The organism is Desulfonatronum lacustre DSM 10312 (assembly GCF_000519265.1).
Classification (GTDB): Bacteria; Desulfobacterota; Desulfovibrionia; order Desulfovibrionales; family Desulfonatronaceae; genus Desulfonatronum; species Desulfonatronum lacustre.
The window spans coordinates 3,153,421-3,209,426 of record NZ_KI912608.1; the positions used below are offsets into that span (position 1 = coordinate 3,153,421).

The 56,006-nt window shown below is 60.5% G+C and carries 55 protein-coding genes, 1 pseudogene and 1 riboswitch (1 of these 57 running past the window's edge); of the genes and pseudogenes, 30 read left to right on the top strand and 26 right to left on the bottom strand.

The features are described 5' to 3' along the window. Window positions 1-124: 124 nt before the first annotated feature. Window positions 125-1,012: a DMT family transporter gene (locus DESLA_RS0114865; protein ID WP_028573070.1), complete on the top strand. Its 888-nt coding sequence runs from the start codon at window positions 125-127 to the stop codon at window positions 1,010-1,012. 71 nt (window positions 1,013-1,083) lie between these two features. On the opposite strand, the gene DESLA_RS0114870 is transcribed toward DESLA_RS0114865, so the two are convergent. Genes DESLA_RS0114870 through DESLA_RS20790 form a run of 4 tightly spaced genes read right to left on the bottom strand, consistent with a single transcriptional unit; the run spans window position 1,084 to window position 5,504 of the window. Further along, window positions 1,084-2,010 (bottom strand): ABC transporter substrate-binding protein, encoded by a 927-nt coding sequence (locus DESLA_RS0114870; RefSeq protein WP_028573071.1) that lies wholly within the window; start codon window positions 2,008-2,010, stop codon window positions 1,084-1,086. 20 nt (window positions 2,011-2,030) lie between these two features. Further along, window positions 2,031-3,155, bottom strand: a complete 1,125-nt coding sequence (locus tag DESLA_RS0114875) for an anaerobic sulfatase maturase (RefSeq protein ID WP_028573072.1) — start codon at window positions 3,153-3,155, stop codon at window positions 2,031-2,033. A 34-nt stretch (window positions 3,156-3,189) separates the two neighbouring features. Continuing rightward, on the bottom strand, window positions 3,190-4,746 hold the full coding sequence (betC, locus tag DESLA_RS0114880) for a choline-sulfatase (protein WP_028573073.1): 1,557 nt from the start codon (window positions 4,744-4,746) through the stop codon (window positions 3,190-3,192). Next, window positions 4,746-5,504, bottom strand: coding sequence for an IclR family transcriptional regulator (locus tag DESLA_RS20790; RefSeq protein WP_051434732.1), 759 nt, complete (start codon window positions 5,502-5,504; stop codon window positions 4,746-4,748). Before DESLA_RS20790 ends, betC begins: the two co-directional genes overlap by 1 nt. Before the next feature lie 459 nt (window positions 5,505-5,963). Between DESLA_RS20790 and DESLA_RS20795 the strand changes: the two genes are divergently transcribed. The 5 genes and pseudogenes from DESLA_RS20795 to DESLA_RS20800 all read left to right on the top strand — a co-directional run bounded on the left by DESLA_RS20795 (window position 5,964) and on the right by DESLA_RS20800 (window position 9,408). After that, the gene (locus DESLA_RS20795; RefSeq protein WP_035261906.1) at window positions 5,964-6,755 is read left to right on the top strand and encodes an alpha/beta fold hydrolase; all 792 of its coding nucleotides are present in this window, start codon (window positions 5,964-5,966) and stop codon (window positions 6,753-6,755) included. Between the two features lie 67 nt (window positions 6,756-6,822). Beyond that, window positions 6,823-7,065, top strand: a pseudogene (locus DESLA_RS0114900) (SAM-dependent methyltransferase); the annotation flags it as partial. Window positions 7,066-7,279: 214 nt separating this feature from the next. Next, on the top strand, window positions 7,280-7,714 hold the full coding sequence (locus DESLA_RS23010) for an HNH endonuclease (protein WP_156932986.1): 435 nt from the start codon (window positions 7,280-7,282) through the stop codon (window positions 7,712-7,714). Between the two features lie 97 nt (window positions 7,715-7,811). Further along, a complete protein-coding gene (locus DESLA_RS0114910) occupies window positions 7,812-8,147 on the top strand; it encodes a cupin domain-containing protein (protein ID WP_028573076.1) in 336 nt (111 codons plus the stop codon). Between the two features lie 70 nt (window positions 8,148-8,217). Beyond that, window positions 8,218-9,408 (top strand): sensor histidine kinase, encoded by a 1,191-nt coding sequence (locus DESLA_RS20800; protein WP_084032108.1) that lies wholly within the window; start codon window positions 8,218-8,220, stop codon window positions 9,406-9,408. 281 nt (window positions 9,409-9,689) lie between these two features. Here the strand turns inward: DESLA_RS20800 and DESLA_RS0114920 are convergent, their stop codons facing one another. Further along, a complete protein-coding gene (locus DESLA_RS0114920) occupies window positions 9,690-11,702 on the bottom strand; it encodes a FapA family protein (protein WP_028573077.1) in 2,013 nt (670 codons plus the stop codon). 370 nt (window positions 11,703-12,072) lie between these two features. Here DESLA_RS0114920 and DESLA_RS0114925 point away from each other — a divergent pair, with 370 nt between their 5' ends. The 4 genes from DESLA_RS0114925 (at window position 12,073) to moaC (ending at window position 15,650) form a co-directional block, all read left to right on the top strand. Continuing rightward, window positions 12,073-13,695 (top strand): fatty acid--CoA ligase, encoded by a 1,623-nt coding sequence (locus DESLA_RS0114925; RefSeq protein ID WP_028573078.1) that lies wholly within the window; start codon window positions 12,073-12,075, stop codon window positions 13,693-13,695. A gap of 121 nt (window positions 13,696-13,816) precedes the next feature. Further along, window positions 13,817-14,038: a DNA-directed RNA polymerase subunit omega gene (gene rpoZ / locus DESLA_RS0114930; RefSeq protein ID WP_028573079.1), complete on the top strand. Its 222-nt coding sequence runs from the start codon at window positions 13,817-13,819 to the stop codon at window positions 14,036-14,038. Between the two features lie 2 nt (window positions 14,039-14,040). Next, complete coding sequence (gene dnaJ, locus DESLA_RS0114935) at window positions 14,041-15,147, top strand: molecular chaperone DnaJ (protein WP_028573080.1); 1,107 nt, start codon at window positions 14,041-14,043, stop codon at window positions 15,145-15,147. A 5-nt stretch (window positions 15,148-15,152) separates the two neighbouring features. After that, window positions 15,153-15,650: a cyclic pyranopterin monophosphate synthase MoaC gene (gene moaC / locus DESLA_RS0114940; protein WP_028573081.1), complete on the top strand. Its 498-nt coding sequence runs from the start codon at window positions 15,153-15,155 to the stop codon at window positions 15,648-15,650. Window positions 15,651-16,109: 459 nt separating this feature from the next. Here the strand turns inward: moaC and hisF are convergent, their stop codons facing one another. The 7 genes from hisF to DESLA_RS0114975 all read right to left on the bottom strand — a co-directional run bounded on the left by hisF (window position 16,110) and on the right by DESLA_RS0114975 (window position 22,481). Continuing rightward, the gene (hisF, locus tag DESLA_RS0114945; RefSeq protein ID WP_028573082.1) at window positions 16,110-16,889 is read right to left on the bottom strand and encodes an imidazole glycerol phosphate synthase subunit HisF; all 780 of its coding nucleotides are present in this window, start codon (window positions 16,887-16,889) and stop codon (window positions 16,110-16,112) included. Beyond that, a complete protein-coding gene (gene hisH / locus DESLA_RS0114950; RefSeq protein WP_028573083.1) occupies window positions 16,879-17,520 on the bottom strand; it encodes an imidazole glycerol phosphate synthase subunit HisH in 642 nt (213 codons plus the stop codon). Before hisH ends, hisF begins: the two co-directional genes overlap by 11 nt. Window positions 17,521-17,671: 151 nt before the next feature. Beyond that, a complete protein-coding gene (locus tag DESLA_RS0114955; RefSeq protein WP_211239064.1) occupies window positions 17,672-18,655 on the bottom strand; it encodes a patatin-like phospholipase family protein in 984 nt (327 codons plus the stop codon). Further along, entirely contained in the window at window positions 18,637-19,497 is an 861-nt protein-coding gene (locus DESLA_RS0114960; protein WP_028573085.1) for an HDOD domain-containing protein, read from the bottom strand. The genes DESLA_RS0114955 and DESLA_RS0114960 overlap by 19 nt, the downstream gene beginning before the upstream one ends. Next, on the bottom strand, window positions 19,494-19,967 hold the full coding sequence (locus tag DESLA_RS0114965) for a chemotaxis protein CheD (RefSeq protein ID WP_028573086.1): 474 nt from the start codon (window positions 19,965-19,967) through the stop codon (window positions 19,494-19,496). The genes DESLA_RS0114960 and DESLA_RS0114965 overlap by 4 nt, the downstream gene beginning before the upstream one ends. 62 nt (window positions 19,968-20,029) lie before the next feature. After that, window positions 20,030-21,217 carry a glycoside hydrolase family 3 protein gene (locus tag DESLA_RS20805; RefSeq protein WP_051434734.1) on the bottom strand — a complete coding sequence of 396 codons (1,188 nt, stop codon included), beginning with the start codon at window positions 21,215-21,217 and terminating at the stop codon, window positions 20,030-20,032. Between the two features lie 193 nt (window positions 21,218-21,410). Further along, window positions 21,411-22,481 carry a M24 family metallopeptidase gene (locus DESLA_RS0114975; RefSeq protein WP_028573087.1) on the bottom strand — a complete coding sequence of 357 codons (1,071 nt, stop codon included), beginning with the start codon at window positions 22,479-22,481 and terminating at the stop codon, window positions 21,411-21,413. Between the two features lie 178 nt (window positions 22,482-22,659). Between DESLA_RS0114975 and gmd the strand changes: the two genes are divergently transcribed. Further along, entirely contained in the window at window positions 22,660-23,817 is a 1,158-nt protein-coding gene (gmd, locus tag DESLA_RS0114980; protein WP_028573088.1) for a GDP-mannose 4,6-dehydratase, read from the top strand. 124 nt (window positions 23,818-23,941) lie between these two features. On the opposite strand, the gene DESLA_RS0114985 is transcribed toward gmd, so the two are convergent. From DESLA_RS0114985 to DESLA_RS0115000, 4 genes are all read right to left on the bottom strand, one after another. Further along, complete coding sequence (locus DESLA_RS0114985) at window positions 23,942-25,780, bottom strand: methyl-accepting chemotaxis protein (protein ID WP_028573089.1); 1,839 nt, start codon at window positions 25,778-25,780, stop codon at window positions 23,942-23,944. A gap of 225 nt (window positions 25,781-26,005) precedes the next feature. Beyond that, window positions 26,006-27,301, bottom strand: a complete 1,296-nt coding sequence (locus tag DESLA_RS0114990) for a nickel pincer cofactor-dependent isomerase, group 22 (RefSeq protein WP_028573090.1) — start codon at window positions 27,299-27,301, stop codon at window positions 26,006-26,008. Window positions 27,302-27,311: 10 nt separating this feature from the next. After that, a complete protein-coding gene (locus DESLA_RS0114995; RefSeq protein ID WP_028573091.1) occupies window positions 27,312-28,232 on the bottom strand; it encodes a PP-loop family protein in 921 nt (306 codons plus the stop codon). A gap of 4 nt (window positions 28,233-28,236) precedes the next feature. After that, window positions 28,237-28,434 (bottom strand): hypothetical protein, encoded by a 198-nt coding sequence (locus DESLA_RS0115000; protein WP_028573092.1) that lies wholly within the window; start codon window positions 28,432-28,434, stop codon window positions 28,237-28,239. Window positions 28,435-28,818: 384 nt separating this feature from the next. Between DESLA_RS0115000 and DESLA_RS0115005 the strand changes: the two genes are divergently transcribed. Continuing rightward, complete coding sequence (locus DESLA_RS0115005) at window positions 28,819-29,229, top strand: response regulator (protein WP_028573093.1); 411 nt, start codon at window positions 28,819-28,821, stop codon at window positions 29,227-29,229. Between the two features lie 74 nt (window positions 29,230-29,303). On the opposite strand, the gene mltG is transcribed toward DESLA_RS0115005, so the two are convergent. Both mltG and DESLA_RS0115015 read right to left on the bottom strand, forming a co-directional pair. Next, window positions 29,304-30,410, bottom strand: a complete 1,107-nt coding sequence (mltG, locus tag DESLA_RS0115010) for an endolytic transglycosylase MltG (protein WP_245590075.1) — start codon at window positions 30,408-30,410, stop codon at window positions 29,304-29,306. Then, window positions 30,400-31,203: a 2-amino-3,7-dideoxy-D-threo-hept-6-ulosonate synthase gene (locus DESLA_RS0115015; protein WP_028573095.1), complete on the bottom strand. Its 804-nt coding sequence runs from the start codon at window positions 31,201-31,203 to the stop codon at window positions 30,400-30,402. Before DESLA_RS0115015 ends, mltG begins: the two co-directional genes overlap by 11 nt. Window positions 31,204-31,558: 355 nt before the next feature. Between DESLA_RS0115015 and DESLA_RS0115020 the strand changes: the two genes are divergently transcribed. The 3 genes from DESLA_RS0115020 (at window position 31,559) to DESLA_RS0115030 (ending at window position 34,720) form a co-directional block, all read left to right on the top strand. Beyond that, on the top strand, window positions 31,559-32,731 hold the full coding sequence (locus tag DESLA_RS0115020) for an ATP-binding protein (protein ID WP_028573096.1): 1,173 nt from the start codon (window positions 31,559-31,561) through the stop codon (window positions 32,729-32,731). Between the two features lie 197 nt (window positions 32,732-32,928). Further along, window positions 32,929-34,152, top strand: a complete 1,224-nt coding sequence (locus tag DESLA_RS20810; protein ID WP_051434735.1) for an ATP-binding protein — start codon at window positions 32,929-32,931, stop codon at window positions 34,150-34,152. 58 nt (window positions 34,153-34,210) lie between these two features. Beyond that, window positions 34,211-34,720 carry a GNAT family N-acetyltransferase gene (locus tag DESLA_RS0115030; protein ID WP_028573097.1) on the top strand — a complete coding sequence of 170 codons (510 nt, stop codon included), beginning with the start codon at window positions 34,211-34,213 and terminating at the stop codon, window positions 34,718-34,720. A 20-nt stretch (window positions 34,721-34,740) separates the two neighbouring features. Here the strand turns inward: DESLA_RS0115030 and thiC are convergent, their stop codons facing one another. From thiC to thiS, 6 genes are all read right to left on the bottom strand, one after another. Beyond that, on the bottom strand, window positions 34,741-36,045 hold the full coding sequence (thiC, locus tag DESLA_RS0115035) for a phosphomethylpyrimidine synthase ThiC (RefSeq protein WP_028573098.1): 1,305 nt from the start codon (window positions 36,043-36,045) through the stop codon (window positions 34,741-34,743). Next, a complete protein-coding gene (gene thiE, locus DESLA_RS0115040; RefSeq protein WP_028573099.1) occupies window positions 36,042-36,698 on the bottom strand; it encodes a thiamine phosphate synthase in 657 nt (218 codons plus the stop codon). Before thiE ends, thiC begins: the two co-directional genes overlap by 4 nt. 124 nt (window positions 36,699-36,822) lie before the next feature. Continuing rightward, window positions 36,823-37,530 (bottom strand): sulfur carrier protein ThiS adenylyltransferase ThiF, encoded by a 708-nt coding sequence (gene thiF / locus DESLA_RS20815; RefSeq protein ID WP_084032110.1) that lies wholly within the window; start codon window positions 37,528-37,530, stop codon window positions 36,823-36,825. Then, window positions 37,527-38,645 carry a 2-iminoacetate synthase ThiH gene (gene thiH, locus DESLA_RS0115050; RefSeq protein ID WP_028573100.1) on the bottom strand — a complete coding sequence of 373 codons (1,119 nt, stop codon included), beginning with the start codon at window positions 38,643-38,645 and terminating at the stop codon, window positions 37,527-37,529. Before thiH ends, thiF begins: the two co-directional genes overlap by 4 nt. Window positions 38,646-38,650: 5 nt before the next feature. After that, complete coding sequence (locus DESLA_RS0115055) at window positions 38,651-39,433, bottom strand: thiazole synthase (RefSeq protein ID WP_035261912.1); 783 nt, start codon at window positions 39,431-39,433, stop codon at window positions 38,651-38,653. Then, window positions 39,433-39,627, bottom strand: a complete 195-nt coding sequence (gene thiS / locus DESLA_RS0115060; protein WP_245590110.1) for a sulfur carrier protein ThiS — start codon at window positions 39,625-39,627, stop codon at window positions 39,433-39,435. The genes DESLA_RS0115055 and thiS overlap by 1 nt, the downstream gene beginning before the upstream one ends. A gap of 274 nt (window positions 39,628-39,901) precedes the next feature. Continuing rightward, window positions 39,902-40,003, bottom strand: a riboswitch (TPP riboswitch). 221 nt (window positions 40,004-40,224) lie between these two features. Here thiS and rpsB point away from each other — a divergent pair. The 15 genes from rpsB to DESLA_RS0115135 all read left to right on the top strand — a co-directional run bounded on the left by rpsB (window position 40,225) and on the right by DESLA_RS0115135 (window position 53,175). Next, complete coding sequence (gene rpsB / locus DESLA_RS0115065; protein ID WP_028573103.1) at window positions 40,225-41,022, top strand: 30S ribosomal protein S2; 798 nt, start codon at window positions 40,225-40,227, stop codon at window positions 41,020-41,022. Further along, window positions 41,023-41,622, top strand: a complete 600-nt coding sequence (gene tsf, locus DESLA_RS0115070; protein WP_028573104.1) for a translation elongation factor Ts — start codon at window positions 41,023-41,025, stop codon at window positions 41,620-41,622. It begins immediately after the preceding gene. 87 nt (window positions 41,623-41,709) lie between these two features. Continuing rightward, entirely contained in the window at window positions 41,710-42,432 is a 723-nt protein-coding gene (pyrH, locus tag DESLA_RS0115075; RefSeq protein WP_028573105.1) for a UMP kinase, read from the top strand. A 2-nt stretch (window positions 42,433-42,434) separates the two neighbouring features. Then, a complete protein-coding gene (gene frr / locus DESLA_RS0115080; RefSeq protein WP_028573106.1) occupies window positions 42,435-42,989 on the top strand; it encodes a ribosome recycling factor in 555 nt (184 codons plus the stop codon). 6 nt (window positions 42,990-42,995) lie between these two features. Further along, a complete protein-coding gene (gene uppS / locus DESLA_RS0115085) occupies window positions 42,996-43,700 on the top strand; it encodes a polyprenyl diphosphate synthase (RefSeq protein ID WP_028573107.1) in 705 nt (234 codons plus the stop codon). A gap of 69 nt (window positions 43,701-43,769) precedes the next feature. Then, window positions 43,770-44,567 (top strand): phosphatidate cytidylyltransferase, encoded by a 798-nt coding sequence (locus DESLA_RS0115090; RefSeq protein WP_028573108.1) that lies wholly within the window; start codon window positions 43,770-43,772, stop codon window positions 44,565-44,567. 39 nt (window positions 44,568-44,606) lie between these two features. Beyond that, window positions 44,607-45,833, top strand: coding sequence for a 1-deoxy-D-xylulose-5-phosphate reductoisomerase (gene dxr, locus DESLA_RS20820; RefSeq protein WP_035261915.1), 1,227 nt, complete (start codon window positions 44,607-44,609; stop codon window positions 45,831-45,833). A gap of 176 nt (window positions 45,834-46,009) precedes the next feature. Further along, window positions 46,010-47,074, top strand: coding sequence for an RIP metalloprotease RseP (gene rseP, locus DESLA_RS0115100; protein WP_028573109.1), 1,065 nt, complete (start codon window positions 46,010-46,012; stop codon window positions 47,072-47,074). Beyond that, a complete protein-coding gene (gene tsaB / locus DESLA_RS20825) occupies window positions 47,049-47,927 on the top strand; it encodes a tRNA (adenosine(37)-N6)-threonylcarbamoyltransferase complex dimerization subunit type 1 TsaB (protein WP_051434736.1) in 879 nt (292 codons plus the stop codon). The genes rseP and tsaB overlap by 26 nt, the downstream gene beginning before the upstream one ends. Further along, window positions 47,924-50,242: a DUF3536 domain-containing protein gene (locus DESLA_RS20830; RefSeq protein ID WP_051434737.1), complete on the top strand. Its 2,319-nt coding sequence runs from the start codon at window positions 47,924-47,926 to the stop codon at window positions 50,240-50,242. Before tsaB ends, DESLA_RS20830 begins: the two co-directional genes overlap by 4 nt. After that, window positions 50,239-50,718, top strand: coding sequence for a hypothetical protein (locus DESLA_RS21945; RefSeq protein ID WP_051434738.1), 480 nt, complete (start codon window positions 50,239-50,241; stop codon window positions 50,716-50,718). The genes DESLA_RS20830 and DESLA_RS21945 overlap by 4 nt, the downstream gene beginning before the upstream one ends. Before the next feature lie 57 nt (window positions 50,719-50,775). Next, a complete protein-coding gene (locus tag DESLA_RS0115120) occupies window positions 50,776-50,988 on the top strand; it encodes an addiction module protein (protein WP_028573110.1) in 213 nt (70 codons plus the stop codon). After that, on the top strand, window positions 50,985-51,281 hold the full coding sequence (locus DESLA_RS0115125) for a type II toxin-antitoxin system RelE/ParE family toxin (RefSeq protein ID WP_028573111.1): 297 nt from the start codon (window positions 50,985-50,987) through the stop codon (window positions 51,279-51,281). Before DESLA_RS0115120 ends, DESLA_RS0115125 begins: the two co-directional genes overlap by 4 nt. Then, a complete protein-coding gene (locus tag DESLA_RS0115130) occupies window positions 51,263-52,363 on the top strand; it encodes an FAD:protein FMN transferase (protein ID WP_051434739.1) in 1,101 nt (366 codons plus the stop codon). The genes DESLA_RS0115125 and DESLA_RS0115130 overlap by 19 nt, the downstream gene beginning before the upstream one ends. A gap of 209 nt (window positions 52,364-52,572) precedes the next feature. Further along, window positions 52,573-53,175 (top strand): nitroreductase family protein, encoded by a 603-nt coding sequence (locus DESLA_RS0115135; protein WP_028573113.1) that lies wholly within the window; start codon window positions 52,573-52,575, stop codon window positions 53,173-53,175. Between the two features lie 11 nt (window positions 53,176-53,186). Here DESLA_RS0115135 and DESLA_RS0115140 read toward each other — a convergent pair whose 3' ends face one another. Continuing rightward, entirely contained in the window at window positions 53,187-55,385 is a 2,199-nt protein-coding gene (locus DESLA_RS0115140) for a Tex family protein (protein ID WP_084032111.1), read from the bottom strand. Continuing rightward, a protein-coding gene (locus DESLA_RS0115145) for a lysophospholipid acyltransferase family protein (protein ID WP_028573115.1) crosses the window boundary here: on the bottom strand, window positions 55,358-56,006 show its 3' portion. Its footprint extends 143 nt past the window's final position; 649 of the gene's 792 nt are visible here — the last part of the coding sequence; its start codon lies off the right edge, out of view; it ends in the stop codon at window positions 55,358-55,360. Before DESLA_RS0115145 ends, DESLA_RS0115140 begins: the two co-directional genes overlap by 28 nt.

Here is a 56,006-nt window from a genome sequence, read left to right on the forward strand (position 1 = left end):
GCTCCTTGCACTTGGGGTTTTTGAACGGACTGCCGGATAAGGACTTTTTCAACACTCAGATAACTCCTCGACTGCGACACTCGTCGCGGCGAAATCTTTATTTCATTATCAAAATCAAGGTTATATGGCGGGCGCGAGTACGGTTTTCGTGGCGCTGGCGGCTCTTTTCTGGGGGTTGTCCGGCGGGATCGGCGGGATTCTCATGGCCGACGGCTGGGATGCGTTCGTCGTTTCATTCTACCGGGGCCTGATCGGGCTGCTGTGCGTCCTCGTCTGGCTCATGCTGCGCCCACAGGGCAGCGGGTTGACGGATCGGCGGTTATGGTTCTGGTCCGTGATCGCCGGTCTCGGCGTAGCAGGCAACTTCTCGTTTTATTTCGTGAGCATCGGCCAGGGCAGCGTCGCGGTTGCGGCGACGTTGATGTACTGCGCGCCGGTGTTCGTGTACCTTGTGTCGTTCGTCTTGAAGCTGGAAAAGCCCACCCCGCTGAAATGGGCCGCCATCGCGATGGTGATGCTCGGCATCGTGTTGCTCACGGGGATTTACGACATCGGCGCAAGCGGCGTCACGGCCATTGGCGTGGGCGCCGGGCTGCTTTCCGGGCTGTCCTACGCAATCTTTATTTTTGGATTCAAGTACGCCGCGCCCCATGGCAGCCCGCAGGCGATTCTCTCCATTGCCTTCGCGGTCCTTGCCGTCATCCTGATCCGGCCGGGAGATGCCGACCAGACCGTTGCCGTTCTGAGCACTCCGGATTGGCCGCTGTTCGTGGGCCTGGGCGTGCTCGGCGCGGGATTGTCGTTTGTTCTCTATATCATCGGTCTGAGGCATACGGCGCCGGCCGTGGCCTCAATCGTGGCCACGGTTGAGCCGGTCACCGCGTCGCTGTTCGGCGTCCTGATTTTGAACCAGACTCTGGCTGGTCCGCAAATCTTGGGTATGGGGCTGATATTGGCCACCGTGACCGCGCTGAGCATAACATCCCGAGCCGCAAGGCCGCCTTCCGATTGATGTCGGGACTGACCGCGGCCATCCGGTTGCCCTCGCCGCGAAAGCCGCGTCGAGAGCAACCGATTTGGCGGCTAGTTGAACGTATTTTGAATCAACTCCATGGCTGGAGTGCCGTCCGGGGTTGAGACGCCCGCGAACCAGCCCGAAACAATGTCCATGTTGTTTTTAATCCAGGTTCCGGCCACTTCGGCGACGGGCCGGCCTTCCTGTCCGTATGCGTTGATCCAGAGGCTTTGCGTCTCGGATGTGACCGTCATTTTCCGGAGAAACTGATACGCGTCAGGGTATTGCGCTTCAAACCCGTCGCGGACGACCGTATGGATCAGCGACGCGCTCGCGAAGCTTTCCGTGCCGTCAACAGGCTCCAGGTATTCCATGTCAATTCTGATATTCATCCAGTGCGGCTTCCAGCAGGCGAACGCGACCCATTGGCCGTTGTCGATCAGTCGCATGACCTCCGCCAGCATGATGGGAGTCGTGGTTCCCGTCTGATCCCAGTCGCCGAGCCCCGCCACGTTATTGGCGATGATTTCCTCCATGGCCGTGTGCATGGGCGATCCGACTTCAATATTGTAGATGTGGCGATTGAACTTGTCGCCATGGGCGGCAAGGTCGGCGAAGCTCCGGACTCCTTGTTCCGCCACGTAAGCGGGCACGCATAAACTGATCAAGGCGTCGTTCAGATTGGTCTGGACGATTTCCACGGTTCCTTTTTCAAGCAAGGGGCTCAGCAGTGGATTTTGCTGCGGGGTCCAGGCTCCCAGAAACACGTCCACGTCGCCGTTTTCCATGCCCCTGTACACCACGGGAGGACCGATCTGGATCTGTTCCGTCGCATACCCCAATGCTTTCAGAAGTTGAGCCGAGATTTCGGTTTTGACCTCCACGCCGGGCCAGGGCGGTACGCCGAACCGAATGGGGTCTTGGGCCAGGGAGACGGATCCCCAACTCAAAAAGAGAATGATGGCCAGGCACGCGATGGTGGTTGATTTCTTCATGCTTCCTCCTAGGTTGCGATTCAGGAAAGAGAGCCGGTCGGGACCGGTCGCCCGGAAATGTCGCGGGCGATGCTCATAAAGCGAGGGAGTGTTTTTTCGTAAAAATACTTCCATCCCTCGCACAGGACGCTTGCGTGGTTGTTTTTTGTCAGGCGGAATGCGGGGCAATCGCCTTTGCAGAGTTGAAGAAAGGAGCAGCGGTGGCATTCCGGAGCCCAGGCCGATTTCTGGTCGGAAAACTTCAGATACCCCGCGGAGCCAAGAACCTCCTCAAAGGAGTCGTCATGGACATTGCCCAGTTTGTGCCCAGGTTGGACAAAAAAATCACAGGGATAGACGTCGCCATTATATTCGACGACCAGGTACTGATCACAACGGTCCGCCATGCGGCATTCCGCCGCCTTGCCCATGACCAGTTGAGCCAGAATTGATTCGAAGTTGCGGATGCTGACCGTGCCCATGTCGCTCGTGAGCCATTTTTCAAAAATTCGGAGCAGGAATTCTCCCCATTCGGCCCCGGTCAGGCCGGGGTCGGGCCCGTCGCTCCAGGAATCTTGCCGCAAACAAGGAATAAACTGGATATGCCTGAACCCCTGGCTCGTCAGATGGTCGTACACCGCCTCCGGATGGTGCGCATTGGCCGAGGAAACCAGGCAGACCGCGTTTACCGGCACGCCGTGCTTCCTGAACATCCTGACCCCCTTAACAACCTTTTCATGGGTGGGCCCGCCCCGCGGCGTTTTGCGGAAGGCGTCATGCACGGTAGCGGGGCCGTCCATGCTGCATCCGGCGAGAAATCTGTACTTGCCCATGTGAGCGGCCATTTCCGGGGTGATCAGGGTGGCGTTGGTCTGGATGCAGTTGACGATTCGCGAACCCTTGCGGGCTGTTTTTTTCTGCAGATCCGTGACCCGCTTGAAAAACTCCTCGCCCATCAGGGCCGGCTCCCCTCCCTGCCAGGTCAGTGAGTAGACCTGCTGGCTGGTTGCAAAATACCGTTCCAGCATGCGTTGAAGCGTTGCGTCAGACATGCGGGGTCTTTGGTCTTTCGGGTAGAGCTTTTTTTTGTCCAGATAAAAGCAATACGTGCACTTGAGGTTGCAATCGGCGGAAGCCGGTTTCACCAGCAAGGAAAAAGCGCGCATCAGATTTCGGGAACCGGGTTTGCGTGCGGGCTGTTCATGTTCGTGAAGCAATCCTGGCGCACCGTTCCACAACGTTGAGATCAAGGTGATTGCGCATGTATTTCTGAGATGCGTCCTGGGTGGGCTGAAAATCCCACGACGTATGCTTCCCGGTCATGTGCGCCTTGAAGACGAGTCTTCTTCGTTTCTGACTTTTCAGGATTCGGTCGTGCAGCGCATTCAGGTCCTGGTGTTGGGAGACGATGGTTTCGAACTCCAGACACGTGTCGTGGTATCCGCTTTTGGAGGCAAGATTCTCAAGTTCGTCGGGGTCCGTCTCAAGATCAAAGAGCAGCGCGGGATCAGCGGGACAGTGGATATATTTGTATCTGCCCTTCCTGACCATGATCATGGGCGCGATGGCGCCTTCGCCCAGGTACTCCGAAATGACCGGTCTTTCGAAATCGCTCGTTTCACCCCGGAGCAAGGGCATCAGGCTTTTGCCGTCCAGTCCGTCCGCCGGATTTTGCACATGAGGGTCAGCGGACAATTCCAGCAGGGTCGGTAGAAGATCGACCAGGGAAACGGGAGCGGCGATCCTCCGTGGTTGGAAAAAATCAGGGCCGGACACGATGAGGGGCACCCTGGCCGACCATTCATGAAAGGACATCTTGTACCAGAGCCCCCGCTCGCCCAGCATGTCGCCGTGGTCAGCCGTAAAGATGATCACGGTGTTATCCCGGAGCCCCGCATGGTCCAAGGCCTTCAGGATGCGTCCGATCTTGTCGTCGACGTAGCTGATCTGGCCGTAGTAGGCGTGTCTGGCATTGCGGACATCTTGCCCGTCTATCTCCCCCGTGCCCATTTTGCAGGCCTGGCGCAGCCTCCGGCTGTGCGGGTCGCACCGGTCATACGCGATATGCCCGACCCGGGGCGGATCGATCTTTTCGTGTTCATAGCGGTCCCAGTGCTCCTTGGGGCAGGCATACGGATCGTGGGGGTGGGTAAAGGACACCGTCAGGCAGAATGGGCGGTCGTCCCCGTTCCCGTCCTTGGCTTTTTCCTTGGCCCTGGCCAGGTCGTAAATGTGTCGTTCAGCCAGAAAACCGACCTCGTCGTCGAAATCGATCTGGTTGGTCCGCTCACAGGGCCCGGCCTGATAGACGCTGTCCATGTTGTGATACCACCAGTCAAAGCGATGGTCCGGCCTTTCCCAGTCCGGAGCCCAGCCGTGGTCGGCCGGGTAGACGTCCGTGGTCAGGCGTTCCTCGAACCCGTGCAACTGGTCCGCGCCCACGAAATGCATCTTTCCGCACAAGGTGGTCCTGTATCCGTTTGCCCTGAGATAGTGGGCAAATGTCGGAATGTCCGCCGGAAATTCCGCCCCGTTGTCATAGGCCCCTATCTTCGAGGTATGTTGTCCGGACAGCATGGAGAACCGCGAAGGGGCGCAGAGCGGGTTGTTGCAGTAGGCATTGTCGAATATCACGCCGTCCTCGGCCAATGAATCGATGTACGGCGCCTTGGTGACCGGATGTCCATAGCAGGGCAAGGCCGGTGCGGCCAGCTGGTCCGCCTGGATAATCAGGATGTTCGGTCTTCTTTCAGCCATTACAGTTCCTTTTCCGAATATTGGTTGTTGAATGTCTGTTCCAGACTTTCCCTTGCTTCTTCCATTCTGGAGATGATCCTGTCGCGGATGTCGCTCCTGTTGAGACGCGCCTCGAGCACCCCAAGTCCCAGAACCAGAACGGTTCGTTCCCGGTCCCGTATGGGAACGGCAAAACGCCGCATTCCCGGATAAAACAGACCACCGTCATCCTGCATCCGCGTTTGCAGAGCTTCCCGGATCATTTTCTTCACGTCGTCCAGGGAAATCTCTTCACCATGCGCCGCAAGCTCTTGTTGCAACAATCCTTCGTCCTGGAGTTGCACGGGATCATAGAAAAACACCGAGCCCACCACGGGCAGGCTCAAGGCCAGACTCTGCCCCGCAGGCCACATGGAAGGCGACTGGGGGGCCACGAAGCTTTCCAGACAGAATAAATTGCCTTGCGAGCAGGTGAACAGATTCACGGATGCCTGGAATTCTTCATGAAGCCGGCGCATACGCGCCCTGACGATCCGCATGGGATCGTTGGTTCTGGCCGCGGCCTTGCCCCAGAAATAGGTCCTGGTACCCAGGACGTATGTTTTTCCGGAGGTCTTTTGCAGGACCTCCATGCCCAGAAGCTCCTTCAGGATCGTATTCACCGTGGTCGGGCTGGGGTTGCCCAGGAATTTCCGCAGAGCCGAGAAGCCAAGCCCATCAGGATGTTTGGATATTTCGTCAATCACCCTGAGCGCCCTGAGAAGGGTTGTCTCACTCATGTTTTATACCTATATGCGTAGCTCGTTATTGATATATGTATTGGCTAGCATCACTGACCAGGGCTGTCAAACCCAGAACCGCGATCATCAATTCTCCCCGCCGTAATCCCCTCGTCACCCTGCCCGAGGCTTGCTGCAAGTCGAGCGGCACGGCTCCTTTGGCCTGTAACACGCTTTTGCGGGACATGCTTGCAAACGCCTCCCGCTTGAACTACGGCCACTCAAGTAAATGCCCTACGCCCGAAAGCATCAAGGCGTTCCTTCCCCGGCCCACCATCCGGAAAACGTATTGATCAACCCAGATGGAAAGAAGTGGTCTTTTTGCGAAGTCAGGATAAGAGCACTGTTGGTAGGAGTAAAAGGAATGACCACCCAAAACGTTACGCACAAGCATTGATGGGAGTATGCGTACGTATATTATTCGGATGCGCAAGCATCGCGCACAAGGAGAATGCCGAAATGAACAGTTACACAAAGTTTAGCCATACAACAGGACGCCTCGTCGCGAGTGGCGACGCCAAGATATACGTCGAGGAAATCGGGATATCTGATGGTCCCGTCTTGCTCATGCTGCATGGGGGGTTCGGAACCATTGAGGATTTCAACACTATTGCGCCAACTCTTTCTCGTCACTTCAGATTGATCGGGATCGACAGCCGAGGACACGGACGGTCAAACTTGGGAAGCACCAAGCTTTCCTACAAGACCATGACGGATGATCTCAATGCGGTAATCAATGCGCTTGATCTTCGGGCATTCAGCATATTTGGATTCAGCGACGGCGGCGTCGTTGCGTATCGTTATGCGGCAGCGAGCGACCCGAAGCTCCAGAGATTAGTAACGGTGGGTGCAAGCTGGGAGATGAACGAGAAAGAGCCCTGCTGGGAGATGATATCCGGGATGACTGGCGAGGCATGGAAAGAGATGTTTCCAGCAAGCTATGACACCTATATGCGCTTGAATCCCAAACCGGATTTCGATGTGTTCTCCAAGAGCGTTGTCGCCATGTGGACAGACCTGTCTGCGGATGGACATCCAGAAGGCACTATGCGAGATATTGCCGCAGACATGTTGGTGATTCGAGGGGATAATGACTTCCTTACCAATTTGGAAAGCATGGCACGATTAAAGGCCATGAATAACAAGGTGAACTTCATGAACGTACCTTTTGCCGAACATGTGGCGTTTGACGAGTCGCCAGAGATTGTTCTTCGTGCGATGGGCAAGTTCTTGGGTGTTGAATTGAAATAAACTGCCAACAAGACGCTGCACCGGACGGCAATTCCGCTCTATTCACACCCGTAAGGAAATTTTCACAATGGACATCCCACGAATATTCAACATCACTGAAAGTGCTCACCGAATCCACAACCCGATCTCACCCGAAAAGCTCGCCACACTCGGTGCCGCGCTGCGTCTGGAAGCGGGGACCCGAGTGCTCGATCTCGGCAGCGGTTCGGGGGAGATGCTGTGCACCTGGGCACGCGAACACGGCGTCATCGGCATGGGCATGAGCCAGTTGTTTGCCGAGCAAGCGAAACTCCGCGCTGAAGAACTCGGTGAAAGCAGCTTTAGGATATTGCAATCTGTTTTTAACTGAAAAGCCACTCAAAATACTTGTAATCCAACGATATTTGGGGCTGTTAAACGATTTTTCATGCGTCGTTGCATCAACTGTATCCGAGGGCTTTGCTAAGATTGGTGAATTATAGGCATCCATCGCTGCTGTAGGGACGGCAAAAAGCACCCTTGAGCAGCCCGTTGGGAGAGAATCAATGAAACAGCTAAAACTTTTTGGTGATAATAAAGAAGAAAATGTTACAGAAACTAAAAAGCGCGTCTTTAATCCTTATCTTGGTCCAAAAAGCCCTCCAATGGGCTATAACAAATATATCAAATCTGATGAGTGGAAAAATAAAAGGATTTATGCATTAAAAGCAGCGGGATACAAATGTCAGAAATGTGGAATAACGGGGAGGCTAGAGGTTCACCACCTTGATTACGACTCATCACTTTATCACGAACGCCTCAATGATGTTGAAGTATTATGTCGTCGTTGCCATCAAATAGCTGATTCTGAAAGAGAATATGAAACTGCATATGAAAGTTATGCTTATAAAATATATGGTGATTACTGGGTAGAACATGATGATGAACGACTCCGAGAAGAATTCGATGAATGGTATGAAAGAAAGCGAGAAGATTATTAGTAATATCATCTTATACAAGCTGCGGCGCAAGGCTTGGTTGGTCCAGCCGAAGCGCATGCAACGCGCGGCTGAACTCTGTATAGAAGGAGATTGAGAATTGGAAAACATTTTCCCCCCTCCAATCAAAGCTTTGCCAGAAGCTGATATACCGATCGATGGCATCAAGGCGTATTTATCCCAAGCCGCTGATCACCAATTGATATTCATGCAGTTTGAAAAGGATGCTGATCTGCCGGAACATGCACATGCGGCGCAGGTTGGTTTTGTTTTGAGCGGTGTCATCGAATTGACCATCGACGGTGTAAAGCAGCAATTCGGTAAAGGCGATATCTACTCTATTCCCGAAGGCGTTTTGCATTCAGGAAAGATTCATGCGGGATATTCGGATATAACCTTTTTCGCGGAAGCTGGTCGGTATACGGCGAAAGAATGAACTCTTTCATACCCAGCCTGTTCAGCGGCCGGAAAATGTCGGACCACTTGCAGTGATATCCAAGGCAATCATGATGATCGAGAAGAAAATCATAAATGATGAGGAAACGTATTTCACCGCGCCTGGGCGGGCGGGGGGCGATGAACTGCGGCTGGATATTGAGATCGTCAGCAACAACCCGGTGATGACCGGGTTGTTGACGAATATCGGCGGCCTGATTGCGATACTCAACAGCCACCGCCAGATCGTCTCCATCAACTCCGCTTTTCTCAAGCTGCTGGGCATCGATGATCCGGAGACGGCCCTTGGCCTGCGCCCCGGTGAGGCGCTGGACTGCCTGCATGCCGACGACGGTCCCGGCGGCTGCGGAACCGGCAGGTACTGCTCCTCCTGCGGCGCGGCGATAGCCATTGTCGCCTGTCTGGAGCAGGAAATCCCCATTGAGAGGAAGTGCGCCTTGGCGGCTCAAAAAGGGGGGGAGCCGGTCCAATTGCTGCTCCAGGTTCGGGCCAACCCGATCCGCATCAATTCCAAGGTGTACATTCTGCTCTTTCTCCAGGACGTCACGGTCCAGGAACAGCAGGCCGCGCTTACCAGGACGTTTTTTCACGACGTCAGCAACATGCTGACCATGCTCGTCCAGTCCGGGGAACTGCTGCGGATGAAAAGCCCTTCCCCGCTCAGCGAAATCATCCATCAATCTTCGGTCCGGTTGGCCGGGGAGATCGCCCTGCAAAAGGCGCTGTTCGAATCCGGGGCCTGCTCCTATGTCCCGAGGTGGGCGGAGTGCGATCTTGGGCGACTCTTTGCCGAGTTGCGCGGCTTCTTCCAGAGCCATGAGGCGGCTCGGGACAGGGTGCTGCGATTTCCCGAGACCCTGCCGCGGATTCTGCTCAGAACCGACGGCGCGGCGCTGTACCGGATATTGCTGAACATGATCGTCAATGCTCTGGAGGCGACCGAAGAAGGGGGCGAGGTGGGCGTGTCGCTGGAGCAGCAACCCGAGGCCGTCGTGTTTTCCGTCTGGAACGCGGCGGTGATTCCTCCGGAAGTCGCCTTGCGCATCTTTCAGCGCAGTTTCAGCACGAAAAATCAATCCGGCAGGGGCATTGGAACGTATTCGATGAAACTGTTCGGGGAGACGGTTCTGGGGGGCAGGGTTTTCTTTACTTCCAGGGAAGGGGCGGGAACCAGCTTTTCATTCGCCCATCCCTTGAAGACGCAGGAAAAGCCTGAAAAAGAATGCCGGTCCATCGCCTGAGAAAACCCCTTTCCGTAATTGCTCAAAAAGGCCGGGCAAACTCTGAAATTGTTTCTGCCCTGGATTCCCGCCTGCGCGGGAATGACTGAAATGGCATGTTCTCCCAAGCTCGTCATGCCCGCGAAGCCTGTCCTCGTGCAGACGGGGAGCGGGCATCCAGGTCATGCTTGCCACAATTATTTGAGAAGTTACCTCTTTCCCAGGCAGCGGACCGGATTATTTGAGCAGTCAGTGGGTATGATCGTCGTGACGAGGGCGCAAGTACGCATTCCACTCTGCTGCTATGCAAGAACAAGTCGATTCTGCTGAGAATCATAGTAGATGGTGGGGCCGGCCAGAGGGGTGGTGACCTTGTAGCTCGCCGTGAAGCAGAGGATGACGACATCCGGGTGGATAATATTCTGCGCCTTGACCCGCAGGTTCATATCTGTCCGGAAATTCTCCCGCTCCTCGCGGATTTGTTGTTCGATCTCAGAAAGCTCCTGTTCACAACGCACCCTGGCCTTGAGCACCTCGGCCACGATTTGGCGTTTGTGTGACGGAGCTCTTTCCAGGATGCTTTTGATGTCTCCGGAGCCCAGGGAAGTGTAGATTTTTTGCAGAGTCTCCTCCAGTTCCTTTTTGCGCTCCATGTTGACTTCCGTCACGCGGTTCGCCCCCAGATAAATCTGGGTCTCCACTCCCGCGGGCGAGCCGATTTCCTTGGCCAGGACTCCTTCTCCGCACCGGAGAATGCCGCCGATGATCTTGCCTCTTCCTCTGGTGGCGATGATGTTTCGTTTGGCGGTAACTTTGCAATTGTTGATCTCGTGGGCGATGTTCACGTCACCTTGGGCCAGGAGCACCGCGTTTTGGGCATACAGCGCGGATATGCCGCCCCCGGCCTCCACCTTCCCTCCCTGGTCCATGATAATGCCGCACCCCACCTGAACCTCGCCGCCGGCAATAATCACGGCGTTCTCGACCACATCCTTGACCACCACGTTGCCCGGCGCTTCCACGCAAAAGCCGGACAACACGGAACCGCGGATGTTGACCGAACCCCGTTCCAACTTGATGTTGCCCACTTCCAGGTTGACGTCGCTCTTGGTTTCGAAGACTTCCGTGACCTTGAGCGTGTTGCCCTGAAAAAAGACCATCCCCGAGGCCGTGGCGGAGTATTCGCTGCCTTCTTCGGAGCAGCGAACGTTTTCTCCGGCCAACAGGGTGAACGGGCGCCCCTGTTTGGCGGAGACGGGTTTTCCGAACACGTCGATACCCGGCTCTCCGGGTTGCGAGGAGATCAGTCGGCCCAGAATGTCGCCCTCGTTCACGGCACGAACGACGCCCCGTGCACGGAAGTCGATCCTGCCGTCGGCGGTTTCCAGACCCAGGGCGTCGGGGGTGGAAAGCATGGTCGGTTCGAAGCTACCGTCAACGCCGTCTTTGGGGAGCTTGCCCCAACAGAGGATGACGTTTTCCACCGGCGCTCCACGCTCCTTGGCCTTGGCCGCGGCCCTGCTCACGGATTCTTCCTGAAGCGGGGCCTTGACCTGCATCCGTTGCAAAGCGTGCTGGAAAAGATGGGGCCCTGTCGGCTCGTCCTTGAAGGTGCGGTGGTAAATCGTGGCCTTGATGGCCATGTTGTTGTCAACAAAGGAAAGCAGTGATTGGACGCTGACCCTGTGGTCTTCGATGTTTGGCAACCCATACTGCTCGGCAATGACCATGGAAGCGTCCCGATCCAGGCTGCAACCGGCGTCCTGGGCAATTTCAATGTCCGGCCCTCTGGCGCTTGCGGGAGGAGAGACCTGTTCTCCGGTTACCAGGAGACCAGCTTCGCTGGGCTGCGCGGGGACGTATCCGGCAATGGCGTCCCCGGGGAAAGCCGGGAAATCCCAGTCCCCCAGGGGAGTGATGGATGCGTCCTTGGCCGGCCGGGCAAGAATCCCCTTGGCAATGACCGTCCCGGCAACTTCAGTTCCAATAAAGAGTTGTTCAACCACCCGCGCGGCAACATCCGGGTCCGGGGAAACGCGTACCCCGGCCTCGGTCAGTTTTTTCAGCAGACTTTCCAGGTTCAGGGGGCTCCCCTTGCCCTTTGCCGGGATGGAGCCGACGATGGTGGCCTTCATTTTATCCGGTGAGATTTCAACCTGAATATCAGCATCATGATCCAACAGCTCAGCCCTGAATCGACCGTCCTCGAGTACGGTAATTCCGACACTTTCCGGAGGGCAGTGGAAGTCGGCCACGGCCATGGCCGTCGCTTCCCCGCTGCTTGCCGCGGTCAGAGTCAGGACTGTTTGACGCATAAGAACTCTTTCGGAGTGAGTTTACCAGTCCGTTGAAAACTCCCAATTGCTTCGTCGCTGGAAAAAGTTCAATCTCTCCGCATGAATAAATACTCTTCAATATTGAGCTTTTTTTTGCTTCCAGCACTTGGGGTTTTTGGGCGGACTGTGGATAAGGGCTTTGTCAATACGCAGTTACATCCTGATATTATTGTGAATATCTTGTCATTCAGCATGAATGGCAACTGTGCGGGCAATTGATTGCAATGCTTAATCATTCTGATTAGTTCCATATTTCATCAATGTCATGAAAACGCAAGCATACCGAGCGCGTCATGGGTCAGTGTCAGCGCCCTGATAACAATCAACCCCAAAACCCCAAGGAAGAAGCATGCATCCATTACAGCAACTGCTGATCAAGAATCTCTTTCAGGCCCCCCTTCAGGATCACCCGGATCAGGAGATCGTCTACGGCGAAACCCTGCGTTTCAGCTACGCCCAGTTTCGCGAGCGGGTGGCCCGGTTGGCGGGGATGCTTTTGGCCCGGGGGGTGAAGGCCGGGGACACCGTGGCCGTCATGGACTACGACAGCCATCGCTACCTGGAGTGCTACTACGCCGTGCCGATGATCGGCGCGGTGCTGCACACCATCAACATCCGCCTTTCCCCGGAGCAGATGGTCTTCACCATCGGGCACGCCGAGGACGACGTCATTCTGGTCAACGCCGACTTCCTGCCCCTGCTGGAGCAGATCAAAGGGCGGCTGGACACCGTGCGCGAGTATATTCTGCTCACGGACACCGACGCATCCCCCCGGACATCCTTGCCCTTGTCCGGCGAGTACGAGGCCCTGTTGGCCGCCGCCGAACCGCTGGCCGACTTCCCGGATTTGGACGAAGACACCCGGGCCACCACCTTCTACACCACCGGCACCACGGGGCTGCCCAAGGGCGTCTTCTTCAGCCATCGACAACTGGTTCTGCACACTTTGGCCGGACTGACCGCCCTGAGTTCCAACGCCACCCAGGGCCGTTTCCACCGCGAAGACGTGTACATGCCCATCACGCCCATGTTCCACGTCCACGCCTGGGGCATCCCCTACATGGCGACCCTGCTCGGGGTGAAGCAGGTCTATCCGGGCAGGTATATTCCCGAGGTCCTGGCCCGGCTGATCAGCACGGAAAAGGTCACCTTCAGCCACTGCGTGCCGACCATCCTGCACATGCTGCTTTCCGATCCCAAGTGCGCGAGCTACGATCTGTCGGGCTGGCAGGTGGTCGTCGGCGGGGCGGCCTTGCCCAAGGCCGTGTGCAAGGCCGCCCTGGACCGGGGCGTGGACGTTTTCACGGGGTACGGCATGTCCGAATCCTGCCCCATCCTGACGCTGACCCACCTGTCCGACGCCGAGCTGCTCCAAGACCAGGAAAGCCAGATCGCCTTGCGCACCCGCACCGGACGCCCCCTGCCCCTGGTCCGGCTACGCCGCGTCGACGACGCCGACCGGGAAGCGCCCGACGACGACAAAACGCCCGGAGCCCTGCAAGTGCGGGCACCGTGGCTGACCCGTTCCTACCTCAAGGATGACCGCAATTCGGAAAAGCTGTGGACCGACGGTTGGATGAACACCGGGGATGTGGCCTGCCGCGACGCCTCGGGCAGCCTGCGCATCACGGATCGGACCAAGGACGTGATCAAGGTCGGCGGAGAATGGCTCAGCTCCCTGGAACTGGAGGACATCATCCTGCGTCACTCGGACGTGGCCGAAGCCGCGGTGATCGGCAAGCCGGACCTGCGCTGGGGAGAAACGCCCCTGGCCCTGGTGGTGCCCAAGCAGGGAGCCACGCCGCCGGAAAAAAGGATCGCCCATCACGTCAAGAGCTTCGTGGACAAAGGCGTGCTGCCCAAGGAGGCCGTGCTGGTCAAGGTTCGCCTGGTGGAGGCCATTGCCAAGACCAGCGTGGGCAAGACCAATAAAGTCGCCCTGCGGGAGATGTATCTGAAGGATGGGGAGTAAGGGCGCGGGCGCTGGTTGGTCGTGTTGCCGGACGTTGACGCCGGATTTATTTATTGGTAAAAAGTAAAGTTTTGCGAATTCAAAGACCGGCGTACACAGCTTACTACCGGGGGGAGGACGTATGGCCAGAATTACCGTGGAAGACTGCTTGCAGCAGGTGGACAATCGATTTCTCGTGGTGCAGATGGCCATCAAGCGGGTCCAGCAATACCGCAAGGGGTATCATCCGCTTGTGGAGAGCGACAACAAGGATATCGTCACCGCGTTGCGTGAAATTGCCGCGGGCAAGGTGCTGCCCGCCGAGGACATTAAGGAAGCCGGCATCGTCGGCCTGACGAAGTAATCATGGCCGGTCGCAAGGATTTTTACGACGTTCTCGGCGTGGCCCGTGACGCTTCGGAAGACGAAGTCAAGAAGGCCTATCGTCGTCTGGCCATGAAATACCATCCGGACCGCAACCCGGATGATCCGCAAGCCGAAGTCCGATTCAAGGAGGCCGCGGAAGCCTACGAAGTGTTGCGCGATCCACAGAAGCGCGCCCACTATGACCGCTTTGGCCACGAAGGCCTGAACAACTCCGGTTTCCAGGGCTTCCGGAGCAACGAGGATATTTTTTCCACGTTCAGCGATATTTTCGGCGAATTTTTCGGATTCGGCTCCCGAGGTCCACGCCCTCAGGCCGGCGCGGACTTGCGGTATAATTTAAGCTTGGCGTTTCGCGACGCGGCCAAGGGGACGGAGGTCGAACTCCAGATCCCGCGCAATGAAGTCTGCGGTGACTGCGAAGGCACCGGCGCGGCACCGGGCACCCGGGCCGAGACGTGCAAGCATTGCGGCGGTCAGGGGCAGATGATCCAGAATCAGGGTTTTTTCCGTCTGGCCGTGACTTGCCCGGTTTGTCAGGGCCAGGGCGAAATCATCACCTCTCCTTGCCGGGCCTGCCATGGACGGGGGATTGCCCGCAAAACCAGGGAACTGAAGGTCCGGATCCCCGCCGGGGTGGACAACGGCAGCCGCCTGCGGCTGCGCGGCGAGGGCGAACCGGGTCTGCACGGCGGACCGCCGGGCGATCTGTACGTGGTCGTCCATGTGGAGGAAGACAAGGTCTTCCGGCGTCAGGGGCAGAATCTGGTGGTCAAGAAGGAAATCAGCTTCGTGGACGCGGCCCTGGGAGCGCGCATCGAGGTGCCCACCCTGGATGAGCCGGTGCCCATGGATGTTTCCAAGGGCACCCAGAGCGGGCATGTTTTTCAGATTTCAGGCATGGGCCTGCCCCACCTGGGCAGCACCCAGCGCGGGGATCTGCTGGTGGAGGTTCAGGTCAAGACCCCCACCAAGCTGACCGGCAAGCAGGAGGAACTGCTTCGGGAGTTCGCCCGCCTGGAGGAGGATCGCCCCATGAAAAAGGTCAAACGGTTTTTTAATAAGGCCAAAGACGCGGTCAAAGGATAACGGCGATGGACGACAAATTTTCGCATCTGACCGAAGACGGCGAACTGACCATGGTCGACGTGGGAACCAAGGAGCAGACCCAGCGCCTGGCCATGGCCAGGGGCGAGGTGGTGCTTTCCGCCAAGACCCTGGATCTGCTTATGGCCAAGGCCCTGCCCAAGGGCGACGTCCTGGCCACGGCCAAAATCGCCGGGATCATGGCGGCCAAGAAGACCGCGGAATTGATTCCCTTGTGCCACAGCCTGAATCTGTCCTACGTGGATTTGCGATTCGCCGTGGACGTCCAGCGGCAACGGATCGTGATCGACTCGGAAATCCGTTGCACGGACCGCACCGGGGCCGAGATGGAGGCCTTGATGGCCGTGCAGATGGCCGCCATGACCATTTACGACATGTGCAAGGCCGTACAGAAGGACATCGTCATCGGCCCCTGCCGCCTGATCCACAAGGCCGGAGGCCGGGGCGGGACCTATGACGCCATACCGGACGACGATCTCGACTAGCAGTCCGTTGAAAAACACCCAATTGTGGCGTCGCCGCAAAAAGCTCAAACCCTCGCGTATGACAAATACGCTTCGGTCTTGAGCTTTTTTTTGCTCCGTGCACTTGTTTTTTTTGAACGGACTGCCGGATAAAGCTCTTTCAGCATGGCGAGCGGGTCGGTAAAAAATCTTCGCTGACCGCATGCCACAAAATAAAAGCTCAAACCCTGGCGCTTGATGAACAGCGCTTCGGGTTTGAGCTTTTTTGTTTTTGGCGGCTTTTTTGTAACGACTCAGCACAGAGTAATGCTGTTGCCGGGGTCGGCGTCGGTATCGGGATCGGAATCGAAAACGCTGGGAAGCGTTCAAATTCTTCCTGTTCCGATTCCGACTCCGATACCGACCCCGATTGTCGGAGCAAGAGCGGATACAAAATGTGCTGAGTAGATACGCTTTTTTTTAAACAGCCGGGGCGTGCTCTCACCAAACCTGGCGGACTTTGATCCCCTGGTTTGCCAGGATGTCCTTGATGCCCCGGATCGTATATTCGCCGTAGTGCACGATGGATGCGATCAGGGCGGCGGAGGCCAGGCCCTGGGTCAAGGCGTCGGCCATGTGCTCGGGTTTGCCCGCTCCGCCGGAGGCGATCACCGGGATGGACACGGAGTCGGCAATCAGCCGGGTCAGGGTCAGTTCATATCCTTCCTTGGTCCCATCGGCGTCGATGGAGTTGAGGCAGATTTCTCCCGCGCCCAGTTCCTGGACCCGCTTGGCCCAGGCCAGGGCGTCCATCCCCGTGGGCGTCCGCCCGCCGTGGATCACTACCTCGTAACCGGAAGGGATCTCCGGGGTGACGGCCACCTTGAGCACGTCCATGCCCACCACCACGCACTGCGAGCCAAAGGCCGTCGCGCCCTGGGAGATGATCTCCGGAGCGCGCACCGCCGCGGAATTGACGGAGATCTTTTCCGCGCCAGCCAGGAGCACGGCCCGCATGTCCGCGACGTTGCGGATGCCGCCGCCCACTGAAAAGGGAATGAACGTCTTGGAGGCCACTTCCTCCACCACCCGGAGCATGATGCCGCGGCCCTCGCTGGACGCCGTGATGTCGTAGAAAACCAGTTCGTCCGCCCCTTCGTCGGAGTAGAACTTGGCCATATCCACCGGGTCGCCGATATCCACGTTGCCCTTGAACTTCACGCCCTTGGTCAGCCGCCCGTCCCGAACGTCCAGGCAGGGAATGATTCGCTTACTGAGCATGGGCCGCCTCCTTGCAGTAGGCATGAAAGTTGGCGAGCAGGGTCAGGCCGGGGCGACCACTCTTTTCCGGATGGAACTGGGTGGCCCAGAGTCCGGGCCGACCGAAAAGCGAGGCAAACTCTTGCCCGTAGAAGGTCGTGGCCAGGACCAGCTCCGGCGACGGTGCGGGGAAGTAGCTGTGCACGAAATAGAATTCCGCTTCGTCGGGGACATTGTTCAGCAGGACGCACTCTTGCTTACGGCGCAGACCGTTCCAGCCCATGTGCGGGATGATCAGATTCCGTCCGTCCTCGTCCTTCCAGGTCGGGTCGAACCGGCGGCACTCCCCGGGCAGGATGGACAGGGTTTTGGTATCGTTTTCCTGGCTGTAGTCCAGCAGAATCTGACAGCCCACGCAGATGCCCAGAAGCGGCTTGCCCGTGTGGACCACTTCCCTGAGCACGGCGTCCAGCCCCTTGTCGCCGAGTTCGGTCATGGCCTGTCCGGCCGCGCCCACCCCGGGGAAAATCACCCCGTCCGCTTGCAGCAACGCGCCTGGTTCCGCGGTGATCGCGCAGGGGATGCCTAGGAAGTCCAGGGCTCTGCGGACGCTGGTCTGGTTCCCCGCCTCGTAATCCAAAATAGCCAACATGGCTTGCTCCTCTTCTTTCGTGACGACGTAAACAAAAGAGCCGCCGCGCGCCTCGCGGTCAGCGGCCTTGTTTCCAACCACATATTGCCGTGTTTGTCATCCGGTCGGGATATCCGGCTTCTGCGGCCCCTGACTGAAAAAACAGGCACCCTCACGAACCCGGTTCGCCTGAAAGGTGCTCGCGCAGGGCGGCTCTCAGTGCTTCGGCGGCAGGTTCGGATTGCGTGAAAATCTGCTCAGCCTTGTGGAAGTGCAGCAGACGAACCCCGGATGTTTCCGGGCGAACGAAGATGTGAGGCGCACGGTTTTTCAGCTTTTCCGCGGTGATGGCCCGCTGCATGATTTCAAAGGTGTTGAACAGGGAGTCCAGCGCGTCGGGCTTGTCCTCGGCCGGTTCCGCCGGTTCCGCCGGTTCCGTTGGTCCCGCCGCCCCGCCGGAAACGTCCACGGCCACGACCAGGTCGCACCGGTCGTGGAGCAGGTCAAAGGGCAACGGGTTCACCGTGCCGCCGTCCACCAGCAGGCGTCCATCCAGCTCCACTGGGGCGAACAGGCCGGGAACGGCCATGCTGGCCTTGATCGCCGGGATCAGCGGCCCCTGGCCCAGGACAACCTGTTCCCGCTTCCAGTAGTCCGCCGCCACGACCATCAGGGGGATGGCCAGCTCCTCGAAGGTGGAAACGCGGACCTTTTCGCGCAGAAAATCGAGAAACCCCTGACTGTCCAACAGCCCTCCGTTGTCCAGATCGGGGCGGATCAGGTCCAACAGGCTCAACCCCGCGCTGCCCCGGATCAGGGTACTCATGATGTGTCTGTCCTCGGAGGCGAAGTCCAAGGCCAGCCGACGCAGGTCCTCTCCGGAAAGGCCGGAGGCGTAAAGGGCCCCGATCACGGCTCCGATGCTGGTCCCGGCGATCATCTTGGGGACGACGCCCAAGTCGTCGAAGACTTCGAGCATGGGAATATGGGCCAGGCCGTTGGCCCCGCCGGAGCCGAGGGCCAGGCCGACGGTCAAGCCGCTCCAAGGCGTTTCTCCGGACCGGCCCCCGGCCATGGCGGAGAAAGGCAGGGAAGCGGCAACGGTCACGGCTCCGCCCAGAAAGCGGCGACGGGAAATCAAATCTCCTTCTCGCACTTCGGCAAAACTTCCTTGAGTTTGGCAACGTGCTCCAGGAGTTTGACCATCACCTCCTGGACCTGCTCCTCCGTCAACCCCAGGCGTTCAACCACGGCTTCGGAAACGGGATACTGCATGCCGTCCAGCCCCTGGCCGATGCCGGTCATGGCGGCGGCCGCGGAACCAATGTGGACGAGATCCAGCGCAACGTCCCGCTCAGCGCAGGATTCGGGGTTTCGAAAATGGCGGACAACGCGCACGATCTCCTCGGGCAGGTTCCAGGAGGCCAGCAGTTCGGCCCCGATTTCCGCGTGGTCCGCTCCCAGAACGCGGCGTTCGGCTTCCTCGAAGGAGACGTTTTCGCGCTCCACCAGTGCGTTGACCTGCTCGTATTCGTTGTCCAAAAACTGACTCAGCACGATCTTGCCGATGTTGGCCAAAAGTCCGGCGGTGAAGGTGTGCGACGGAGCGTCGATGCCCAATTCGGCGGCGGTGAGTTCCGAGGCCACGGCAATGGCCAGGGATTGTTCCAGAAGGGTGCAGGGAGCTTGATCGTAACCTTCCAATTCCCCGCTGATCCTGGGAGTGACGGCCACGGTGAGCAGGAGCTGGGAAACCCGTTTCGCGCCGAGGCGGACCACGGCGTCGCGAAGATTGTTCACCCGGCTCATGGAGCCGAAATACGGGGTGTTGGCCAGCCGTAGGATGTTGGCGGTAATCCCTGGATCATGCTGCAAGACCTTGGCCAGGTTGCCCATGTCCACCTGGGGGTCGCGCAGCAGGCGCATGCCTTCCTGTACGGCACTGGAAAGCACCGGTACCCGGGTGATTTGAGAGAGAATGATCTTGCGCTTGATCATAGTTCGCGTTCCTCGCGTTTGGACCGGATCAGGACCCGACCGGTATCCGCAAGCAGATACATGGTCCTGGGGACGCTCCCGCCCATTTCACCGGCCGCGAGCTTCAATCCGTTGTGCTCCAGCAGGGCCAGCAAGGTCTCCTGGTTGCGCAGCCCGGTGTTGAACTGGTTGAGCACGTTCATCATCCGGCTGCATCCGGCGGCCTTCAGGACCAGATTCTGGCGCTGGGCACCCATGGTATACATCTCCCGGATCATGGCCGGAACCCCGGTGCTGACGCACATTGCCGGATTTTTCTTGGCATTTTTACTTCCCGAGGGTTTCGGCAGCAGGCAGTGAATCAGCCCGGCGACCTTGAAGACCGGGTCGTAAGCCGCCAGCCCCATGCAGGAGCCCAGGGAGTGCGTGACGAGAATCACTCCAGGTTGTTTGGTCACGCGCATCTCGGAGATGCCGACGTTGATTCTCATGGTTTTTTTGCGTGCTGATGGTCAATCCACGGGCGTGGGGGCAAAAGGTTGCGCGACCGGGCTCAATAGGCGTCGCAGAGCCTGCACTCCATCTTTCCCCTGGCCGCGAGGCGCGATTTGAGATGCATGATCCGGGTGTAGGACTGGTGGATGCGCCACTCCGGCACCCGGCCTTCCCGGACCAGGTTCAGGATGATCTCGCCGGCCTTTTGGGCGATGTTTTCGTCGTAGACCAGGTTGTTGCCGAAAATGATCATGTCCGCCCCGGCCCGAATGGTCTGTTCCAGGGCGGTTTCCAGGTCGTAGTGGTCGGTGATGGCCTGCATCTGCATGTCGTCGGAAATGATCACGCCCTGATAGCCCATCTGGTCGCGGAGCAGACCCTGCATGGTGGGCGGGCAGAGGGTCGCGGGCCAGTCCGGGTCGAGGTGGGCGTTGAACACATGGGCGGTCATGATCATGTCCGCTCCGGTGGTGCGCAGGATTTCCCGGTACGGCTCCAGTTCCTTCTCGGACCAGGTCCGGGTCACGTCGGTGAAGCCCAGGTGCGAGTCCGTGGTGGAGCTGCCGTGGCCCGGAAAGTGCTTCAGGGCCGTGAGCACGCCTTCGGTCTGATGGGCGGCGATCACCGCGGCGGCGTGAACCGCCACCGTATGCGGGTCCGCGGAAAAGCTGCGTTCCAGCTTGCCGATCACCGGATTGTCCGGATTCACGTTTATATCCACCACCGGAGCCAGGTTGACGTTGATGCCCAGCCCGGACAGCGTCTTCGCGGTCCGTCCGGCGTATTCGGCCGTCAGACGCGGGTCGTTTTGCTCGCCCAACCAACCCTGGGAGACCGTGGGCGGAAAGCCGTACCGCTCCTTGAGCCGGTTGACCCGCCCGCCTTCCTGGTCAATGGCCACGAACAGGGGCGTTCCGGGGCTTGCGGCGTGCAAATCCGCCACCAGTTTTTCGAGCTGCTCCGGCGAGGCCACGTTGCGCACCGGGCTGCGCAGGGCCACATCGTAGTCAAAGATGATCACTCCGCCTACGCGCCCGGCCCGGATGTCCCGGACAATGGGGCTGTTTTCATCCACCTCCAGGCCGCGAAAGCCGATCAGCAGCATCTGCCCGACCTTGACGTCAAGGTTTTCGTCCGAATCCGCCCCTCCGGCCAGGCAGGCGGACAGGAGCACGGGGATCAGAATGAGCGGAAGCAATCGTCGGCCGAAAAGGAGAAATGGGAAACGCGGATGGTGTCGGGTCATGGGGTATTCGTGGGAATATGGTTTATGGTTTACCGATAAACACGAGCCGCAGGCACTCTGGATCGGTGTCGAAATCGCTATCGAAATCGTGATCGAAATCGAAAAGTTACCGGAAATCGATTTCGATTACGATTTCGATTGGCGCCGGCGCCCCATGGGATGCGCTTTGAACTCCATGGCGCCTCATGGAGTGCTACAAAACCCGGCATCCGTCCTCGGTGACCAGGATCATGTACTCCCAGCGGATGCCGCCCCAGTCCGGGTAGTACAGGCCGGGTTCCACGGTGACCACCATGCCCGGGGCCAGGATGGTCTTGGTGTCGTGGGGGCTCAGGCTTGGGCCTTCGTGGGTTTCCAGGCCGATGCCGTGGCCCAGGCCATGGTTGAAGCGCTCATCCACGAAGTGGTCCCGAAAGAAATCCTTGACCAGTTGATAGACGTTGCACACCGGTACGCCTGGACGGATGGCGGCGATGGCCCGGTCCTGGGCCTCGCGGACCAGGTTCATGGTTCGTTTGAAGGCGTCCGAGGGCCGCTCCCCCACCCAGAAGGTCCGGGTCTGGTCCGAGCAGTAATTCCCCAGCCGAGCCCCGGCGTCCACCAGCACCAGGCAGCCGTCCCGGACCGGGGTGTCGTTGGGCACGGCGTGGGGTTGAGCCGCGTTGGCGTCCACGCCCACGATGGTCGGAAAGGCCAGTTCACCGGCCCCGCGCTCCCGGAACAGTTTTTCCATGTCCCAGGCGATTTCCCGTTCCGTGCGTCCTGGACGCAGCAGGTCGGGAACCAGGGCGAAGACTTCATGGTTGAGTCGACACGACGCTTCCAGCAGGGCGATTTCCCCGGCGTCCTTGATCTGCCGCAAGGGCTCCACCATGTTCGTGGTCGGGATGAAGGTCACTTCTTCGGCCAACTCCCCGTGAAGATCAACGCTCAGGGCCCTGGCCTCGAACCCCAGGGGCCGGTGGCCCAGACCGGCCAGGAATTCACGGATCTGCTTGATTTTGGGGCTGGTGTAGATGAACAACCGTTCCTTGGGCCAGACCTTGTTGGCGACGATTTCATAGCGCGGGTCCGTGAGCAGCCAATCCTCGCCGCTGGCGGCGATCACCAGCATGCCCGCGCTTTCGTTGCATTGCGGGTCGTGGAGTTCGAAGCCGCTGAGGTAGAACCGGTTGGCCGGGCTGGAAACCAGCAGGGCCGGGAGTCCGGCAGTCTTGAGCTTTTCACGCAGCTTGTCGCGGCGTTGGGCGTGGATTTCAGGCATGGAGGGGGCGGGGTTGAAGGTCGGTCGATGAAAATGCGGCGCGGGCGGCGGATACACGTCTCCGGATTCCCTAAACCATTCAAAGTTGCCCTGCAATCCTCAATCCGCTATGGACCGGAAAGCCGTCCCGATTCATCCAAGTCCTCGGGCGACATCACGATAAGGAGAACACAGCACGATGAAAAAAGCACTGATCACCGGCATAACCGGTCAAGACGGGGCCTATCTGGCGGAATTCCTGCTGGAAAAGGGCTACGAGGTCCATGGCATCAAACGCCGCTCCTCGCTGTTCAACACCCAGCGGGTGGACCACCTCTACCGCGACCCTCACGAGGAGAACGTCCGGTTTCTTATGCATTACGGAGACCTGACCGACGCCACCAACCTGACCCGGATCATTCAGGAGGTCCAGCCGGACGAGGTTTACAATCTGGCGGCCCAGAGTCACGTCAAGGTCTCCTTCGAAAGCCCGGAATACACGGCCAACGCCGACGCCCTGGGCACCCTGCGGATGCTGGAGGCGATCCGGCTCCTGGGCCTGACGGACAAGACCCGGTTCTACCAGGCCTCCACCTCGGAACTTTACGGCAAGGTCCAGGAAGTGCCCCAGCGCGAGACCACCCCGTTCTATCCTCGATCACCCTACGCCGTGGCCAAGCTCTACGCTTTCTGGATCACGGTGAACTACCGCGAGGCCTACAACATTTTCGGCTGCAACGGGATCCTCTTCAACCACGAATCCCCGGTGCGCGGCGAAACCTTCGTCACCCGCAAGATCACCCGGGCCGCGGCCCGGATCGCCCTGGGCCTGGAAAAGGACCTGTTTCTCGGCAACCTCGGCGCGTTGCGGGACTGGGGCCATGCCAAGGACTTCGTCCGCGCCCAGTGGCTGATCCTTCAGCAGGACCAGCCCGAAGACTTCGTCATCGCCACTGGCGAGCAGCATTCGGTGCGGGAGTTCTGCCAACTGGCCTTCCGGGAAGTGGGCATTGAGCTGCGCTGGGAAGGCGAGGGTCTGAACGAAAAGGGCATCGTCGCCAAATACGAGCCCTCCCCGGTGATTCAAGCCTGCCTGGAACGCATCGGCAAACAGGTCGCCTTTGCCGAGGGCGATGTCCTGGTGTCCGTGGACCCCCGCTACTTCCGGCCCACGGAAGTGGAAAGCCTGCTGGGCGATCCGACCAAATCCCGGGAAAAACTGGGCTGGACCCCGGAGATCAGCTTTGCGCAGATGGTCACGGAAATGGTCGCCTACGACATCCGGGAAGCCTCCCGCGAGTCCATCTGCCTCCACAGCGGCTTCCCCCTGCCCGGCAGCTGCGAGGCGTTCATGTAGCTGTTGCAGATTGCTTTGCTTTGGAAACCGTAAGGCCCGACCTCCGCGTTTTTCGCGGAGGCCGGGCCTTTTTTGATGCGTCCGTCGAGGACGCCGCAAAAGTCGCGGCCATCCTTGGTTGTCTTTAGCGTTCTTCCTTCATTTCCTTGACCAGGTTGTGCAGCATCCGGACCTGGTCCAGCAGTTCCCGGATGGCTTGGTCGGAGCGGTTCATGGCTTCGGTGGTCTCCGAGGACAGGCGACTGATGTCCTCCAGGCTGACCTTGATCTGATCGCTGGCAGCGGATTGCTCTTCCGTGGCCGTGGCGATGGAGTGGACGTCCGTGGCGGCGGCGCTGACCAGGGTGACGATCTGCTCCAGGGCCTGGCCGGACTTCTTGGCTAGTTCCGTGGCCTCGTGAACCACGGCCACGGCGTTTTCCATGGCCTGGATGTTGGTTTTCGTGCCGTGTTGAATGGAGGCGATGGCTTGGCCGACTTCCTTGGTGGCGTGCATGGTTTTTTCCGCCAGCTTCCGGACCTCGTCCGCGACCACGGCGAAGCCCCGTCCGGCGTCTCCGGCCCGGGCCGCCTCGATGGCCGCGTTCAGGGCCAGCAGGTTGGTCTGGTCCGCGATGTCCTCAATCACGTTCATGATGTTGCTGATGCCTTCCGCCTCCTTGCCGAGTCCACCCAGGTTGTCGCGCAGCGATTCGGCCTGACGCTGGACCTTGACGATGGCCTCGACGGCTTTCTGGACGATCTCCGAGCCCTGCTGGGCCTGTTTGTGGGATTCATCGGCCCGGCCGGCGACGTTGGATGCGTTTCTGGACACCTCCAGGACCGTGGCGTTCATTTCCTCCATGGCCGTGGAACTCTCTGAAACCCGTTCGTTCTGGCCCTGCGCGCTCTGGGCGGAATGCCGGACCTGGGTGGAGAGTTCGTGCAATGATTCATTCAGCCGGTCCACGATGGTCTCCACGCTGGACGCAGCGTGCTGGATGCCTTCGTCCTTGGCCTGTTCCGCCCTTTGCTTGGCCTCAAAGGCCTCCTGAGCCGCTTCCATGGCCCGCCGCGACTCGGTTTCGGCTTCCCGTGACTTGTCTTCGGCTTCGAGGATTTTTTCCTTGAGCTTACCCACCATGCCCTGGACGGACTGTTTGAGCGAGGCCAGCTCTCCGCGGAAGGTTCCTCTGATTTCCTTGTCCAGGTCGCCCTGTTCCACGGCCAGGGAATACGTCTGCAAACGGCCCAGTGGATTGCTGATCAGCCGGGCGAAGAGCAGGTATACAGCGACCACGATGGCCAGGAGCCCCGCCGCGCCAAGGGGCAGAAAGACTTTGTTGGCGGCGGCGATGGTGGCATAGATGGAGGACATGGGGATGAAGACGATTTCCGCGGTTTCCACGCGGTTTTCCAGCCTGGCCGGATAGTCGAAGGTGTAGCGCTGCTGCATGGACAGGGGGGCGTCTTCCGGCGCGGCGTGGCACGGGATGCAGCTTGCAGCGTTGACCGCTCCCTGGGCGATGATGAAGTGGTCCACACCGTTTACCTGCCGGACGCCGCGCCATTCCAGCTCCTTCTCTCCGGCAAGGTGCATCCGGTCCAGGAGTTCGATCAGTTCGGTCTCCACCGAAGTGGCCTTGTTCTTGGGATTCATGGGCTTGGTGGATGGGGTCCGGAACTGGATTTCATACTTGTGATCCGTGGGAATGACCTCGAAGACCCGGTTGGCGGCGTAGGAGGTGGACTGCAATTCCACCACGAAATCCTCGGGACCGAGAATGCGCGTGGCCTCGGGACGGACAACGGAGCCGAGATGGCTGCGCACGGCCTTCATGCTGAACAGGAGCATGTCCGCCTTTTGTTCGTACTGAGTCGTAATTTCCCGTTCCATGATCCTGTTGATACTCAGAATTAGGGCGGCCACCGCCAGGAAACAAAATCCGGCGGACAGCAGAATGAAAATTCTGCTCAGCTTCATATTATTCTCCTTGATTGCAAAGATTGGCGGCTGAACGCCGCCATGGTTGAATGCGGTCCAGGACCTTCGGAGGTCGCCAAAATCTGCTGCTTTTGCTTACCAACGACTTGCTGGAAAAAGCAACCAAAAAATCAAGATTTGGAGCCCTCGAACCGTCATGACACTTCGGGAGCATGCATTTCAAAACGGCCATTACTCTTTCGGAGAACGTCCCGGAATGGTCTCTTATCCGTTCGGCTTGGGAAACGGGGCGAGGTCGTCCCCGATGAAGTCCATGGGCAGGGGGGAGCGCAGAATTTCCAGGTCGGCTGGTGGGTCGTCGAGCAGGGCCGGGGAGACGAGCAGGCGTTCCAGGTGCTTGGTGTTCCGGATGCGGACCATGCGCAGCTTTTCCGAGGATATCTCCCCCAGGGTGTGGATGGTCGCGGCCAGGGCCAGGCGGTCCGTGGGCAGGTGCAGGGGCAGAGCGGCCTTTTCCGGGCTCAGGCCGGTCAAGGCGTTGATCACGGTCTTCCCGGAATCCATGGCCCGGGCCACCCGGTCCGTTGTCACGTCCGCGAACCCGATGCCCAGGGCGTTGCCCGCGGTGCCGGGGCTCAGATCCCGCACGAAAATACGCTTGATGCGCGGCGTGGTGGTGAAGTCGCCCAGGATGTCCCGGTTGCGGCCGGTGACGTTGGTGTCCATGCCCGTGCCGCTGATGTCCTTGCCGATTTCGTCCACCACGAGCACGTCCAGTTCGTCAAAGGGCAGCTTGGGGGCCAGACGCTTGGCCAGGGTCAACAGCCGCGGCTCTTGCTCCGGAATCTCGCCTGGCGGCAGCAGGCGCAGGGTATGCAGCCGGCCCAGGCCGTTCTCCACCAGTCCCACCCCGCAGAGCAGATTGCCGCGCTCCAGGATCACCCTGGCCGCGGCATCAATCAGCGCGAACATTCCGTGGGCCGGGGCCAGGCCGTGCAGCAACCGGGCGCCCTCATCATTGCCCAGGCCCACGGCCAGCATCTTCATCAACCCGCTCTCCACCGGGGCCTTGAACTTGGTGTGGGGCTTGATCCGGTTCACGACCACCAGGTGGTCCGCCTCGGCGGCCAGGGCGTCCACCAATACGGGCATGCCCGGGCTGATCGTGCCCAGGTGGACCGTTCCCAGGCCGATGCGCAACGGCGCGCCCATGGCCTGTTCCGTGATTCCCAGGTCGGCCAGGACGCGAGTCTGCCCCTCGGGCGTGGCCCCGCCGTGGCTGCCCATGGCAGAAACGATGAACGGCCGTGTCCCCAGGCCGCGAAACAGATCGCACAGGCTCCGGGTCACCTGGGCCAAGCGGTCGATGCCCCGGCTGCCCACGGCAATGGCCACGCTCTGTCCGGGCCGGACACGCTGTTCCAGGCTGATACGCACGGCCTCTTCGGCCATGGCACGGGGGACGCCGCCCAGGGTTTCGTTCTCCAGCCGTTGCCGGACCAGGGCCATGTCCGGCAAGCGGATTCGGGCCAGGAGGGCGGGTAGGGCCGAAGCGTGCATGGCGTTCCGCTCAGGTACCCGACGTGTCAGATTCGGCGGCAACCATGGCCTTGATCCGGCACACGCCGCAGACCTCGGCCGAGGTGGGATAGCCGCAAGCGGTGCAGGGCGAGAGCGGATCATCCCCTTGTTCGGCCCACGCGGCGAACACCGGGCGACCGTCGCGCAGGAAGTTCTCGTAGAACTGAACCTTGGCCCCGGGCATGCGCTCCTCCAGGCCGGACCAGAGACCCTTGTAGATCGGGAAGCTGGCCTTGCCGCTGTAGGGGCACCCGGCGATGACGTGGTCGATGCCGCGCAGGAAGCTGAAATTGGCGATTTCGAACTCGGTCAGCCGGTACATGGGCTTGATCTTGCGGGCAAAGCCGTCCGCGGCCTGCAGGACCGGTCCCTGGTCGCTGAGATAGGACGCGTCCCAACGTACGGTGTTGGCGAATAGGCGGCTGACCTCGTCGTCCAGGTTATGACCCGTGGCCAGCACGGAATAGCCGTTTTCCAGGGCGAACTTGTTGAAGTAGTAGCGTTTGAGCTTGCCGCAGACCGAACAGATGGGACGCTTGATCCGGGATTTGACCAGGGGAATGGCCAGCCCCTCCCGGCGCAGCTCGATGACCGTCAACGGCAGACCCAGCTTGGCGAAAAAGCCTTCGCAGGCCGCCCGGGCGTCCGTGGAGGAGCCCGGAATGTCCAGATCCACGTGCAGGCCGTGCACGTCGTGGCCGAGTTCGTGGAGCAGCAGGGTCAGGGCCAGGGAGTCCTTGCCCCCGCTGACCGCCACCAGCACCCGGTCGCCCGGAGCGATCATCTTGTGGCGGTGTACGGCCCGCTCCACCTGGGAGCGGACGAAATCCGGATAGCAATCGGGACAGAACGCGGTATTGTGGCTGGGCAGGGCCACGGCCGCCAGGGCTTTGCATTTGCGACATTTCATGGGGTCATCCTCGGGAAGTGACGGTCCGGACGACGATTTCGTCGCCAATGTTCAGGCGGCGATCCGGCGTGAGCAGTTCGCCGTCGCGGATGATCAACGCGGAGTTGACGCCCAGCCCCAGTTCACGCAGCAGCCGCAGCGCCGTGCAGGCCTTGGGAAGCCGGATTTCCCGGCCCTGAGGTTCCAATCGGACATGAATCATATTCTCACCTCGACAAAAAGTTCGTCTTTGTCTATCCGTGAACCTACGTAAACTCAACCGCATCGTCGTGACGACAAGCCGGAAGACTTTTGATTTTGAGCCCAAAATGTCGATCAGAATAAAATTGTCCCGCGGTCAAACATCCACAGTTGAGTGTCGTGACCGTTCCGTGTATGTTCACCAGGTTTTTATGGTAGTTTCCGGACTGATCGGACGTTGTCTTCTTCCCGCCCGGCACCGCCCCTCCGGTCGTCAATTTCGAATGCAAGCACCGCCGGGCCGAAGCATGATCTTATTGAGAACACATTGAACGTACCGCAACCCCGTCGCATTGCATCGCTGAAGTCGTGAAAGCTGGATGCGTCCCATCCCAAGGAGGGCATTATGGCCAAAGGAAAGATTCTCGTCGTTGACGATGAGCACCACATCCGGTTGTTGTATCAGGAAGAGCTGCAACTGGAGGATTACGACGTCGTCACGTCGGACGGCTCGGAGAACATTCTGGAGGTGCTGTCCAGGGAAAAGCCCCAGGTGGTGGTCCTGGACATCAAGCTGGAGGGCAATCGTTCCGGGCTGGATCTGCTCCAGGAGATCCGCGGCCAGGATCAATCCATTCCGGTCATTCTCTGCACGGCCTACGACAGCTTCCAGCACGACCTGAAATCCATTGCCGCGGATTTCTACGTGGTCAAGTCCGTTGACCTGACCGAGTTGAAGAGCAAGGTGGAACAGGCCCTGAAAAAGGCCGAAAAGCAGAGCGGTGGTTCGGGCGAGAGCCAGCCGTCCTATTTCTGAACATCGACAAGCATCGTTGAGCGTAAAAAAAGCCGGGCCTCGCAACAGGCCCGGCTTTTTTTGCGTCGTGACGCCTACCTGCCCTGGCTGCGGCGAAACTGCCGCACGGCCCGGTTGTGCTCCTCCAGGGTACGGCTGAAGGTGTGCGAGCCGTCGTTGTTGGAAACGAAGTAGAACAGGTTGTGTTCCTCGGGCTGGAGCGCGGCCCGGAGCGAGGCCAGCCCGGGAGAGGCGATGGGCCCGGGCGGCAGGCCCGCGTGCATGTAGGTGTTGTAGGGATTGCCCGGATCGTCCAGGTGCCTTCTGAACAGCGGCCCGGAAAAGTCCGGCCCCAGGCCGTAGATGGTCGTGGGATCGCACTGCAGACGCATGCCGATGCGCAGGCGGTTGGCGAAAACCCCGGCCACCCGTTCACGCTCTTCGGCCAAGCCGGTTTCCTTTTCCACCAATGAAGCCAGAATGACCAGGTCCCGCACCGTTTCCGGAGCAGGACGGCCCTTCGGCCAGAGGTGTTGATCCGTGGCCCGCCGGAACATTTCCAGCATCATTTCCACGATGGGCCGGGCGTCCTGGTTTCGGGGCCGGGGGAGATGATAGGTTTCCGGAAACAGGAAGCCTTCGGCGTGGTCCGCGGGGATGTCGAACCGGCGCAGCAACTCCGGGTCCGCCGCGGCCTTGGCGAAACTCTCGAAACTGGCCAGCCCGGATTCCTCCACGATCCGTCCGGTCTGCCACCATGTCAGGCCCTCGGGGATCCGCAACCGGTGCAGATGGACCCGGCCGGTGGTCAGGGCGTCCAGGATCTGGCGGGGCGTCCAGCCGGTGTTCAGGGCGAATTCGCCCGCCTGAACCGAAGCGCTCAGGCCCAAAAGCCGGGCGTAGAGCTGAAACCTCGGCCCGTTGGAAATGATGTTTTCCCGCTCCAGGAGCAGGCTGATCCGGGCCATGGACATGCCCGGAGCGATGTCCACGAGGCGGGTTTCCCCCGGCTGCTCCGGCGGAACATGCAAGAATCGATACGCATCCCAGGCCGCCGCGCCGACGACGACCAGCAGGAGAATCGACAAAAACAGGAAAACCTTGCGCATTCGGCCCCCGGGCTTGCCGGCGGACGCCGCGGCTGGGAGGTCCGGGCGGAGCGGCTCGGCTTCAAATTCGGAATTCGGGCGATCAGCCGTCACGCGCCAGCACCTCCATGGCTTGATCCACGCTCAGATCGTCGTGGACGATGCCGTGCATGGCCTTGAGCAGGGCCAGCGGATTCTCAGCCTGGAAGATGTTTCGGCCCATGGACAACCCCGCGCCCCCGGCGCTGATGGAGTCGGAGACCATCCGCAGCACGTCCCGGACGCTGTCCACCTTCGGGCCGCCGGCAATGACCACCGGCACGCAGCAGGCCTCGACCACCCGCTGAAAGCTGTCCATGTCCCCGGTATACGGCACCTTGACCAGATCCGCGCCCAACTCCACGCCCACCCTGGCGCAATGGGCCACCACGTCCGGGTCGTACTCGTTGGAAACCTTCGGCCCCCTGGCATACATCATGGCCAACATGGGCATGCCCCAAGAGGCCGCCGTGGCGCTGACCCGACCCATGTCCTCCAGCATTTCCCGCTCGTTCTCGTCGCCCAGGTTGACGTGCACGGAAACCCCGTCCGCGCCCAGACGCAGGGCTTCCTCCACCGAGGCCACCAGGGTCTTGGCGTTGGGAAAGGGAGACAGGGACGTGCTGGCCGAGAGATGAATGATCAGCCCGATATCCGGGCCGCTGCCCCGATGTCCGCAACGCACCAAACCCTTATGCATGACCACGGCGTTGGCCCCGCCCCCGGCGATCTGGCTCAGGGTCCGGCGCATGTCGGTCAGGCCCGACAACGGCCCCACGGTCACGCCGTGATCCAACGGCACGATGATGGCCCGCCGGGTATCACGATTCAGAATTCGTTCCAGTCTGATCTGTTTTCCAAGATGCATGGCGCTGACTCCTGTAAGGGCTGTTGAAAGGGCTGAATCCGAAAAACATAATTCGTTGAAAGGCTGATCTAGCCAGGAGTGGTTCCAAAAATCAAGCGCAAGGGGGGCGGTCCGACGGGCTGGCAGGTTGCCCGCTTCCTTGAAAGGATCCCTCTCTCTCCTCTACCTCCCAAATCACCTGAAACAGGGGCATATGCCTGAACGGAACCTCTCCGTGTCAATCCGGTCTCCAGAGCAACTACTCAGCACTTTTCAAGACAAGCCGGAATGTAGCTGAGTAGTTACGAGACTTTTGTCCACCTTTCTGGACAAACCCCTGTTTGTCCATTAGGCTGGACAAAAAAGAAGGCAAGACATGCTCGACAACGAAACCCTGCAACATATCCTGGACGACTGGTCAGACTGGTCGCGGCGGCCGGCCGACATGGTGCCGCGGACCCTGGTTGAACAGTGTGTGCTGACGCCGGAAGTCGTGACGGTGATCCAGGGCGTACGCCGGTGCGGCAAGTCCACTCTGTTGCGCCAGTTGATGACAACCAACCGCATTCCAAAAGAGCGGGCGGTGTTTATCAACTTCGAAGATCCGCGCCTGGTGAATGATCTGGATTCCGCCTTGCTGGAACAGATTATACAGTTGGTAACGGGCCGCGCTCGTGAGCAACTGACATTCTTCCTGGATGAAATTCAGAATGTGGCCAACTGGCAAAAGTGGCTGAACACCCAACTTGAAACTAAAAGCGGGCACTGCTTTGTGGTGACCGGCTCCAACAGCCAGTTGCTGGGCGGGGAACTGGCCAGCTCCCTCACCGGACGCCATCTGCGTCACGAACTGTTCCCCTTTGACTTTACGGAGTTTCAGAATTTGGGAAAACCAGACGAACTGGAACAATTCATCCGCTTGGGCGGCTTTCCCGCGGTTCTGGGTTTTCCCCAGCCGGAAAAACTGTTGCAGCAGTATTTTTTGGACATCGTTGAAAAAGACATTCGCGAACGAGTCTCGGCCAGGTCCAGCCGCCCGTTGCAAGCGGTGGCCAAGATGGTGCTGGAATCAGTGGGCTCGGCTTTGAGTCTGCGGCGCATTGCCGGCGCATTGCAATTGAGCCCTGAGACCGTCAGCCATTATCTGCAGGCCTGTGAAGATGCCTATCTGACTTTCAGCTGTTCCTACTTTGCCTATTCCGAAGCAAAACGGGTACGACACAACCGCAAATACTACGCCATCGACACCGGCCTCCGCCGGGCAATCAGCACAAGGGTCGGGCAGGACCTGGGCAAGGACTTTGAAAACCTCGTTTATCTGACCCTGCGCCGCAAAACTACGGAGATCAGCTACTGGAAAGGCAAGGGAGAAGTGGACTTCGTGGTCAATACCCCAGCCGGCATTACCCCAATTCAGGTGACGTACGGTGAACCGCAACAACGCCATGACAATGCCCTGGAGGAATTCTATCATCAATTTCCTCACGCCAATGAAGCGATCTATGTGACGCCCGAGTCTTTCGAGGAATTATTGGATATGAAATTGTGAGAGTGGCATGGACATCGCGCCGCACATCCAATGCCCTCTCTTGAGGAACAACCCAGGATCCAACTGAAAGAAGAAAGCCGAAGAGGGCGGCATGGCGCGGTATCGGGACGAGTTCGATGATGCGATGTAGCGATTCATACGATCACATCGCATGAATTTGTTGCATTCTATACGATGCCATCGTATAGGTCTTAGTCATGGACGATTTGCTGCATCAATACAATCCCTGGTGGGAGCAAGCCCATGACCTGTCCATGGTTCGCCCCAGAGATGCCCAGGTGGAGGCTATCCTGACCAGGATGTCGGATAAACGCATCCTCTTTCTCTCCGGCTTGCGGCGGGTCGGCAAAACCACGCTGATGCGTCTTGTCGTTGAGCGCCTGATCGCCGCGAACACCGCGCCCAGGGACATCTTCTACGTCAGCCTTGATGATTACCTGCTTCGGGGCCATTCCCTGCTTGACGTCGTTTCCTTGTACAGAAGCCTGCACAAACTCAGCGTGGACCGCCCGGTCGTCCTTATACTCGATGAAATTACCTCCCAGGAGGACTTTCAACGACAGCTCAAAAATCTCCTGGACCGGGAGCGGGTCACCATCCTCGCCGGCGCATCCTCGGCCTCGCTGTTGCGGGATCAGAAGGCTTATCTCACCGGGCGTTCCGCGACGTTCGAGGTCCAGCCACTGAGCTTTCCGGAGTACCTGGCGTTCAAGGACATTGATCTGCCCCGCCGGGACAGCCGACTTCTCGACCGGTATTTTATGGACTACATGCGTGAGGGAGGGCTGCCGGAGCATGTGCTGGGCGGCGGACGGGAGTATTTAATGGGTCTGGTGGACGATATCATCCAAAAGGACATCGTCGCCTTCCACGGCCTCAAGGACCAGCAGGTTCTTCGGGATTTCTTCACGCTCTTGATGGAACGCGGCGGAAAGCAGATCAGCGTGAACAAGATTTCCAAAATACTGAAAATCTCCCCGGACACCGCGCGCCGATACCTGGGATATTTCGAAGAAACCTACCTTGTGCATCTCGTGCCGCGCTGGGGCACGACCAATGAACGTATCCTTTCGCCCAAAAAAATCTACACCTGCGACCTGGGGGTGAAGCACCTGTTCATCGGCAACCGCGATCTGGGAAGCTATTTCGAGAACTACATCTACCTGCGAATTCGCAAGTACCAGCCCGTATTCTACTACAAGGGCCAGGACGTGGAAATCGACTTCATCACCCAGGACGGAACGCTCATCGAGGCAAAATACAACGCCGCGATGGAGGGTCGGCAACAAGAAGTATTCGACAGCCACCCGGCCCGAAGAAAATACGTCATTGATTCCGTGCGTTCCCTGGCCGTGATTGAGGAACTGTGGGATGCTTCGCCCGAGCATAAGGATGCGGTAGCAAAGCATGATGACAAGTGATGTGAGTACCTGAAATCCTTATCCGGCCAATCGTGTCCATCTAAAAGAGGACTCTTGTATGTTTGAAATTCGACCCGAAGAACCCCAGGACCAGGACGCAGTCCATCTCCTCAACTTGGCAGCCTTTGAGAACGGCCCGGAGGCGGGTTTGGTGGACGCGCTCCGGAGTTCCTGCATGGAATATCTCGCTTTTGTGGCCGTGGAGGACGGTGCCGTGGTCGGCCACATCCTGTTCACCCCGGTCACGGTGGACGGCTCCGACGCGACGGGGATGGGGCTGGCGCCCATGGCGGTGCTGCCCTCCCATCAGCGCAAAGGCATCGGTTCCCGGCTGGTCCGGCACGGGCTGGACCACCTGCGTCTGTCCGGCTGCCCGTTCGTCATCGTCCTGGGCCACCCGGAGTTTTACCCGCGCTTCGGCTTCGAGTCGGCATCCACGTATCGCCTTGTCAGCCAATGGGAAGGGGTGCCGGATGCGGCGTTCATGGTCGCGGTGCTGGACCCGGGCACCCTGCCTGAAAAAGGCGGCACGGCGCGGTATCGGGACGAGTTTGATGACGCGATGTAGGCGGTTATCGCGTCCCATCCTCAATCATCCAACCGAATATCCTTCCCTTCCTTGAGCCGTTTCATGGTCCGCACCGCGCACATCTTGCCGCACATGGTGCAGGAATCCTCGTGGGCCGGTTTGGAGGACTCCCGGTAGGCGCGGGCTTTTTCCGGGTCCAGGGCCAGGTTGAACATGGACTCCCAGTCCAGGTCGGCCCGGGCCTTGGACATCTTGTCGTCCCAGTTGCGCGCTCCGGGGATGCCTTTGGCGATGTCCGCGGCGTGGGCCGCGATGCGGGAGGCCATGATGCCTTCCTTCATGTCGTCCAGGGTGGGCAGGCGCAGGTGTTCGGCCGGGGTGACGTAGCAGAGGAAATCCGCCCCGGCGGCAGCGGCCACGGCTCCGCCGATGGCGCTGGTGATGTGGTCGTAGCCCGGGGCCACGTCCGTGACCAGGGGGCCGAGGACGTAGAAGGGCGCGCCGTGGCAGAGGCGTTTTTCCAGGACCATGTTCGCGGCGATCTCGTTCAGGGCCATGTGTCCGGGGCCTTCGATCATCACCTGGACGTCGCGCTCCCAGGCCCGCTTGGTCAGCTCGCCCAGGACGATCATTTCCTGGACCTGGACCGCATCCGTGGCGTCGTGCAGGGAGCCGGGTCGGCAGCCGTCGCCGAGACTCAGGGTCACGTCGTGTTTCGCGCAGATCTCCAGCAGCCGGTCGTAGTGCTCGTAGAACGGGTTTTCGGCGTCGTTTTCCTTCATCCAGGCATAGAGCAGGGAGCCGCCCCGGGAGACCAGGGAGGTCAGGCGATTGGTTTTGTCAATCCGCTCCGCGGTCAGCCGGTTCAGTCCGCAGTGGATGGTCAGGAAATCCACCCCGTCGTCCACATGGGCCTGGACCACGTCGAAAAACTCGTCCGCGCTGATGTCGGACAGGTTTTTGTCGTAAAAGCCCACGGCGTCGTAAATGGGCACCGTGCCGATCATGGCCCGGGACTCGGCGATCAGGGCTTGCCGAAACTCGCGGGTTTTGCCGAAGCAGCTCAGGTCCATGATCGCCTCGGCTCCCAGGCGCAGGGCATGGCGGACCTTTTCCATTTCCAGGTCCATGTCGCAGGCGTCCTTGGAAATGCCCAGGTTGACGTTGATCTTGGTGCGCAGGCCCCGGCCGACGCCCTCGGGGTCCAGGTGGGTGTGGTTCTTGTTGGCCGGAATGATCACCTCGCCGGCGGCCATGCGCTCCATCAGGGTTTCCAGGGGCAGGTTTTCCTTGGCCGCCACGGTGCGCATCTGATCCGTAACAATGCCCTGCCGGGCCGCGTTCATTTGGGTTGTCCAACTCATGATCTTGTTTCCCTCATATTTTGTTGCATGGCTTTACGCAGGGCTTGGATTTGCCCTGGTATATCCGGTTTGGCGACGATCTCGGTGATCATGGCCACGCAGGACGCGCCCCGCTGAACCACCTCGCCGATGTTGTGCTTCTTGATCCCGCCGATGACCACGAAGGGGATGGACAGGTTGGCCGTGACCCACTCCAGGTATTCCAGGCCCACCGGGGCGCAGACGTCCTTCTTGGTCTTGGTGGCGAAGATCGGCCCTACGCCGATATAGTCCGCTCCGTCCGCCACCGCGGCCCGGGCCTGATCCGGACAGTGGGTGGACAGACCGATGATCTTGTCCGGACCGAGCAGGCGGCGGACCACCGGCACCGGCAGGTCGTCCTGGCCCACGTGCACGCCGTCCGCATCCACGGCCTGGGCCACGGCCACGTCGTCGTTGACCAGAAACAGTGCCCCAGCCTTGCGGGTCAATTCCCGAATGGCCGCGCATTCCTCCAGCTTGACCCGCCCGGGCTTGTCCTTCTCCCGGTACTGGATGAGCTTGATTCCAGCGTCCAGCATGGCCCGGACCACCTCCAGGTTGGTCCGGCCCAGCGAGTGTTCCTCGCTGGTCAGGCAGTACAGGTCAATGTTGCGCAAGGGATTGTTCAGCATGGGATTCCTTTGGTGACGATGGTTCAATGTTTTGGGTTCACGGTTCAACGGTCCATGGTCGGTCAGCAATCATCGAAATCGAAATCGTTATCGAAATCGGAAAGTTACCAGAAATCGATTTCGATCACGATTTCGATTTCGATACCGATTCAGAGCGCCCGTAGTGCGAGAACAAACCTATCCTGGTGTCCCCGTCCGGATTGTCGGGGCGATTTTCCTCTATCTGTTGATGCAGAAAATAATGCAGCACCACGTCGGCCTGCTTGGCGGCCGCCAGGGTTACCAGAGGGGCCAGGGGCGGCGTATCCGAACAGGCGGTGGTTTGCTCGTCGCCCACGAGGAAAAAATTATTCCGAAGGCGTCTGGTGCGGATGCGATCGGCATCCCCGCATCCGGCAATCCCGGAAGCGGCCACGAACAGGGACTTTGTCGGAATCATGGCCTCAGTGAGCAGCTTTTTCACTGACGGGTCGTCCACGCATTCCACCACGGTGTCGCAATTCTTAAAAAGCTGGTGGACATTAACGGGGGTAATCGGTTCTTCGTGCAGTTCCAGGTCCAGGTCCGGATTGATCCGCAACAGATTGGCGCCCAGGGCCACCACCTTGGGCAGGCCGATCTGGTCCGGAAAGAAGAACTGCCGATTCAGGTTGGACGGTTCCACCCGGTCGAAATCGACAAGCACGAAGCGCTTGAATCCGGAGCGGACCAGGGCGTGGGCGCAGTTGGAGCCCAGCCCCCCGGCCCCGGCCAAGCCGACGCGTACCTGTTGCAGGCGGGTCAGGGCGTCCGAGCCGATGTGGTGGGCGATGCCCTGTTCCACGAGATTCATGCCGTCACCGGGTTTAATGGCTGCCAGTCTTTGAAGACCGGCTGAAAGCCCTTACCTCGGAGCATGGCTGTGATGTCAGCCACGCTCCGGTCGTCGGCCACCTCGAACTGCGGCGTGCCGGCTTGGTCCGCTCCGTGCCCGCCCACCGAGGTGGACACCCCGGCGGAAAGCCGGGTTACGCCCAGGGGCAGCAGGTTTTCCCGCAATCGAGCTGGCTCTCTGGTGGATAGGGTGATCCCGGCCCGAGGCATAAACAGGCGCTGGGCCAGGAGGATCTGGGTCAGATCCCGGTCCGAAACCGGATGTTCCGGCTGCCAGGCTCCGGCATGGGGGCGCATCCGGGGCAGGGATAGACCGATTTCCGCGCCGGGATATCGATCCTGCAGCCAGCGGGCGTGCATGGCCGCCCAGAAGGCGTCCTGGCGCCAATCGCCCAGCCCGTACAGGGCGCTGATGCCCACCCAGCGCATCCCGGCCCGGCAGGCGCGTTCCGGGGCGTCCAAACGGAACGCATAGTCCCGCTTGGGGCCGCTGGGATGCGTCCGGGCGTATTGTTCCGGGTCGTAGGTTTCCTGGTAAATGGTCAGCCCTTCGGCCCCGGCGGCGATCATTCGAGCGTATTCCTCCCGGGTCAGGGCGTAGACCTCCAGGAGCAGGCTGGGAAAGAACTCGCGCAGTACTCCCAGGATTTGTTCCAGGTATTCCGGCGGAGCCTTGGCCCGTGCGTCGCCGGTGAGCACCAGGATCTGGCGCAGTCCGGTGGCTGCGATGTGCTCGGCCTCGACGCGGACCTCCTCCAGGGAAAGCTGACGACGCGGACCTTTTTGTTCCGCGTTGAACCCGCAGTAGACGCAACGATTGGCGCAGAAGTCCGAGACGTAGAGCGGGGTGAACAGTTGAACCGCCCGGCCGAAATGCTGCAGGGTCAGGACGGCGGCCTTGCGGGCCAGTTCTTCCAGCATGACTCCGGCAGCCGGTGACAGCAGGGCCAACAGATCCTCTGGCCCAAGCCGGTCTTTTCCCAGGGCTCGAAGTACATCCTGAGACTGGTTTTCATGGATGACCTTGGGCATGTCCAGACCGGCGTAGGCGTCCATGACTTCGGCAAAGCTCATGGGCGTCACCCCTCCAAAAAGCCGGTCAACGGCGAGGAAGCGTCGGCCTTGAGGCGCTGTACCCCGGCCCCGGCCAGGAACCCACGACGTCCGGCCCGCACGGCTTCACCAAAGGCCTTGGCCATGCCCACGGGATCGGCGGCCGTGGCAATGGCCGTGTTCACCAGCACCGCGTCCGCGCCCATTTCCATGGCCTCACAAGCATGGGAAGGCCGACCCAGTCCGGCATCCACGATGATCGGCAGGTCGATCTCCTCAATCAGGATGCGGATCATCTCCCTGGTTTGCAGGCCGCGGTTGGTGCCGATGGGTGCGCCCAGGGGCATCACCGCCGCGGCTCCCGCGGATACCAGGTCACGGGCCACGTACAGGTCCGCGTTGACGTAGGGCAGAACCACGAAGCCCTCGGCGGCCAGGGTTTCCGTGGCCTTGATCGTGGCGTAGCCGTCCGGGAGCAGATGGTTGTTGTCCGCGATGACCTCGATCTTGATCCAGCTGCCGCAGCCTATGGCCTTGGCCAGCCGGGCGATGCGCACGGCCTCGTCCGCGGTGCGCGCTCCGGAGGTGTTGGGCAACAGGCGCATGGTCTTGGGGATGTGGTCCATGACATTACCCGCGGCGGCCTGGAAATCCACCCGCCGCAGGGCCACGGTGATCACCTCGGACCCGGAGGCCGCGCAGACCTCAGGAATCACCGCGTCGTCACCATATTTGCCCGTGCCGGTGAACAACCGGCTGCCCAGGCGCTCCCCGCCGATCTCGAACAGGTCGTCCATCAGGTCCTGCATCAGCCACCTCCCACGAACTGCAACAGCTCCAGCCGGTCACCCTCCTGGAGCCTGGTTTTGGGGAAATCCTCGCCGGGCACGATCTCTCGATTCAACTCGGCCACGACCCGGGACGGATCCAGGCCCCTGGAGGCAATCAGATCATGGAGCATGACGTCCTCTTGAAGGGACTCGCTCATCCCGTTGACGATCACTTGCAAACCCAACCTCCTTTGGTCTTCGAGCCCAAAAAAAAGTAACTACTCAGCACAGAGTAATTCTGTTGCCGGGGTCGGAATCGGAATCGGGATCGGGATCGAAAACGCTGGGATGCGTTCTAAATTCTTCCTGTTTCGATTCCGAATCCGATAGCGAAGCGCCGACCCCGACCCCGATTGCCGGAGCAAGATCGGACACAAAATGTACTGAGTAGTTATAAAAAAAAAACGCCTTTTCGGAACCTGGCGTGAAGCTTTGCGGTCCGAAAAGGCGATCTGCGCGGTGCTTCCCTACGACGGCATGGTCCGTGTCAGGTTCCAAGGGTCGGAGCGTGTACTCCCTCTCAGCCTCGCGGCTCCCCCAGCAATGGAAATTCGCTATCGCAATCCGAACCGCCTGTAAAGGGTTGCGATGTTTTCGGAAGGAAGTTGCCTGATTTTTTGCTTGCCAGTTGTTCCTTTTTAGCCTAATTGAACACGGTTCGAAATTCGCACATCCTCCGAGAAGCCCGAGGGTCTTTCGTCCGTGACGAAAGTGAGCGGGTTCAAATGCGGAGGGTGGAGGAAAAACCCACCAGTTCAAGGAGTAGTGTTATGGCGTACGTGACTATGAAGCAGATGCTGGAGACCGGAGTGCATTTCGGTCACCAGACCCGGCGTTGGAACCCCAAGATGCGTCCGTATATCTTCGGTGCGCGCAACGGCATTCACATCGTCGACTTGCAGCAGACCGTGAAGATGTTCCAAAAGGCTCACGACTTCATCGCCGATACCGTGGCCCAGGGCGGTAAGGTCATGTTCGTGGGCACCAAGCCCCAGGCCCGGGAGATCATCAAGCAGGAAGCCGCTCGGGTGGGCATGTTTTCCGTGACCCATCGCTGGATGGGCGGTACCCTGACCAACTTTCAGACCATTCGCAGCAGCATTCAGCGCTTGAAGAAGCTGGAAACCATGTTCGAGGACGGCACCGTGAATCGGTTCGTCAAGAAGGAAATCGTGCGCATGCAGCGCGACGTGGAAAAGCTGAACCTGGCCCTGGGCGGGATCAAGGACATGGAGTCCCTGCCTCAGGCGGCCTTCGTCATCGACCCGAACCGGGAAGACATCGCCATCCAGGAATGCCGCAAGTTGAACATTCCAGTGGTCGCCGTGGTGGACACCAACTGCGATCCGGACCTGATCGACTTCATCATTCCCGGCAACGACGATGCCATCCGGGCCATCAAGCTGTTCTCCGCGAGCATCGCCGATGCCTGCACCGAGGGCGCGGCCAGGATGCGCGACATGGACCAAAGCGCTGAGAAGGCCGCCGAGGCAGCGCTGACCCAGGCCGCTGCGGAGAGCGAAGGGGCTGAAACGGAAAGTGAAAAAGACGCTACGGAGGAGAAATAAATGGCCATTTCCGCAAGTTTGGTGAAGGAGCTGCGCGAGCGTACCGGCGCGGGCATGATGGATTGCAAAAAAGCGCTGCAGGAGTGCGACGGAGACCAGGAAAAGTCCTTGCTCTGGCTGCGCGAAAAAGGCTTGGCCAAGGCCCAGAAGAAGTCCGGCCGGGCCACGTCCCAGGGCTTTATCGGGTCTTACATTCACTCCAACGGCAAGATCGGAGTAATGGTCGAGCTGAAGTGCGAGACCGACTTCGTGGCCAAGAACGAAAAGTTCCTGGAACTGGCCAAGGATCTGGCCATGCAGGTGGCCGCCACGGCTCCGCTGTGCGTGGCCCCGGAGGACATTCCGGAGGACGTTTTGGAGCGGGAGCGCCAATTCGTCACCCAGCAGACCCGGGACGAAGGCAAGCCGGAAAACATCATTCCCAAGATCGTGGACGGACGGATGAAGAAGTTCGCCCAGGAAGTCTGCCTCCTGGAGCAGGCCTTCATCAAGGACGATTCCCGCAAGATCAAGGATCTGATCACGGAAACCATCGCCGTACTCGGCGAAAACATCCAGGTCGGCCGGGTCGTGCGGATGGCCTTGGGTGAAGAAGCCTAACAAGATCCGGATGAACCGTAGGGGCGCGGCACGCCGTGCCCCTACGGTGAACACGTTCAACCCGCGGCCCGGGCCGCAGGAGTCGGCATGACGGAACTGCGCTATCCCAGGATATTGCTGAAAATCAGCGGCGAAGCCCTGGCCGGGCCCAACCAGTTCGGGATCGATCCCGAGACCATTGACACGTTCTGTCGGGAAATGGTCGAGGTCGCCGAACTGGGGGTCGAATTGGCCCTGGTGATCGGCGGAGGGAACATTTTTCGCGGTCTCTCAGCCGCCTCCCGGGGCATGGACCGGGCCGGAGCCGACTATATGGGCATGCTGGCCACGGTGATCAACTCCCTGGCCGTGCAGGACGGTCTGGAGAAGTTGGGTCTGACCACCCGGGTGATGACCGCCTTTCCCATGCAGCAGGTGGCCGAACCCTACATCCGCCGCCGGGCCATCCGGCACCTGGAAAAGAAACGGGTGGTGATCTGCGCCGCGGGCACCGGCAACCCGTTTTTCACCACGGACACCGCCGCGGTCTTGCGCGGAGCCGAGCTCAAGGTTCAGGCCATCCTCAAGGCCACCAAGGTGGACGGGGTTTACGACAAGGATCCGAAAAAGGATCAAGACGCCCGGCTGTTCTCGCACATCTCCTATATTGATGTTCTGAAAAAGCGCCTGCAAGTCATGGACTCCACGGCCATTTCCCTGGCCATGGACAACAATCTGCCCATCGTGGTCTTTAATCTCTTCACCGCGGGCAACATCAAGCGGGTCGCACTGGGAGAACCTACGGGAACGCTGGTCACAGGAGGAGAATAAGCATGACATCCGTACTGGACGACAACAAGGAACGCATGGAGAAGTCCCTGCAAAGCCTGGACAGGGAGTTCAAAAGGCTGCGAACCGGTCGGGCCTCCGGGGCCTTGCTGGACGGGATTCGGGTGGACTACTACGGTACGTCGACCCCTTTGGATCAACTGGCTTCCATCTCCATCCCGGACAGCCGGACCATTTCCATCCAGCCCTGGGATCGTGGAGCATTCAAGGATGTGGAAAAGGCCATCCTCAAGTCTGATTTGGGCCTGAACCCGGTCAACGACGGTAAGACCTTGCGGATCATCATCCCGCCTCTGACCGAGGAACGGCGCAAGGAGCTGGTCAAGATCGCCAAGAAGTTCACTGAGGAGGCCAAGGTCGGCATCCGTAGCATTCGGCGCGACGCCAACGACACGCTGAAGAAGCAGGAAAAGGCCAAAGAGATCACCGAGGACGAGCTGCACAAGACCCAGGACGACGTCCAGAAGCTGACGGACGAATACATCGTCAAGGCCGACGCCGTTTTCGCGGCCAAGGAAAAGGAAATCATGGAGATCTGAGCCGACTTGTCCTCCCTTCCCCGGCATATCGCCATCATCATGGACGGCAACGGGCGGTGGGCCGAACACCACGGCCTGCCGCGCACCGAAGGCCACAAGGCCGGTACCCGCTCCGCCCGCAAGATCGTCACCCAGTGCCGCAAGCTCGGCATTCCGCACGTTACGTTCTATACCTTTTCCAAGGAAAACTGGTCCCGACCCCGGGAGGAGGTCTCGTTTTTATTCGAGATGCTCCAGTCCTATCTCAAGAGCGAGATGGATTCCCTGCTGGAGCGGGACATTCGGCTGCACGTGCTCGGAGACTGGGACGAACTCCCCTTTGCCCTACGCCAGATTTTGCGGCACGTCTGCTCCAAGAGCAGCCACTGCAAATCCATGGTCGTCAATCTGGCCTTGAACTATTCCGGCCGCGAAGAGATTGTCCGGGCCTGCCGGAAGCTTGTAGCCCAGGGTGTATCGGCGGATCAGATTACGGAACAGCTCCTGACCGACAATCTGGACACAGCCGGCCAGCCGGACCCGGACCTGATCATCCGGACCAGCGGCGAGCAGCGGTTGAGCAATTTTCTCCTGTATCAGGCCGCGTACAGCGAACTGGTCTTCACTCCGGTGATGTGGCCGGACTTTGACGAAGCCTGCCTGCAAGCGGCCCTGGACGAGTTTGCCCGGCGGTCCCGGCGTTTCGGGGGCCTGGAACCGTCGTCGGCCTGATCTTTTTTTGGTTGTATTCTCGATCCCTTCCTTAAAATCCATCCTCGTCACGAACCGCCGACCAGCATCATGCCCCTGACCTCGCACCACAAACGCCTGTTGACCGGGCTGTTGCCGTTGCCCGTCCTGCTCTGGATTCTTTTTTCCGGCGGGCTCCCGCTCTTGCTTCTCGTGCTCATCCTCGCCGCCCTGGGTCAATGGGAATTCTATTCCATGTTCTGGAAACGGGAGCGACCGGGATGGAAACTGCTGGGCATCGCCGGCGGGGCGCTTTTTCTTATGGCCGCGTACCTGGCGCCGACCGCCGTACCGGCGGCTCTGGCCGGGCTGTTCTGCCTGTTCGGCATCCTGTTTCTGGTCAGCTACAGCGCTGATCCCGAAACCGCGTCGTTTCCGGATGTGTTGCTGCTTTTTCTGGGCTGCTGCTATCTGCCTCTGCTGCTGCACTTCGCCCTGGGGCTGGCGTGGCCGGAGTTGCTATTGGTGGTGGCCGCGGCGTTTCTCTCCGATACGGCCGCCTATTACACCGGCTCCAAGTTGGGCCGCCGCCACGTTTGGCCGTCCATCAGTCCCAAGAAAACCTGGGAGGGCAGCGCAGGAGGTATGGCGGCCTGCGTTGGGGCCAGCCTGGTTGTGGGACTGGCCTGGGGAACCGCGGGCGCGGCGGCGTTCATCTTCCTCGGCGTGGTCTTGAATCTGGCCGCCCAGGTGGGAGACTTTTTCGAATCCGCCATGAAGCGCTCCCAGGCTGTCAAGGATTCCGGAACCCTCCTGCCCGGCCACGGCGGCATCCTGGACCGCATCGACAGCCTGCTTTTTGTTTTACCGGCCTATGCGGCTTTGAGCCTTGTTTATCCTTTCTTCTAGATTGTGCCCCAGCCCTTCACCGCTTCAGAATCGCCCAATATGCCACCCCTCCACGCTTGCCGATACATCAGCGCCCTGCCTTCGCCCGCGATGTCCGCCCCACGCGGCTTGGTCATTCTGGGCAGTACCGGTTCCATCGGTCGCAGCGCTCTGGGGGTGATTAGCGAGCATCCGGAACGTTTTTCCGTGCTGGGGCTGGCCGGGGGGCGCAACGTTCGCCTGTTGGCCGAACAAGCCGCGCGGTGGCGGCCCGGGATGCTGGCGGTGCTGGATGCGGCCTTGGCCGATGAACTGCGGGGGCTGCTGCCTTCCGGTTATGCTCCGGAGATCGTTCACGGCCAGGAGGGCTACGAGCAGCTGGCCCGGCTCTCTGAGGCCGAGATGGTTCTCTCCGCCCAGGTGGGCGCGGCCGGACTGCCGGCCACGTTGGCCGCGGCCCGGGCCGGGAAGATCATCGCCCTGGCCAACAAGGAATCCTTGGTTCTGGCCGGAGCCGTGATCCGGGACGCCTGTCAGCGGTACGGAGCCATGATTCTGCCCGTGGATTCGGAGCACAACGCGGTGTTTCAATCCCTGCGCGGGGAGACCTGCTCCAGTTTACGGCGGATCATTCTCACGGCCTCGGGCGGTCCGTTCCGGGATATGGACGCGGCTGAGCTGGACGCGGTCACGGTGGGTCAGGCCCTGGCCCATCCCAACTGGTCCATGGGCGCGAAGATCAGCGTGGATTCCGCGACCCTGATGAACAAGGGCCTGGAAGTGATCGAGGCCTGCCTGCTGTTCGGCCTGGATATGGACCAGGTGGCCGTGCTGATCCACCCCCAGAGCATCGTTCATTCCCTGGTGGAATTCACGGATCGCTCCCTGCTGGCCCACTTGGGACCCGCGGACATGCAGGTGCCCATCTCTCATTGCCTGGGGTACCCGGAGCGTCTGGGATTGAGTCTGGCTCCCCTGGATCTGCTTCAGGCCGGAACCCTGACCTTTCGGGAGCCTCGGACCGATCTTTTTCCCTGTCTGGAACTGGCCCGACAGGCCTATCGCGCGGGCCCAAGCCATCTGGTGGTCCTGAACGCGGCCAACGAGGCAGCCGTGGACCTGTTTTTGCGTGAGCGTATCTCCTTCCTGCACATCCCGGCCCTGATCCGCCGCGCCCTGGACGACCATGCCGGGCTGTCCGTGGACTCCCTGGAAACGATTCTGGAGCTGAGCGTCCTCGTCCAGGACCAGACGCGACGCTTGGCCGACTCCGGTGCCGGTGTCTGAGTTTCCGTGGCAAGGCTTGACTTGCGACCGGGAAGTCTCAAAATACCTTCCACGACCATTACGCCCCTTTCTTCGGTTCGGCCATGAGAAACGCCGGTTGAAGTTGACCGACTGTTTTCGCCACATGTCGAGGCGAGCCGAAGCCCCCTTCCAACCAAACAGCCATTGAGTTTCGAATGCAAAGCGTCTTAGCCATTATTCTCGTCCTCGGGGTTCTGATTTTCTTCCATGAGCTGGGTCACTTCCTCGTGGCCCGTCTGTTCAAGATCGGCGTGCCGGTTTTTGCGCTGGGATTCGGGCCGAAGCTGTTCGGGTTCCAGTACGGCGGCACGGAATATCGACTCTGCGCCGTCCCCCTGGGCGGCTACGTCAAGCTGGCCGGGGAGAGCGCCCAGGACGAACTGGGCGAGGGCATTCCGCCTGAATCCAGTTTCAGCCTCCGGCCGCCCTGGCAACGCATCCTGGTGGTGGCAGCCGGTCCGGTGTTCAATTTCGTGCTGGCCGTGTTCATCTACTGGGGGCTGTTCTGGGCGCACGGGCAACAGGAACTGCTGCCCGTGGTGGGCCAGGTGCTGGAGGACAGCCCGGCCCAGGCCGCGGATCTGCGTGACGGGGACATGGTTCTGAGCATCAACGGCCAGGACATCCGCTACTGGAGCGAGCTGGCCGAGCGCATTCAGCAGTCCGAGGGGCAGACCATGCACCTGACGGTGCAGCGGGAGAACCGGGTGGTGGACGTCGCGGCCCAGCCCCGGGTGGAGGTCCGTCAGAACCTGTTCGGCGAGGACATCAAGGTGGCCATGCTGGGCATTACGGCCTCGGGAGAAACCCAGTCCATCGCCCTGGGACCGGGCACGGCCCTGATCGCCGGGGCGGAGCAGACCTGGACCATCGTCGTGCTCACGGTGCAGGGGATCATCAAGCTGATCGAACGGATCATCCCGGCGGACAACATCGGCGGGCCGATCCTCATCGCCCAGTTGGTCAGCGAGCAGGCCTCCGAGGGACTGACCAACCTGCTGGCCCTGACCGCGCTGATCAGCATCAACCTCGGCCTGTTGAATCTTTTGCCGATCCCCGTGCTGGACGGAGGGCACATCCTCTTCTACACCATCGAGACGATCACCGGAAAACCGCTCAACCCCAGGATGCAGGAAATCGCCTACAAGATCGGGATCGCCTTTCTGATCGCGCTGATGACCTTCGCGGTGTTCAATGACATCCATCGCTTCTTCAAGTGACCGTTCTTCCGCGGCGTGCGCTTGCACCGGAAGCGACGCCGATTCCTCCCAGCGCCTCCTGCTGACGCTGAACGGCGTGGAGGACCGGGTCCAGATCGTCCTGGCCCGGGGAAACACCCTGGTTCTGCATCAGGAATGGGCCGCTCCGGCCCGGGTGATGCGCTTTTTGGTCCCGGCCCTGGAGCAAGCTCTGAATCTTCTCGGGCTGAAGATGCACGATCTTTCCGGCATCGCCTGCGTCCGGGGACCGGGCAATTTCACCGGGCTGCGTCTCTGTCTGGCCACGACCTACGGTCTGGCCATGGGCGCGGGCCTGCCCATGGCCGGACTGGAGTATCCGCCTTTGCTGGCCGCCGGTCCGGCCCCGCTGCTCCAGGGCCGCTTGGCCGTGTTGACCCATGCCCGGACCCGGCTGGTCCATGCCCAGACGTTTCACGTCGCCACCGCGCCTTTTTCCCCAAATAATACGACGGAACATGGCGTCGCGTCCCTGGGCGGCCCCCGGATTCTGGCAGTGGACGTCCCGACCGATCTCCATTCGCTCCTGGCCGACGACGACCAGCCGTTGTATCTGCTGGGCAGCGGGGTCCGACGCAACCTGGAGTGGATCAAGGCCGGATTGCCTCAGGCGCGCATTCTCGATCCTTCCTGGGATAGTCCCCAGGCTCACGTCTTGATTCAAGCAGCCCTGAACGCCTCGTTCGGGCATGCGCCCATCGAGCCGCTGTACCTGCGGCCCTGCGACGCCGAGGAGAATCTGGAGTTTTTCGCGGCCAAGCGAGGCTTCAGCGCTACTGAGGCCAGGGACCGCATCCGGGAGGAAACGACCGGGGAAGTGGAGGAAAGGGCATGACGACCACACGCAAGGTGTGCATCCATGGGCATTATTACCAGCCCCCGCGCGTCGATCCGTGGCTGCGCGAACTGCTGCCCGAGGGCAGTGCCGCGCCCGGACTGAACTGGAACCAGCGGATTCTGGAAGAGTCCTACGCACCCCTGGCCTGGGCCCGACGCAGGGACGCCCAGGGACGGATCACGGACCTGGTCAATTGCTACGCCTGGACCAGCTTCAACTTCGGCCCGACCCTGCTCTCCTGGCTGGAACAAGCCGATCCGGCATGCTACGCCCGAATTCTGGACGCTGACCGCCAGAGCCTGGAGCGATGGGGGCACGGCAACGCTCTGGCCCAGTGTTACCATCACATCATCATGCCCTTGGCCTCGCCCCTGGACAAGGAGGTGCAACTGGCCTGGACCGTGGCGGACTTTCAGGCGCGTTACAGGCGAGAGCCGGAAGGGCTCTGGCTCTCCGAGGCCGCCGTGGACACCCCGACCCTGGAAGCCGTGGCCCAGGCCGGGTTTCGCTTCGTGGTCCTGGCCCCGCGCCAGGCTCGGGCCGTGGCGGATCTGGACGGCGCAAACCAGTATGACGTGGATGAATCCACCCTGGACATCCGCGAGCCGTACGCCGCCGCATTGCCTTCCGGCCGGGAACTGGCCGTGTTTTTCTATCACGGACCGATTTCCCAGGCCGTGGCCTTTGAACGGCTTTTGGAAGACGGCGGGCGCTACTTCCAGCGGATCAATCAGGCCGCGGATCGGGGGTTGCTCTGCGTGGCCACGGACGGCGAGACCTACGGCCACCACTTTTCCTTCGGCGAAATGGCCCTGGCCTATGTTTTGGAGCAGATTCGCCAAGGCCGGGATGAGTTGGAGTTGACCAACTTCGCGGCCTATCTGGCCGACAACCCGCCGACTCGCCGGATACTGCTCCATGAGCCGTCCTCCTGGAGCTGCGTCCACGGGGTGGAGCGCTGGCGCTCGGACTGCGGCTGCGCCGACGGCGGGCATCCGGACTGGCACCAGCGCTGGCGCGGGCCGTTGCGCGAAGCCCTGCATCGCAACAAGCTGCGCGTGGACGAGCATTTCTTCGCCGTTGGGCGGGACTGTTTCACCGACCCTCGGCAAGCCTTGCTGGACTATGGCCGGGTGTTGGCCAACGGCGTTTCGCGCTCCGAGTTTTTCGACCAACATGTCGTGCCGGGGCTTGATCCGGACCAGCGGGCAACCGCCTTCAACCTGCTGGCCATGCAGGAATGGGCTATGTGCTCCCTGGCCAGCTGCGCCTGGTTTTTCGACGAGATCAGCCGGGTGGAGCCGCTCAACGCCATGGCCTACGCCCTGCGCTCCATGGAATTGGCCCGGTCCACCGGGGCAGATGACTGTTCACCGGATTTCGTTCGGATCATGGCCGCGGCGGAGTCGAACATCCCAGGCAAGGGCTCGGGCAAGGGCTCGGGAGCGGACCTGTGGCGCACCCATGTTCTGCCCCGGAGCATGGACTTGGCCTCCTGGACCTTGTTGGGCCTGTTTATGGACGGCGAGGATGGAGATGGACCCGTCGCGATCCGCGATTATGGGCGACCCATTCAGCGAAACTGGCTCGGAGCGCAACTGGTCCTGGAGCCTGAGTGGGAGTCTGAGCCCAAGGCGAAACTTGATGACTCGGAGGTTCGGGGTCGCGGTCGGCTGACTTGGCCCGATACCGGGGCTACGGAAACGTTTTCCTGGCGCTGGAAGCCGGAGCAAGCCGGGCGGAGCTTCGGCGTCGTGACCGTGAAGACGTCGGAAGGGGCCGAGCATTCCTGTTCCGTGACGGACCTGGCCTGGAACAGGCGCGAATTGGTCTCCCTGTCCTGGTCCGAGAGTCGGACCCGCGTCTGGTGGGAGGGGCAGCTTCGATTCGCGAGATCGGCCCTGGACCATTTTCAAGGCTACCAGGAAGACCAGCACCGCCCGATCAGGGAGGATGTCTGGCTGCTCCATCTGCCCGCTCTGGCCTGGGCTGACCTGGTCCTGGGACAGGCTGCCGACGACCAGGAGGAATTCCACTCCTTTCTGCGTACAAACTGGCGACCACTGCGGGAATTCGATATTCGCCTGACCGGGCATCTTCTGGAACTGCTGTCTTCCGAGCGACCGGGCTGGGCCGCGGTGGGCCGAATTTTGGACCGCACCGCGGTCTTGGGCCTGCCTCTCAATCTTTGGGCCGTGGAGAATCGACTTTGGGAGTTGTGCAGGGAACATCCGGAGGCGACGGAGTTGGCTCACAAGCTGGGTATCCTTCCTGAGCCCGGTGCATCGGGCGCGACAGGCGGTCCCGGATGATCACCCGCTCCATGCATGTCCTCCCCTGGGTCCTCGCCCTGACCCTGGCCGCGGCCTGCCTGTCGCTGTACGCCAAGCTGCACCAGTCCCGGGACGCCCTGCGCCAGTGCGAGGTGGAAAGCGGTGATTTGCGGGAGCAGTTGGATGTGGCCAACCTGGCCCCGCTGCTTTCCATCCAGCGGGAAATTCAACCCAGGCTGAGCGAGTTCGAGCTGCGTCGCTTGCAGCGCAAAGGGCTCTCCAACCCGGTCTACGACCTGATCCAGGATCTCGCCGACCGCTCGGATCTGATCCCGGCCGAAGCCTTCTTCGGCGGCAGCATGCACATCATCACCGGTGAAACGTACGTGCTCACCGACAAATGGGTCCTGGCCGGGTTCGAGGACGGCCATGTCCGCGGCAACCTTTGGCTGGAATACGACGTGGACCAGACCGGACGCATCTCCTGGCGTGTTCTGGGCTGGTACATGAATTGAGGGCTTCGGTCCGGCGCGGAACGGTTTTTTTTTATAAACTCAATAGCGGGAGAGGTCATGCACAACCTTGAATTACGTCAAATGCCCGTTGATCAAAGAATACGGCTTGTCGAGAACATCTGGGACAGCATTGCGGCTGATCAACATCTCATCGAGATGACCGATGCTCAACGCGAGCTGCTGAACATTCGTCTTGACGCCTTTGAGTCGGACCTTGACTATGGAACCGATGCCAAAACAGTCATGGAGAGAATTCGGAAAAAGCTGTGAAGTATACGCTGCGATTCCGGAAAGAAGCCGAGTCGGATATCGAGAACGCGTCAATATGGTATGAAGGGCAACTGCCTGGTCTCGGACATGAATTCTTGGATAAAATTGATAAGACGCTGGATACGGTTCAGAAAAATCCATTTATGTATCCTGTTGTTCATCGGAATACGCGCCGAGCATTGATCGGTAAATTCCCCTTTGCAATATACTACCGGATCCTAGAAAGTATTATTCTCATCATCGCCGTGATGCACGGAAGCCGCAATCCTCTCCGGTGGAAGGAAAGAAGCTGATTACTCCATTTCACGCTTCCCCGCATGACCGCCGTATCCGGTTTGCCCGCGTGCTTTGCGCGGCCCTGCTGGTTGGTTTTCTGGCGTTGCTCTCCGGTTGCGACCGGCCCTCGGACCATGTCTTTCGCGGGACGACCATGGGCACGGTGTACACCGTGCGCACGGTAAATCCCCCAGCCTCGGCCCTTTCCGGCCTGGACCAGGCCATCTTTGACCGATTGGAGCAGATCAACGCCTCCATGTCCGTCTATCGCCCGGAAAGTGAAATCTCCCGATTCAATGCTCTGTCCGCGGGCGACTCCATGGTTGTCTCCGAGGATTTCGAGCACGTCCTTCGGGTTTCTACACAGGTTTACGCCCAAACCGGAGGAGCGTTCGACCCCACGGTCAAACCCTTGCTGGATATCTGGGGCTTCGGCCCAGGGGCCGCGAACCGGGAAACGTGGCGTCCTCCTTCGGAAGAAGCCGTGCGCCATGCTCTGTCCTCAGTGGGGCTGAACTTGATTGACGCATCGACACCGGGGCGGCTGGGCAAGCTGCATCCGGGCGTGCAACTGGACCTGGGGGCCGTGGCCAAGGGGTTTGCCGTGGACGCGCTGGCTGAGCTGCTGGAAGGGCGAGGGATTCGAGATTATCTGGTGGACATTGGCGGCGACGTCCGTGTTTCCGGACGCAACTCGGAAGGGGAGCCGTGGCGCATCGGGGTGAACCAACCAGAGCGAGGCCAAGCCTGGGGCGAGGTCCTGCTGGTGCTGCGTCCGGGCCGAACGGCCGTGCTGACCAGCGGCGACTACCGGCAATTCTTCGAGCATGACGGGCAATTTTTCAGCCACGTCCTGGACCCGCGCACCGGACGCCCGCTGGACAACAACGTGGCCGGCGTCACCGTCCTGGCCCAAACCGCGGTTCTCGCCGACGCCTTGGCCACGGGACTGATGGTTCTGGGCGTTGAAAAAGGCCTGGAACTGGTGGAATTCCTGCCCGGCGTGGAGGCGTTGTTTCTGGCCAGGGGGGACGAGAGCGCAGTTGCCGAGGTCCGTAGTTCGGGGTTTGATCGGCTTGGCACCAAAATCCCCTTTTGATGTGCCCAGGGGGAAGGCGGGTTTCTACTCGGATATTCCGGCGACGACATACTTGCCGACCTCGTTGCTACGCGAAGAGTCCCAAGCGGCCCGGGGATGCGCGCGCATCCCCGGGCCGTTTTGATATCAACCTTGCTTTGCGTTGACGCCCGGCCTACGTTACCGCTTCCATGAACCATAATGATCCAAAGCAGTGAGAGGTTCCTTGCATGCTGGACAACGAAACCCTGCGCAACATCGCGGCCCGCCGCAGCATCCGGCTCTTCACGGACCGGGAGGTCAGCGATGAGGCCATCCACACGGTCCTGACCGCGGCCAATCAGGCGCCTTCGGCGCATAACGAACAATCCTGGCGTTTCATCGTTCTTCGCGGGGACAAGAAGATGGAGCTGGCCCGGCTGACCACGGAACGAGCCGCCGACTTTCCCAAACCCTCGTCCTCCCTGCTGCGCATGGCGGCCCGGAGCATCACCAGCGCGCCCATTGTGGTGGCCGTGGTAAATACCGGCAATCTGGTCGCCCGGGGCGAGAAGCTGTTCAAGCTGGACATTTCGGAAACGCGCGACTTTTTCCGGACCATGGAAATCCAAAGCTCCGCCGCAGCCGTGCAGAACTTGCTTCTGGCGGCCACTTCGCTGGGCCTGGGCTCGGTCTGGCTGGGGATCCTCTTCCTGATCAAGGAGGACGTACGCCGGTTCCTGGGCGAGCCCGAGGGCGAATTCATGGCCGTTATCCCCCTGGGCTACACCGATCGGACGATCGCGGGGCCGAACAAAGTCACGGCGCAAGACGTCACGCGGCATCTCGCCTGAGACCATCGTCGTTACGGCTGATCAGCTCTTTTCAGGGAAAGAGAAATCCGGCGACGCTCCAGGTCCACTTCCAGGACCCGGGCCCGGACGTGTTGCCCTGTCCGGACCACCTCCGCGGGATCGCGGACGAAGCGGTCCGCCATCTGGCTGACATGGACCAGCCCGTCCTGGTGCACGCCAACGTCCACGAAGGCCCCGAACCGGGTCACGTTGGTCACGATGCCCGGCAGGACCATGCCCGGAGAGAGGTCTTCCGGACGATGCATGCCCTCGGCAAAGGCAAAGTGTTCAAATGTCGGACGGGGATCCCGCCCGGGCCGGTCCAGCTCGGCCAGGATGTCGGTCAACGTCGGGAGCCCCGCTTCTTCGGACAGGTACCGATGCGGATCAATTTCCGCCCTGATCCGGGCATCCTGCATCAGTTCGCACACTTCGGCGCCCACGTCCCGGGCCATGCGTTCCACCAGGCCGTACCGCTCGGGATGCACGCCTGAGGCGTCCAGGGGATTGTCCGCGTCCCGAATCCGCAGGAAGCCGGCGGCCTGCTCAAAAGCCTTGGGCCCGAGCCGCTTGACCCGGAGCAGATCCTGTCTGGAATCGAATGGTCCGTTTTCACTTCGCCAGGCCACGATGTTTCTGGCCAGGGCCGGCCCCAGCCCGGAAACAAAGGACAACAGGGCGGCGCTGGCCGTGTTCAGCTCCGCGCCCACCGCGTTCACGCAACTGACGACGGTGTCGTCCAGGGCCCGCTTCAACGCCGCCTGGTCCACGTCATGTTGGTATTGGCCCACGCCGATGGCTTTGGGATCGATCTTGACCAGCTCCGCCAGGGGATCCATCAACCGCCGCCCGATGGACACGGCGCCGCGCACGGTCAGGTCCAGATCCGGAAACTCCTCCCGGGCGATGTCCGAGCCGGAATACACCGAGGCCCCGGATTCGTTGACCAGGACCACAAAGACGCCTTGCATCCCCAGGGAGCGGACAAACGCTTCTGTTTCCCGCCCGGCGGTGCCGTTGCCCACGGCCACGGCCTGGATGGCGAATCGCTCCACCAGCTCCCGGATGCGTCGCGCTGATTCCGTCGTCTGTCGTTCCGACCCCACCACGAACACGGTCTCGTGATGCAGCAGTCCGCCCTGCTCATCCAGGCAGGCCAGCTTGGCCCCGGTGCGAAATCCCGGGTCCAGGGCCATGATCCGCTTGCGGCCCAGGGGCGGGGACAGGAGCAGCTCGCGCAGGTTCGCGGAAAAAACCGCGATCGCCTCCGCATCAGCCCGGGTTTTCAGGTTCGCCCGCAGTTCCGTCTCCATGGCAGGCGCGAGCAGACGGCGGTATCCGTCCTGAACAGCCAGTCGCACCTGTTGCGCGCACGCTCCCTGGCCGCGTACGAAGCGGCGTTCCAGCCCGGTCGTGGCCAACGCCTCGTCCGGACGCACCTCCACGGAAAGAACGGCTTCCCGTTCGCCCCGAAACAGGGCCAGAATCCGATGGCCGGGAGCGGTTGCCGCGGGCTCCTCCCAGTCATTCCAATCCCTGAACTTGACCGCCACAGCCGGATCGACCTTGGCCACGCCCCTGGCCGGACGGGATCGCAGCCGGGCCTTGGTCGTGAACAGGGCGCGCATCGCGGCTCTGGCTCCGGGATCCTCGGAAATGCGCTCCGCCAGGATATCCCTGGCCCCGGCCAGGGCCTGTTCCGCTGTTTCCACGCCCTTGGGCGGATCAACAAAGGAGGACGCGGCACCAACCGGGTCCGCCGTGCGCTGTTCCATGAGCAGGTCGGCCAGAGGTTCCAGCCCTTTTTCCGCGGCCATCATCGCCCGGGTGCGCCGCTTGGGTCGATGGGGAAGATAGATGTCCTCCAGTTCGGTCAGGGACCGGGCCCCCTCCAGGGCGCCGCGCAAGGCATCGGACAACAGCTCCCGCTCCTCCAGGGAGGCCAACATGGCGCCGCGCCGCTTGTCCAGATCAGCCAGGGCCTCCAGCCCGTCGCGCACCTTGCGCACGACCACCTCGTCCAGAGAACCCGTGGCCTCCTTGCGATACCGGGCGATAAACACCTCGGTGGAGCCTTCCCGGAGCAAATCCGCGACGGCCTGAACCTGTCGCGCCGTCAACCCGAGCTGCGCGGCCACCTGATTGATATGAGTCAAAATGCGTTGTTCCTCTAAAAGAAGTGTCACTTGTTGTCGCGGTCCCTGTTCCATTGCTCCAATTTCCCTTGAATGAACTCCACGATGTGCGCGTGCTCATCCTTCCCCGCTCCGGTGACCGTCATGGGTTCATGGAAGTGGAAATGGACGGTTTTCTTCGGGTCTATCTTTCCAAAATCCTTGAGAAGTTTTCCATTGCCCCACGCATCGGTCTGCAACGCGAACGGAACCACCTGGACCCCGGCCCGTCTGGCCAGCTTTACCCCCATGGAGTTGAATTTCTGGGGATCGAACGCCGGTTCTCGGGTCGACTGGGGAAAGACCACAATCGAGATACCCTTCTCCAGCCGTCTGCCGCCTTCCTCCATGACGGTCTTGTAGTCATCCCGCGGATTTTGGCGCTCAACCACGACCGGATCGCGGGCGATCAGCACATGTTTGAACACGGGATACTCCACCAGGCTCCGCTTGACCACAAAGGTGACCGGCCGGTGCGGCTGGATGATCGATGGCAGGACAAACGTCTCCAGGGTGCTCATGTGGTTGCCCACGAAAACGCATGGGGAGTCGAGCTTCGCCAGAAGGGAAACGTTCTCTATCTTCAGGCGGACCCCGACGCTTTCCAGGGCAGAGCAGATGGCCCGGCTGCTTTCGATCCAGGCTCGGCCGTCATAC

Excerpts from the sequence above, each read along its gene's own strand:
- hisH (WP_028573083.1), bottom strand. The coding sequence starts at position 17,520 with ATGTTGGCTATTTTGGATTACGAGGCGGGGAACCAGACCAGCGTCCGC.
- DESLA_RS0115030 (WP_028573097.1), top strand. The coding sequence starts at position 34,211 with ATGTTTGAAATTCGACCCGAAGAACCCCAGGACCAGGACGCAGTCCAT.
- DESLA_RS0114990 (WP_028573090.1), bottom strand. The coding sequence starts at position 27,301 with ATGCACGCTTCGGCCCTACCCGCCCTCCTGGCCCGAATCCGCTTGCCG.
- tsaB (WP_051434736.1), top strand. The coding sequence starts at position 47,049 with ATGACATCCATCGCTTCTTCAAGTGACCGTTCTTCCGCGGCGTGCGCT.
- gmd (WP_028573088.1), top strand. The coding sequence starts at position 22,660 with ATGAAAAAAGCACTGATCACCGGCATAACCGGTCAAGACGGGGCCTAT.
- DESLA_RS0114875 (WP_028573072.1), bottom strand. The coding sequence starts at position 3,155 with ATGCGCGCTTTTTCCTTGCTGGTGAAACCGGCTTCCGCCGATTGCAAC.
- pyrH (WP_028573105.1), top strand. The coding sequence starts at position 41,710 with ATGACGGAACTGCGCTATCCCAGGATATTGCTGAAAATCAGCGGCGAA.
- DESLA_RS0114985 (WP_028573089.1), bottom strand. The coding sequence starts at position 25,780 with ATGAAGCTGAGCAGAATTTTCATTCTGCTGTCCGCCGGATTTTGTTTC.
- DESLA_RS20800 (WP_084032108.1), top strand. The coding sequence starts at position 8,218 with ATGATGATCGAGAAGAAAATCATAAATGATGAGGAAACGTATTTCACC.
- hisF (WP_028573082.1), bottom strand. The coding sequence starts at position 16,889 with ATGCTCAGTAAGCGAATCATTCCCTGCCTGGACGTTCGGGACGGGCGG.
- frr (WP_028573106.1), top strand. The coding sequence starts at position 42,435 with ATGACATCCGTACTGGACGACAACAAGGAACGCATGGAGAAGTCCCTG.
- dnaJ (WP_028573080.1), top strand. The coding sequence starts at position 14,041 with ATGGCCGGTCGCAAGGATTTTTACGACGTTCTCGGCGTGGCCCGTGAC.
- DESLA_RS23010 (WP_156932986.1), top strand. The coding sequence starts at position 7,280 with ATGAAACAGCTAAAACTTTTTGGTGATAATAAAGAAGAAAATGTTACA.
- DESLA_RS0115135 (WP_028573113.1), top strand. The coding sequence starts at position 52,573 with ATGCTGGACAACGAAACCCTGCGCAACATCGCGGCCCGCCGCAGCATC.
- DESLA_RS0115055 (WP_035261912.1), bottom strand. The coding sequence starts at position 39,433 with ATGCAGGACCTGATGGACGACCTGTTCGAGATCGGCGGGGAGCGCCTG.
- DESLA_RS20805 (WP_051434734.1), bottom strand. The coding sequence starts at position 21,217 with ATGACCCGACACCATCCGCGTTTCCCATTTCTCCTTTTCGGCCGACGA.
- DESLA_RS21945 (WP_051434738.1), top strand. The coding sequence starts at position 50,239 with ATGATCACCCGCTCCATGCATGTCCTCCCCTGGGTCCTCGCCCTGACC.
- DESLA_RS0115090 (WP_028573108.1), top strand. The coding sequence starts at position 43,770 with ATGCCCCTGACCTCGCACCACAAACGCCTGTTGACCGGGCTGTTGCCG.
- rseP (WP_028573109.1), top strand. The coding sequence starts at position 46,010 with ATGCAAAGCGTCTTAGCCATTATTCTCGTCCTCGGGGTTCTGATTTTC.
- thiE (WP_028573099.1), bottom strand. The coding sequence starts at position 36,698 with ATGCTGAACAATCCCTTGCGCAACATTGACCTGTACTGCCTGACCAGC.
- thiF (WP_084032110.1), bottom strand. The coding sequence starts at position 37,530 with ATGAATCTCGTGGAACAGGGCATCGCCCACCACATCGGCTCGGACGCC.
- DESLA_RS0114960 (WP_028573085.1), bottom strand. The coding sequence starts at position 19,497 with ATGATCAAGCGCAAGATCATTCTCTCTCAAATCACCCGGGTACCGGTG.
- DESLA_RS0114975 (WP_028573087.1), bottom strand. The coding sequence starts at position 22,481 with ATGCCTGAAATCCACGCCCAACGCCGCGACAAGCTGCGTGAAAAGCTC.
- DESLA_RS0114965 (WP_028573086.1), bottom strand. The coding sequence starts at position 19,967 with ATGAGAATCAACGTCGGCATCTCCGAGATGCGCGTGACCAAACAACCT.
- DESLA_RS0115015 (WP_028573095.1), bottom strand. The coding sequence starts at position 31,203 with ATGCATCTTGGAAAACAGATCAGACTGGAACGAATTCTGAATCGTGAT.
- DESLA_RS0115005 (WP_028573093.1), top strand. The coding sequence starts at position 28,819 with ATGGCCAAAGGAAAGATTCTCGTCGTTGACGATGAGCACCACATCCGG.
- moaC (WP_028573081.1), top strand. The coding sequence starts at position 15,153 with ATGGACGACAAATTTTCGCATCTGACCGAAGACGGCGAACTGACCATG.
- tsf (WP_028573104.1), top strand. The coding sequence starts at position 41,023 with ATGGCCATTTCCGCAAGTTTGGTGAAGGAGCTGCGCGAGCGTACCGGC.
- betC (WP_028573073.1), bottom strand. The coding sequence starts at position 4,746 with ATGGCTGAAAGAAGACCGAACATCCTGATTATCCAGGCGGACCAGCTG.
- DESLA_RS20790 (WP_051434732.1), bottom strand. The coding sequence starts at position 5,504 with ATGAGTGAGACAACCCTTCTCAGGGCGCTCAGGGTGATTGACGAAATA.
- DESLA_RS0114920 (WP_028573077.1), bottom strand. The coding sequence starts at position 11,702 with ATGCGTCAAACAGTCCTGACTCTGACCGCGGCAAGCAGCGGGGAAGCG.
- DESLA_RS0115000 (WP_028573092.1), bottom strand. The coding sequence starts at position 28,434 with ATGATTCATGTCCGATTGGAACCTCAGGGCCGGGAAATCCGGCTTCCC.
- DESLA_RS0114865 (WP_028573070.1), top strand. The coding sequence starts at position 125 with ATGGCGGGCGCGAGTACGGTTTTCGTGGCGCTGGCGGCTCTTTTCTGG.
- DESLA_RS0115120 (WP_028573110.1), top strand. The coding sequence starts at position 50,776 with ATGCACAACCTTGAATTACGTCAAATGCCCGTTGATCAAAGAATACGG.
- DESLA_RS0115140 (WP_084032111.1), bottom strand. The coding sequence starts at position 55,385 with ATGGAACAGGGACCGCGACAACAAGTGACACTTCTTTTAGAGGAACAA.
- DESLA_RS20795 (WP_035261906.1), top strand. The coding sequence starts at position 5,964 with ATGAACAGTTACACAAAGTTTAGCCATACAACAGGACGCCTCGTCGCG.
- DESLA_RS0114870 (WP_028573071.1), bottom strand. The coding sequence starts at position 2,010 with ATGAAGAAATCAACCACCATCGCGTGCCTGGCCATCATTCTCTTTTTG.
- rpoZ (WP_028573079.1), top strand. The coding sequence starts at position 13,817 with ATGGCCAGAATTACCGTGGAAGACTGCTTGCAGCAGGTGGACAATCGA.
- thiH (WP_028573100.1), bottom strand. The coding sequence starts at position 38,645 with ATGAGCTTTGCCGAAGTCATGGACGCCTACGCCGGTCTGGACATGCCC.
- DESLA_RS0115020 (WP_028573096.1), top strand. The coding sequence starts at position 31,559 with ATGCTCGACAACGAAACCCTGCAACATATCCTGGACGACTGGTCAGAC.
- DESLA_RS20810 (WP_051434735.1), top strand. The coding sequence starts at position 32,929 with ATGGACGATTTGCTGCATCAATACAATCCCTGGTGGGAGCAAGCCCAT.
- thiC (WP_028573098.1), bottom strand. The coding sequence starts at position 36,045 with ATGAGTTGGACAACCCAAATGAACGCGGCCCGGCAGGGCATTGTTACG.
- DESLA_RS20830 (WP_051434737.1), top strand. The coding sequence starts at position 47,924 with ATGACGACCACACGCAAGGTGTGCATCCATGGGCATTATTACCAGCCC.
- dxr (WP_035261915.1), top strand. The coding sequence starts at position 44,607 with ATGCCACCCCTCCACGCTTGCCGATACATCAGCGCCCTGCCTTCGCCC.
- DESLA_RS0114995 (WP_028573091.1), bottom strand. The coding sequence starts at position 28,232 with ATGAAATGTCGCAAATGCAAAGCCCTGGCGGCCGTGGCCCTGCCCAGC.
- DESLA_RS0114925 (WP_028573078.1), top strand. The coding sequence starts at position 12,073 with ATGCATCCATTACAGCAACTGCTGATCAAGAATCTCTTTCAGGCCCCC.
- rpsB (WP_028573103.1), top strand. The coding sequence starts at position 40,225 with ATGGCGTACGTGACTATGAAGCAGATGCTGGAGACCGGAGTGCATTTC.